Source organism: Comamonas composti DSM 21721 (genome assembly GCF_000429845.1).
In the GTDB taxonomy this organism is placed as follows: domain Bacteria; phylum Pseudomonadota; class Gammaproteobacteria; order Burkholderiales; family Burkholderiaceae_C; genus Comamonas; species Comamonas composti.
Genome location: NZ_AUCQ01000007.1, coordinates 227,124 through 284,157 on the forward strand (window position 1 = coordinate 227,124; position 57,034 = coordinate 284,157).

At 63.3% G+C, this 57,034-nt stretch carries 55 protein-coding genes and 1 tRNA gene (2 of these 56 only partly in view); 19 read left to right on the plus strand and 37 right to left on the minus strand.

Annotated features, from left to right (window positions below):
• The 3 genes from G486_RS0107605 to G486_RS0107615 form a co-directional block, all read left to right on the plus strand.
• Nucleotides 1-1,343, plus strand: the 3' portion of a protein-coding gene (locus G486_RS0107605) for a sulfate adenylyltransferase subunit 1 (protein ID WP_027015007.1). Its footprint begins 34 nt before the window's first position; only the last 1,343 of its 1,377 coding nucleotides appear in the window; its start codon lies off the left edge, out of view; its stop codon occupies nt 1,341-1,343.
• Nucleotides 1,344-1,507: 164 nt separating this feature from the next.
• The gene (gene fdxA / locus G486_RS0107610; protein ID WP_027015008.1) at nt 1,508-1,837 is read left to right on the plus strand and encodes a ferredoxin FdxA; all 330 of its coding nucleotides are present in this window, start codon (nt 1,508-1,510) and stop codon (nt 1,835-1,837) included.
• A gap of 20 nt (nt 1,838-1,857) precedes the next feature.
• Nucleotides 1,858-2,913, plus strand: a complete 1,056-nt coding sequence (locus G486_RS0107615; protein WP_027015009.1) for an NAD(P)/FAD-dependent oxidoreductase — start codon at nt 1,858-1,860, stop codon at nt 2,911-2,913.
• 11 nt (nt 2,914-2,924) lie between these two features.
• On the opposite strand, the gene G486_RS0107620 is transcribed toward G486_RS0107615, so the two are convergent.
• The gene (locus G486_RS0107620; protein WP_027015010.1) at nt 2,925-4,295 is read right to left on the minus strand and encodes a GGDEF domain-containing protein; all 1,371 of its coding nucleotides are present in this window, start codon (nt 4,293-4,295) and stop codon (nt 2,925-2,927) included.
• A 217-nt stretch (nt 4,296-4,512) separates the two neighbouring features.
• Between G486_RS0107620 and G486_RS21750 the strand changes: the two genes are divergently transcribed.
• Nucleotides 4,513-4,764: a hypothetical protein gene (locus G486_RS21750; RefSeq protein ID WP_027015011.1), complete on the plus strand. Its 252-nt coding sequence runs from the start codon at nt 4,513-4,515 to the stop codon at nt 4,762-4,764.
• Between the two features lie 40 nt (nt 4,765-4,804).
• On the opposite strand, the gene asd is transcribed toward G486_RS21750, so the two are convergent.
• Entirely contained in the window at nt 4,805-5,650 is an 846-nt protein-coding gene (asd, locus tag G486_RS0107630) for an archaetidylserine decarboxylase (RefSeq protein WP_027015012.1), read from the minus strand.
• 192 nt (nt 5,651-5,842) lie between these two features.
• Here asd and G486_RS0107635 point away from each other — a divergent pair, with 192 nt between their 5' ends.
• From G486_RS0107635 to xth, 4 genes are all read left to right on the plus strand, one after another.
• The gene (locus G486_RS0107635) at nt 5,843-7,033 is read left to right on the plus strand and encodes an HPP family protein (RefSeq protein WP_027015013.1); all 1,191 of its coding nucleotides are present in this window, start codon (nt 5,843-5,845) and stop codon (nt 7,031-7,033) included.
• 208 nt (nt 7,034-7,241) lie between these two features.
• Complete coding sequence (gene infA, locus G486_RS0107640; RefSeq protein ID WP_027015014.1) at nt 7,242-7,490, plus strand: translation initiation factor IF-1; 249 nt, start codon at nt 7,242-7,244, stop codon at nt 7,488-7,490.
• Between the two features lie 79 nt (nt 7,491-7,569).
• Nucleotides 7,570-7,646 (plus strand) — tRNA-Pro (locus tag G486_RS0107645).
• Between the two features lie 361 nt (nt 7,647-8,007).
• Nucleotides 8,008-8,784: an exodeoxyribonuclease III gene (xth, locus tag G486_RS0107650; protein WP_027015015.1), complete on the plus strand. Its 777-nt coding sequence runs from the start codon at nt 8,008-8,010 to the stop codon at nt 8,782-8,784.
• Between the two features lie 18 nt (nt 8,785-8,802).
• On the opposite strand, the gene G486_RS21755 is transcribed toward xth, so the two are convergent.
• The 33 genes from G486_RS21755 to surE form a co-directional block, all read right to left on the minus strand.
• On the minus strand, nt 8,803-9,612 hold the full coding sequence (locus G486_RS21755; protein ID WP_245587267.1) for a hypothetical protein: 810 nt from the start codon (nt 9,610-9,612) through the stop codon (nt 8,803-8,805).
• Nucleotides 9,613-9,773: 161 nt separating this feature from the next.
• Complete coding sequence (gene ntrC / locus G486_RS0107660) at nt 9,774-11,297, minus strand: nitrogen regulation protein NR(I) (RefSeq protein WP_027015016.1); 1,524 nt, start codon at nt 11,295-11,297, stop codon at nt 9,774-9,776.
• Nucleotides 11,298-11,351: 54 nt separating this feature from the next.
• Nucleotides 11,352-12,440 carry a nitrogen regulation protein NR(II) gene (gene glnL / locus G486_RS0107665; RefSeq protein ID WP_407059791.1) on the minus strand — a complete coding sequence of 363 codons (1,089 nt, stop codon included), beginning with the start codon at nt 12,438-12,440 and terminating at the stop codon, nt 11,352-11,354.
• Between the two features lie 27 nt (nt 12,441-12,467).
• The gene (locus tag G486_RS0107670) at nt 12,468-12,986 is read right to left on the minus strand and encodes a hypothetical protein (RefSeq protein WP_027015018.1); all 519 of its coding nucleotides are present in this window, start codon (nt 12,984-12,986) and stop codon (nt 12,468-12,470) included.
• A 165-nt stretch (nt 12,987-13,151) separates the two neighbouring features.
• A complete protein-coding gene (gene glnA / locus G486_RS0107680) occupies nt 13,152-14,567 on the minus strand; it encodes a type I glutamate--ammonia ligase (protein WP_027015019.1) in 1,416 nt (471 codons plus the stop codon).
• A 200-nt stretch (nt 14,568-14,767) separates the two neighbouring features.
• Entirely contained in the window at nt 14,768-15,589 is an 822-nt protein-coding gene (locus G486_RS0107685; protein WP_027015020.1) for a competence/damage-inducible protein A, read from the minus strand.
• A 53-nt stretch (nt 15,590-15,642) separates the two neighbouring features.
• Nucleotides 15,643-16,515 carry an EI24 domain-containing protein gene (locus G486_RS0107690; RefSeq protein WP_027015021.1) on the minus strand — a complete coding sequence of 291 codons (873 nt, stop codon included), beginning with the start codon at nt 16,513-16,515 and terminating at the stop codon, nt 15,643-15,645.
• 14 nt (nt 16,516-16,529) lie between these two features.
• Nucleotides 16,530-17,510, minus strand: coding sequence for a sterol desaturase family protein (locus tag G486_RS0107695; protein ID WP_027015022.1), 981 nt, complete (start codon nt 17,508-17,510; stop codon nt 16,530-16,532).
• Between the two features lie 16 nt (nt 17,511-17,526).
• Nucleotides 17,527-18,375: a polysaccharide deacetylase family protein gene (locus tag G486_RS0107700; protein ID WP_034386935.1), complete on the minus strand. Its 849-nt coding sequence runs from the start codon at nt 18,373-18,375 to the stop codon at nt 17,527-17,529.
• Between the two features lie 32 nt (nt 18,376-18,407).
• The gene (locus tag G486_RS0107705) at nt 18,408-19,499 is read right to left on the minus strand and encodes a YVTN family beta-propeller repeat protein (RefSeq protein ID WP_245587268.1); all 1,092 of its coding nucleotides are present in this window, start codon (nt 19,497-19,499) and stop codon (nt 18,408-18,410) included.
• A 348-nt stretch (nt 19,500-19,847) separates the two neighbouring features.
• Nucleotides 19,848-20,372 (minus strand): phosphoribosyltransferase, encoded by a 525-nt coding sequence (locus tag G486_RS0107710; RefSeq protein WP_027015025.1) that lies wholly within the window; start codon nt 20,370-20,372, stop codon nt 19,848-19,850.
• Between the two features lie 40 nt (nt 20,373-20,412).
• On the minus strand, nt 20,413-21,789 hold the full coding sequence (locus tag G486_RS0107715) for an adenylosuccinate synthase (protein ID WP_027015026.1): 1,377 nt from the start codon (nt 21,787-21,789) through the stop codon (nt 20,413-20,415).
• A gap of 80 nt (nt 21,790-21,869) precedes the next feature.
• Nucleotides 21,870-23,018: an ATP phosphoribosyltransferase regulatory subunit gene (locus G486_RS0107720; protein WP_027015027.1), complete on the minus strand. Its 1,149-nt coding sequence runs from the start codon at nt 23,016-23,018 to the stop codon at nt 21,870-21,872.
• Nucleotides 23,019-23,115: 97 nt separating this feature from the next.
• Nucleotides 23,116-23,304, minus strand: coding sequence for a DUF2065 domain-containing protein (locus G486_RS0107725; protein ID WP_027015028.1), 189 nt, complete (start codon nt 23,302-23,304; stop codon nt 23,116-23,118).
• A gap of 30 nt (nt 23,305-23,334) precedes the next feature.
• Nucleotides 23,335-24,225 carry a protease modulator HflC gene (gene hflC, locus G486_RS0107730; RefSeq protein WP_027015029.1) on the minus strand — a complete coding sequence of 297 codons (891 nt, stop codon included), beginning with the start codon at nt 24,223-24,225 and terminating at the stop codon, nt 23,335-23,337.
• Between the two features lie 12 nt (nt 24,226-24,237).
• Entirely contained in the window at nt 24,238-25,605 is a 1,368-nt protein-coding gene (gene hflK, locus G486_RS0107735; protein WP_027015030.1) for an FtsH protease activity modulator HflK, read from the minus strand.
• Nucleotides 25,606-25,675: 70 nt separating this feature from the next.
• On the minus strand, nt 25,676-26,881 hold the full coding sequence (gene hflX / locus G486_RS21760) for a GTPase HflX (protein WP_051303274.1): 1,206 nt from the start codon (nt 26,879-26,881) through the stop codon (nt 25,676-25,678).
• A gap of 63 nt (nt 26,882-26,944) precedes the next feature.
• On the minus strand, nt 26,945-27,196 hold the full coding sequence (gene hfq, locus G486_RS23395; protein WP_027015031.1) for an RNA chaperone Hfq: 252 nt from the start codon (nt 27,194-27,196) through the stop codon (nt 26,945-26,947).
• Nucleotides 27,197-27,297: 101 nt separating this feature from the next.
• Nucleotides 27,298-28,641, minus strand: coding sequence for a ribosome biogenesis GTPase Der (gene der, locus G486_RS0107750; protein WP_027015032.1), 1,344 nt, complete (start codon nt 28,639-28,641; stop codon nt 27,298-27,300).
• Nucleotides 28,642-28,655: 14 nt separating this feature from the next.
• Complete coding sequence (gene bamB / locus G486_RS0107755; RefSeq protein WP_051303277.1) at nt 28,656-29,822, minus strand: outer membrane protein assembly factor BamB; 1,167 nt, start codon at nt 29,820-29,822, stop codon at nt 28,656-28,658.
• Nucleotides 29,819-30,490 carry a YfgM family protein gene (locus G486_RS0107760; protein ID WP_027015034.1) on the minus strand — a complete coding sequence of 224 codons (672 nt, stop codon included), beginning with the start codon at nt 30,488-30,490 and terminating at the stop codon, nt 29,819-29,821. Before G486_RS0107760 ends, bamB begins: the two co-directional genes overlap by 4 nt.
• Before the next feature lie 15 nt (nt 30,491-30,505).
• On the minus strand, nt 30,506-31,765 hold the full coding sequence (gene hisS / locus G486_RS0107765; protein WP_245587270.1) for a histidine--tRNA ligase: 1,260 nt from the start codon (nt 31,763-31,765) through the stop codon (nt 30,506-30,508).
• Between the two features lie 167 nt (nt 31,766-31,932).
• The gene (gene ispG, locus G486_RS0107770; RefSeq protein ID WP_027015036.1) at nt 31,933-33,210 is read right to left on the minus strand and encodes a flavodoxin-dependent (E)-4-hydroxy-3-methylbut-2-enyl-diphosphate synthase; all 1,278 of its coding nucleotides are present in this window, start codon (nt 33,208-33,210) and stop codon (nt 31,933-31,935) included.
• Complete coding sequence (locus G486_RS0107775; RefSeq protein ID WP_051303279.1) at nt 33,210-34,235, minus strand: helix-turn-helix domain-containing protein; 1,026 nt, start codon at nt 34,233-34,235, stop codon at nt 33,210-33,212. The genes ispG and G486_RS0107775 overlap by 1 nt, the downstream gene beginning before the upstream one ends.
• A complete protein-coding gene (gene pilW, locus G486_RS0107780) occupies nt 34,228-35,013 on the minus strand; it encodes a type IV pilus biogenesis/stability protein PilW (protein WP_245587271.1) in 786 nt (261 codons plus the stop codon). The genes G486_RS0107775 and pilW overlap by 8 nt, the downstream gene beginning before the upstream one ends.
• A gap of 77 nt (nt 35,014-35,090) precedes the next feature.
• A complete protein-coding gene (rlmN, locus tag G486_RS0107785) occupies nt 35,091-36,212 on the minus strand; it encodes a 23S rRNA (adenine(2503)-C(2))-methyltransferase RlmN (protein WP_027015039.1) in 1,122 nt (373 codons plus the stop codon).
• A gap of 97 nt (nt 36,213-36,309) precedes the next feature.
• A complete protein-coding gene (gene ndk / locus G486_RS0107790) occupies nt 36,310-36,735 on the minus strand; it encodes a nucleoside-diphosphate kinase (protein WP_027015040.1) in 426 nt (141 codons plus the stop codon).
• A gap of 130 nt (nt 36,736-36,865) precedes the next feature.
• A complete protein-coding gene (locus tag G486_RS0107795) occupies nt 36,866-38,182 on the minus strand; it encodes a pseudouridine synthase (protein WP_027015041.1) in 1,317 nt (438 codons plus the stop codon).
• Complete coding sequence (gene scpB / locus G486_RS24500; protein WP_051303281.1) at nt 38,179-39,066, minus strand: SMC-Scp complex subunit ScpB; 888 nt, start codon at nt 39,064-39,066, stop codon at nt 38,179-38,181. Before scpB ends, G486_RS0107795 begins: the two co-directional genes overlap by 4 nt.
• Before the next feature lie 110 nt (nt 39,067-39,176).
• Nucleotides 39,177-40,253 carry an RluA family pseudouridine synthase gene (locus G486_RS0107805; RefSeq protein WP_027015042.1) on the minus strand — a complete coding sequence of 359 codons (1,077 nt, stop codon included), beginning with the start codon at nt 40,251-40,253 and terminating at the stop codon, nt 39,177-39,179.
• 3 nt (nt 40,254-40,256) lie between these two features.
• Nucleotides 40,257-41,102 carry a peptidoglycan DD-metalloendopeptidase family protein gene (locus G486_RS0107810; RefSeq protein WP_027015043.1) on the minus strand — a complete coding sequence of 282 codons (846 nt, stop codon included), beginning with the start codon at nt 41,100-41,102 and terminating at the stop codon, nt 40,257-40,259.
• A 12-nt stretch (nt 41,103-41,114) separates the two neighbouring features.
• Complete coding sequence (locus tag G486_RS0107815) at nt 41,115-41,888, minus strand: protein-L-isoaspartate(D-aspartate) O-methyltransferase (RefSeq protein WP_027015044.1); 774 nt, start codon at nt 41,886-41,888, stop codon at nt 41,115-41,117.
• Nucleotides 41,885-42,697, minus strand: a complete 813-nt coding sequence (surE, locus tag G486_RS0107820) for a 5'/3'-nucleotidase SurE (protein ID WP_027015045.1) — start codon at nt 42,695-42,697, stop codon at nt 41,885-41,887. Before surE ends, G486_RS0107815 begins: the two co-directional genes overlap by 4 nt.
• A 122-nt stretch (nt 42,698-42,819) precedes the next feature.
• On the opposite strand from surE, the gene G486_RS0107825 reads away from it, so the two are divergent.
• The 10 genes from G486_RS0107825 to G486_RS0107870 all read left to right on the plus strand — a co-directional run bounded on the left by G486_RS0107825 (nt 42,820) and on the right by G486_RS0107870 (nt 52,697).
• A complete protein-coding gene (locus tag G486_RS0107825; protein WP_027015046.1) occupies nt 42,820-43,800 on the plus strand; it encodes an NADPH:quinone oxidoreductase family protein in 981 nt (326 codons plus the stop codon).
• 58 nt (nt 43,801-43,858) lie between these two features.
• Complete coding sequence (locus tag G486_RS0107830) at nt 43,859-45,445, plus strand: GGDEF domain-containing protein (RefSeq protein WP_027015047.1); 1,587 nt, start codon at nt 43,859-43,861, stop codon at nt 45,443-45,445.
• 84 nt (nt 45,446-45,529) lie between these two features.
• Nucleotides 45,530-47,146, plus strand: a complete 1,617-nt coding sequence (locus tag G486_RS0107835) for an alkaline phosphatase D family protein (RefSeq protein WP_034386877.1) — start codon at nt 45,530-45,532, stop codon at nt 47,144-47,146.
• 173 nt (nt 47,147-47,319) lie between these two features.
• Entirely contained in the window at nt 47,320-48,552 is a 1,233-nt protein-coding gene (gltS, locus tag G486_RS0107840; protein ID WP_027015049.1) for a sodium/glutamate symporter, read from the plus strand.
• Nucleotides 48,553-48,583: 31 nt separating this feature from the next.
• Nucleotides 48,584-50,185, plus strand: a complete 1,602-nt coding sequence (locus tag G486_RS0107845; protein WP_051303283.1) for a phospholipase D family protein — start codon at nt 48,584-48,586, stop codon at nt 50,183-50,185.
• Between the two features lie 59 nt (nt 50,186-50,244).
• Complete coding sequence (locus tag G486_RS0107850; protein WP_027015051.1) at nt 50,245-50,484, plus strand: ParD-like family protein; 240 nt, start codon at nt 50,245-50,247, stop codon at nt 50,482-50,484.
• A complete protein-coding gene (gene map / locus G486_RS0107855) occupies nt 50,481-51,287 on the plus strand; it encodes a type I methionyl aminopeptidase (protein WP_027015052.1) in 807 nt (268 codons plus the stop codon). The genes G486_RS0107850 and map overlap by 4 nt, the downstream gene beginning before the upstream one ends.
• Before the next feature lie 13 nt (nt 51,288-51,300).
• Nucleotides 51,301-51,636, plus strand: a complete 336-nt coding sequence (locus G486_RS0107860; protein WP_027015053.1) for an SMR family transporter — start codon at nt 51,301-51,303, stop codon at nt 51,634-51,636.
• Between the two features lie 172 nt (nt 51,637-51,808).
• Nucleotides 51,809-52,261, plus strand: a complete 453-nt coding sequence (locus tag G486_RS21770) for a MerR family transcriptional regulator (RefSeq protein WP_034386879.1) — start codon at nt 51,809-51,811, stop codon at nt 52,259-52,261.
• Complete coding sequence (locus G486_RS0107870) at nt 52,245-52,697, plus strand: PaaI family thioesterase (protein ID WP_027015054.1); 453 nt, start codon at nt 52,245-52,247, stop codon at nt 52,695-52,697. The genes G486_RS21770 and G486_RS0107870 overlap by 17 nt, the downstream gene beginning before the upstream one ends.
• 24 nt (nt 52,698-52,721) lie before the next feature.
• On the opposite strand, the gene G486_RS0107875 is transcribed toward G486_RS0107870, so the two are convergent.
• Nucleotides 52,722-54,350, minus strand: a complete 1,629-nt coding sequence (locus G486_RS0107875; RefSeq protein WP_027015055.1) for an acyl-CoA synthetase — start codon at nt 54,348-54,350, stop codon at nt 52,722-52,724.
• 262 nt (nt 54,351-54,612) lie between these two features.
• Here G486_RS0107875 and G486_RS0107880 point away from each other — a divergent pair, with 262 nt between their 5' ends.
• Nucleotides 54,613-55,641, plus strand: a complete 1,029-nt coding sequence (locus G486_RS0107880) for a cytochrome-c peroxidase (RefSeq protein WP_156919944.1) — start codon at nt 54,613-54,615, stop codon at nt 55,639-55,641.
• A gap of 445 nt (nt 55,642-56,086) precedes the next feature.
• Here the strand turns inward: G486_RS0107880 and G486_RS0107885 are convergent, their stop codons facing one another.
• Nucleotides 56,087-57,034 carry the final stretch of a MacB family efflux pump subunit gene (locus G486_RS0107885; protein ID WP_027015057.1) on the minus strand. Its footprint extends 1,020 nt past the window's final position, so only the last 948 of its 1,968 coding nucleotides appear in the window; its start codon lies off the right edge, out of view — the gene reads right to left on this strand; its stop codon occupies nt 56,087-56,089.

Here is a 57,034-nt window from a genome sequence, read left to right on the forward strand (position 1 = left end):
CAATACCAACAAGCGCTACAACCGATTTTTATGCAGATAACAGCTCGGCACTGCGCTTTATCACCTGCGGCTCGGTGGACGATGGCAAGAGCACGCTCATCGGCCGGCTGCTGGTGGACACGCGCACCGTGCTGCAGGACCAGCTCGCCGGCGTGACCAAGACCAGCGGCGCAGGCGACACCGTGGACCTGGCCCAGCTCACCGACGGACTCTCGGCCGAGCGCGAGCAAGGCATCACCATCGACGTGGCCTACCGCTACTTCGCCACCGAGACGCGCAAGTTCATCATCGGCGACGCGCCCGGCCACGAGCAGTACACGCGCAATATGGTCACGGCCGCGAGCAGCGCCGATGCGGCCGTCATCCTCGTCGATGCCACCAAGCTGGACTGGAAAAACCCCGAACTGCAACTGCTGCCCCAGACGCGCCGCCACAGCCTTCTCGCGCACCTGCTGCGCGTGCACTCCCTGGTGTTTGCGGTCAACAAGCTCGATGCCGTGGCCGATCCTGCGCTCGCCTTTGCCCATATCCAGACGGCGCTGCAGCGCTTCACCGCCCAGGCAGGCATCCAGGCTGCGGCCACGGTGCCGGTTTCGGCGCTCCAGGGCTACAACGTGGTCCATGCCGAGTCCGGCTGGGCCGGCTACGCGGGCCCGAGCCTTCTGCAGTTGCTCGAACGCCTGCCCAACACCCCGGCCGACAGGCATCTGGCCCTGGCCTTTCCCGTGCAATGGGTGGAGAAGTTCTCTTCCTCGGCCGACACCAGCCAGGGCCGGCGCGTGTTCTGGGGCCGCGTGGCTGCAGGCCAGGCCCGCCCGGGCGCAGCCGTGCAAATCCTGCCCAGCGGGCGGCTTGCCGTCGTCTCCCAGGTGCTCGACCATGCACGCGTGGCACGCGATGTGGGCGCAGGTCTTTCCGCAGGCCTGGTGCTCGACCATGAGGTCGATGTCTCGCGCGGCGACTGGATCGTGGCCGCCCCCGAAGTCCAGCCCGGCGCCAGCGAGTTCGATGCTCCCCAGAGCGTCTGGCCCAGGCAGCACGGAATCGTGGCCACCGTGGCCTGGATGGATGAGGAGCCCCTGGTGCCGGGTCGCATCTACTGGGCCCTGCACGGCCACCGCTGGATCAAGGCCAAGGTCAAGCACGTGGCCCACAACCTCAACATCAACACGCTGGAGCGCGAGCCAGCCAGCCAGTTGCAGGCCAATGCCATTGGCCGCGTGGAGCTGGTGCTGCAGGAGAGCATTCCGGCTGCGGCCTTCACCGAGTCACGCCAGTTGGGGGCCCTGATCCTCGTGGACACGGCCAGCCATGCAACCGCCGGTGCAGCCCTGCTGGAGTGAGCACAGCAGACCCTGGTCCGCACAGGGAAGCTGGCAAGACTTTGACCCAAGGCCCATAAACTGCACATTGCCATGCAGGAATGCCGCAGCCCCGGGCTCTGGGCCATGAAAAATCCTAGAATCCCGGCTGCAACCGAGATTCACCTCCTACAAGAACACAGCTCATGACTCACGTCGTCACCGAAAACTGCATCAAATGCAAATACACAGATTGCGTTGATGTCTGCCCCGTGGACTGCTTCCGCGAAGGCCCCAACTTCCTGGTCATCGATCCTGACGAGTGCATCGACTGCGCCGTCTGCATTCCCGAGTGCCCCGCAAACGCCATCTTTGCCGAGGAAGATGTGCCTGCAGATCAGCTGGCCTTCATCAAGCTCAATGCCGAGCTGACCGTGGCCAAGGGCTGGAAGAGCATCACCAAGCGCAAGGCTTCGCTGCCCGACGCCGACGACTGGAACGGCAAACCCGGCAAGCTCGACCTGCTCGAGCGTTGAGCCAAGCCGCTGCCCCCGCCATGTCGCAAGCGCCTGCCGCCCCAGCACCTGTGATGGAAACCGATGCGCTGGTCATAGGAGCCGGCCCCGTAGGCCTGTTCCAGGTATTTCAGCTCGGCCTGCAGGGCATGCGCAGCCATGTGGTCGATGCCCTGCCCCAGGCAGGCGGACAGTGCGTGCAGCTTTATGGCGACAAGCCGATCTACGACATCCCCGGCATTCCCGTGTGCACGGGCCGCGAGCTCGTGCAGCGGCTGCAGCAGCAGATTGCGTATCTGGGCAGCGAATGGCATCTGGGCCAGCAGGTGGCCACGCTCTCGCGCCTTGAGGACGGCCGCTGGCTCGCGCAAACCACGGCCGGAACACGCCTGTCTGCGCGCTGCGTCTTCATTGCCGCAGGCGTGGGAGCCTTTGTACCCAAGGCGCTCAAGATTCCGGGCGTGACCGATCTGGCCCCGGGCCAGCTTCATTACCACCCGGGCAGTCTTGAAATGCTCAAAGACCAAAGCGTCGTGGTGCTTGGCGGCGATGAGGATGCAGTGACCACAGCTCTGGCCTGCGCCGAACACGGCTCGGCCACCTATCTGATGCACCGGCGCGATGCATTCCAGGCCAGCGAGCCCTTGCTGCAAAAGCTGGCCGACCTGCGCGCCAGCGGCGCCGTCCAGGCTCTCATAGGCCAGCCCACCGAACTGCACAGTGCCACAGGGCAGCTCACAGCCCTGCAATGGATGGATGGAGAAGGCCAGGAGCATCGCCTGCCCGTGCAGCAAATCCTGGCCTGCCTGGGCATCTCTCCACGCTTGGGTCCCGTGGCCGACTGGGGCCTGGCCATGGAACGCAAGCAGCTTTGCGTGAGCCCCGCGACCCAGGCCACGGACGCGCCCGGCATTTATGCCGCCGGCGATGTGGTCGCCTATCCAGGCAAGCTCAAGCTCATCGCCTGCGGCTTTCACGAAGCCACCATGGCGGCCTATGCCGCAGCCGAGTACCTCCAGGGCCAGAAGCCTCTGGTGCAGTACACGACCACCAGCGCCAGACTGCATGCCATCTTGGGCGTACAGCCTGACAGGTAAGTCCTGGCCCTCTACCCCTTGACCACCTGATTGCGCCCGTTGCGCTTGGCCTCGTAAAGCGCGGCATCCGCACGGCGCAGCGTGTGCTGGTAGTCGGGGTGGCCGTCGTGCAGGGCCAGGCCTATGCTGACCGTCACGTGGATCTTCCTGCCCGAAGGCAGCTGAAAGGGCTCACTTTGTACCTGGTCATGCACGCGCCTGGCCATGACCATGGCCTTGTCCTGCTGCACATCGACCAGCAGCATCAGAAACTCCTCGCCGCCTAGCCTGAAGACATAGTCGCCGCCTCGGCATGCATGGCTGAGGCCGACGGCAAGCTGCTGCAGCACGGCGTCCCCCGCCTCATGGCCGTACTCGTCGTTGATGCGCTTGAAGTGATCCACATCGATGGCCAGCAAGGCAAAGCTGCTGCGCTTTTCGCGGCAGTAGGCCACTTCCTTGTTCAAAATCACGGGCAGGAATTTGCGGTTGAGCAGATTCGTCAGCACATCCCGCCCCGCATCCGCATCGCGGCTTTGCTCGAACAGGCCGTCGAGCAGCATGGCCAGGGTGCGCGTGCGCTCACGCAGATCGCGCAGGCCGTCCAGGCGCTCGCCAGCCTCCTTTGCCAGGCCCAGACGCGGCAGCAGTTGCTTGTCCACGCCATCCATGATCTCCAGGATTTGCTGGCTCTCGGGTGCGCCGGCAAACGCATGCGCACCCTTGTGACGAAACCACAGACCGAACTCCGAGCTGGACAAGGTTCCCAACGGATGCCCCTGGGAGCCCGAGGCCTGATCGAACAGCAGCTGATTCTCCCAGTCCAGCAGGGCCGCGCGCTGACGCTCGCGCTCGGCGCCTACGCTATAGGTCGCGGCATGCAGCCGGTAAGCCTCCTGGGCCTTGGAGCTGCTGTCGTGTGAACGGTGATAGGCTTGGCCCATGATTTCCATGCAGAAGTCCACCACGCAGAAAGCCCAGTACATGGCCTGCAGACGCTCGCCCTCATTCAGCAAGGCCTGCGCCCTGAGCAAGGCGGCAAGGCCCTGCTTGAGGCTGCGCACGCCGCGCAGCACCAGGAACATGGGCACATCAAGACGCGCATGCACCTGGCCCACATGGATCTGCTGGTTCACGACCTTCTCCAGCCCCGCCTGGTCATGAATCGAAAGCACGGAAGCCACCCAGTTCGTCATGGACTGGTGCAGGCGGGTGCGCACCTGCTCGTGGTTGAGCAGCTTGGAGGCAGCCTCGTCCTCCAGCATGACGTCATAAAAGTGCGTCGCCAGTTGCGCCGCATGGTCTTGTCCAAGCGCCTGTACTCGTTTCAGATTGTCCGGGGATTCACTTTGCTGAAGGCGCCACCACTGGGCCGCCAACGCTTGGGGAGAGATGAAAGGCATAAGAGACAAGGGAGAGATCCGCGGCCCGGGAAAGAGACAATCCATGGAACGGGCTGTGCATGGCGCTGCGGATTCTGCCCCACGGGTAACAAACGTGCCGACCCGGGGCATATGCCCTCCAAGCCATACAGGAGAATCCTGGCCTCCTCGAGCTTTAGTTCCCAGACGGCCCGCCGATAGGAAAAACAACGCCTTTCACTTTCTTCAAGCAAAGCCTATGGAAACCGCCACTGAAGCCACAGCAACCGAAGCGCGCGGCGCAACCTTTCTCATGCCGCTGTTCAAGCCTGGCATCGAGGTCACGCAAAACGGCCGCCGGGAAAAGATCAGCCACGTCATACTGAGGCGGCGCGAGCTCATGGTCTATCTGATAGGCCATGAGGACCCCGTCAAACCCAACCAGCTGCTTCTGGCCCCAAGCCTGTTCACCACAGAGCGCCGGCCCGAGCAGTTGCACTGGTATCTGTAGCCGAGGGGCGTTGGCCCCCAGGCCGGAACCGATGGCCGTCCTAGCTTTCGGCCATCAGCTGGCCCAGACGCACACCATGGCCATGTGTCCAGGCTGTATTGAAGCGCATGGCGCATGCGGATGGGAACAGCATCACCACGGTGGAGCCCAGCTGAAAGCGCCCCATTTCCTGGCCCTGCTCCAAAACGATGGACTGGTCCGCATAGCCCCACTCCTGCACGCGCCCCGGCCGTGGCGGATTGACCTGTCCATGCCAGACCGTGCTCATGCTGCCCACAATGGTGGCGCCCACCAGCACCAGGGCCATAGGACCATGCGCGGTCTCGAACATGCAGACCACGCGCTCGTTGCGTGCAAAAAGACCTGGCACGTTGCGCGCCGTGACCGGATTCACCGAAAACAGATCGCCCGGCACGTAAATCATGCGTGTGAGCCGGCCCGCGCAAGGCATGTGGATGCGGTGATAGTCCCTGGGGCTCAGGTAAATGGTCGCAAAGAAACCGTCATCGAATGCGCTTGCCAGACGGGCATCGCCTCCGAGCAGGGCCGCTGCGCTGTAGCGATGGCCCTTGGCCTGAAAGATCTGGTCGCCCTCGATCACGCCGATCTGGCTGATCGCGCCATCCACCGGACAGACCCAGGGCGCCTGGGCCAGCGGCCTGGCGCCGGGCTTGAGGGCCCGCGTGAAAAACTCGTTGAAGCTTGCATAGGCCGTAGGGTCGGAATCCTCGGCCTCGCTCATATCCACGCCATAACGGGCAATGAAACGCTTGATCACGGCCGTGGTCAGAGCGCCTGCGCGTGCCTGGGCCAGGTGCCCCATCAAGGCGGTCAAGGCCTGCTTGGGCAGCAGGTACTGGGAGAGAACGGCAATTCGATCAGACACTCTGTATTTCGCTTCAGGACAGGATGAGGAGGATGCTGCGGCGCATTCTATAGCCAGCCTACAAGACCAGCCCGGCCACTCTCCGGCCCTGGCGCATGCCTTTGAGGCACATGAAGACAGAAATCGCCGCATGCCGCCAAAATACCCATCATCCAATGCAAGCCAAGAGCGCACGCCCCCGGCGCATCTTTCATGACCGCAGTCCCGCCCCCTTCTCCTTCCGACCCGGATGCCACGGCCCTGAGCTCATCGCCTTCGCGCGCCCTGTACTGGCTGCGCAATTTCCTGCCGCCGCCCGTGGGCACCGACTGGCGCGAAGGGCTGCGCATGTCCTTCGGCATTGGCCTGGGGCTGCTGATCACGGCCTTGATCAGCCGCTGGTGGGGCGGAGCCCATGCGCATGCCGACTGGATGATGGCCTCCATGGGAGCCAGTGCGGTACTGGTGTTCGGCATGCCCGCCAGCCCCCTGGCCCAGCCCTGGCCGGTACTTGCGGGCAGCCTGACCTGCCTGCTCACCGGCACCCTGTGCGAAGCCCTGATTCCCGATACGGCCCTGGCACTGGCAGCCGCCACCGGGCTTTCGGTGGCCATCATGGTCGCACTGCGCTGCTTTCATCCGCCAGGCGTAGGTCTTGCGAGCTTTGTGGTACTAGAGCATGCGCCAGGCATGGAGCTGGTGCTGTTCCCTGCACTTTTCAACATCGTCGTGCTGCTGGCCAGCGCTGTCGCCTATAACCTGCTCACAGGCCGGGCCTACCCTCACCCCCAGCGCAGCCACGGACGCCTGCCACAGAGCGGTCAGTTCATAGACGCCGACCTTGATGCTGCCCTCACGCACTACAACCAGGTGCTCGACATCAGCCGCGCCGATCTCGAAGGCCTGCTGCACATGGCCGGCCGTGCGGCCTTTCAGCGCACGCTGGGCGATCTGCATTGCGCCGCCGTCATGTCCAAGCCCGTGTTCGCCGTAGAGCCCAAGGTCACACTCAAGGACGCCTGGGCCCTGATGCGCAGCGAGCAGGTCAAGGCCCTGCCCGTGATCGGTCCGGAACACCAAGTCATTGGCATCGTCACGCATGCCGATTTCGTGCGCAATGCCAAGCTTGACACCCATGAAGGTCTGGGCCAGAGGCTCAAGAACCTGGTCACGGGCAAGGGCAAGACTGCGCAGAGCGTGGCTGACATCATGTCAGAGACAGTTCAAACCGCGCACACCGGGCAACCCGTGATTGAGCTCGTCCCCTTATTTTCCTCAGGAGGCCATCACCACCTGCCTGTTCTCGATGCTCAGAACAAGCTGGTAGGCATCATTACCCAAACCGATTTAATTCGTGTGCTGGCCGCTACAGTTGCGCCTTCTTCTACACGCAGCGAATCCTGAAACGCTACAATTAAAAGGTTTAAATGTTGGCAGACAAAGGTCTGCCACACTTCGTTTGAACCGGCCTTTTCGTTCGCTTGTACATGGTCTGCGCCTTCACGCAGCGCCTACCCCGCCTGTCACCCATGACTGCCCCTCTGCGCAGCAAAGTGATGCAGGTGGTCTTTGACGAACCAATGCCGCAGACCTGTTCGAAAGACTGAATAACATGGCCAAGGAAGAACTGATTGAAATGCAAGGCTCCGTCACGGAAGTCCTGCCCGACTCGCGCTTTCGCGTGACCCTGGACAATGGGCACCAGCTCATTGCCTACACTGGCGGCAAGATGCGCAAGCACCACATCCGCATTCTGGCAGGCGACAAAGTGTCGCTGGAGATGTCGCCCTACGACCTGACCAAGGGCCGTATCACTTTCCGCCATCTCGCCAACCGTGGCCCGGCTCCGAGCTCACGCTGATGGTAACAAGCATTGTTTACCCAAACTTTTATAAGTTTGCCTAAACAGCTCTGTTTTTAAGATTAGAATAGCGGATTGTCGGAGCGTAGCGCAGCCTGGTAGCGCATCTGCTTTGGGAGCAGAGGGTCGCGAGTTCGAATCCCGCCGCTCCGACCATTGATATCAAGGGGTTAGCTCTTCTGGAGCTAACCCCTTTTGTCTAACCAGATCCAGCTTTCAATCATGCAAAGCTCGTACGCATATTCAAAGCGTGCGTCCAAGCTCCTAATCCATGTCGGCCTCGCCTGGCTTCACAGGCATGATCCTCGGGCAAAGAGCAGCCCCCAACAGCACAGAACACAGCGTCTTCACCTGTGGCGCAAAATGCCTTGGGCATGGATGCTCGAACACTGCAGCGCGGCCCCATGACCGTAACCGGCGACAAAGTAGGTGCTTCGCAAGCAGGCACGCTTAAACCTGAGACACCAGAAACAGAAGACCTGCCGTCAACCGCCTTCAACAAGGGATTTTTACAGAAATGAAAATTGCCACCTGGAACGTCAACTCTCTGTCCGTGCGCCTGCCCCAGGTGCTGGCCTGGCTTGAGGTCAACCCCGTGGACGCACTCGGGCTGCAGGAGCTCAAGCTCATCGACGACAAGTTTCCACACCAGGCCTTTGAAGAAGCCGGCTACCACGCAGCCTGTCACGGACAGAAAACCTATAACGGCGTAGCCTGGTTGTCGCGCAGCCCATTGAGCGCCGTAGTGCGCAACATTCCCGGCTTTGATGACGAGCAGGCACGCATCATCGCAGCCAGTGTGGATTCACCCCAAGGCCCGGTGCGCCTGATCAATGGCTATTTCGTCAACGGTCAGGCTCCCGGCAGCGAAAAATTCGCCTACAAGATGCGCTGGCTCCAGGCCTTGCACGACTGGATCAAGACCGAGCTGGCCACCCATGAGCGCCTGGTTCTGGTTGGCGACTTCAATGTGGCTCCCGAAGACCGCGACTCCTTCGACCCCGTAGGCCTCAAGGACACGATTCACCACACACAAGAGGAACGCGCGCATTTCCAGGCCCTGCTGGATCTGGGTCTGACTGACGCCTTTCGCATGTTCGAGCAGCCTGAAAAAAGCTTTTCGTGGTGGGATTACCGCATGCTGGGCTTTCAAAAGAACCGTGGCCTGCGCATAGACCATATTCTCGTGAGCCAGGCGTTGCAAGACAGCGTCAGCGCCTGCAGCATAGACCGCGCGCCCCGCAAGAACTCCCAGCCCAGTGACCATACACCTGTGGTGGTGACCCTGGGCTGAGTCGCCTGTCGACATCCATCACGGTATATAACCGCGCAGCCAGTGAATGGCCTCCATATGCCCTCTGAGCATCAGTGCCTGGCGCTGCAGGATTTCTCTGAGCTGCCTGGGCATCTTCTCCTTCTCCGCAGCCTCATAGGCCTTGAGCCATTTGTATTGGCAGGCTTCGGCCTGATCCAGCAAATAGTGAGTGCCCCCCCCCTTGCCTCTCCAGACTTCCCAGAAGGATTGACGTAACAGCCCCCGACTGGAACGCATGGGCAAGGCTACACCACCATGCAGGACAATCGCCCTCTCCAGATCGTCGACCAGGGTCTGACTGGCATTGAAATGGCGCGCCAGCACCTGCCCCATCAAACCCTGAGGCATGGGGGTGATGCACTGGCCCAGTCGCTTATGAGCATGGCGCCCCACGACCAACACGGCATTGAGCACAGCCGTGGCTGAAAGGCTCAAAAGCCTGTCCTGCTGGCTTGCTGGCAGCAACGGTGACCGAGCCTGCAGCCATGAGGCACGCGCAGCATCCCGGACCTCATGCCACCCCAACAGGCTTGTGCCATGCAGTTGCTCCCAGCACGCTTGCAGCAACTCCTCGACCTGTTCGAAACTTTGCGCTCCGTACTCCGGCGCCAGCGCAGCCTTGTGTCCCAGAAGATAGGCCGGCCGGTATTGGTCGTAGCCGCGTCCAGCCACGAAATAAGGCTCGCTGAAATAGCGTCCGTGCCAGTGGGCATCGACCAGGTCGGCCAGATTGCTGTTTTGCGCAGACCGGGGGCGAGCACCCGCAGGCCCGCTCCTGCTCCAGAGTTGCGAAAGAAATGTGCGCACGACAAGACATGGGTTTGGATTGGGGTTCGGACAGTGTGGACAAAGCTTGGCGCCGCCTTCGTCGGTCCAGCCAGCCAGGCCTTGTAGGAAACCGTCACCACTTCAGTGGTTTATCTGGCCTGCAAGCCAAGGCGCGAGAAATTCTGCCTACTCCAGCGTACTCAGCCTTGGTCTGTATCTTCCTCGATGCCAAGCTCCTGGAGTTTGCGCGTAATCGTGTTTCGCCCTATGCCCAGGCGCTGTGCAGCCTCTACGCGCCGACCATGAGTAATCGTCAGAGCCGAGCGTATGAGCTGGGCTTCGAAGCGGCGAGACATCTGCTCCCAGACATCGGTCTGGCCCTTTTGCAAAAGCTGCTGCACTTCCCGGCCCAGCCACAACACCCAGTCCGGTGACATACCCTCAGGCGGCGACTGAGCGGGCATATCCTGTCCTGCCAGCCCCTCTTTGCCTTGCTCCCGACTCAATGGATCACCAGGAGCCGTGCCAGCCACGGGGCCCGGCCCAACCTTTTCCAGCACCTCTGGTGGCAAATCCCTGCCCGAGATCAACTGCGCCGGCGCCATGACGGTCAGCCAATGACAGATGTTCTCCAGTTGGCGCACATTGCCTGGAAAGTCAAAGTTCTGGAGCCGCTCCATGGCATCACTTCCCATGCGCTTGGGCTCGACCCCCAGCTGGCGTGCACTTTGCTGCAGAAAATGGCGTGTCAGCATGGGCACGTCTTCCCGGCGCTCGCGCAGCGCGGGCAGGCGCAGCCGGATCACGTTGAGTCGATGAAACAAGTCTTCACGAAAGCTGCCGCTGCGGACGCGTCGCTCCAGATCCTGATGGGTGGCGGCAATGACCCGCACATGAGCCTTGAGGGCCTGGTGGCCGCCCACACGGTAAAAATGCCCATCCGAGAGCACGCGCAGCAAGCGCGTCTGCAGATCGAAAGGCATGTCACCGATTTCGTCCAGGAACAAGGTGCCTCCCTCTGCCTGCTCGAAGCGCCCTCTTCTCTGGGCCTGGGCTCCGGTAAAAGCGCCGCGTTCGTGGCCAAACAATTCGGACTCGAGCAGGTCCTTGGGTATGGCGGCGGTATTAATGGCCACAAACGGCCCACCAGCCACGGGAGAGTGCTTGTGCAAGGCCCTGGCCACCAGCTCCTTGCCCGCCCCGGATTCGCCCGTGATCAGCACCGTGACCTGACTTTGGCTCAGACGCCCGATGGCGCGAAAGACATCCTGCATGGCAGGAGCCTGGCCCAGCATCTCGGCCTTGAGCGGTAACTGCGCTTCGGCTACATCCTCGCGCAGACTCTCCTCCATGGCTCGCCGGATCAGCTCCACGGCCTTGGGCAGATCGAAAGGCTTGGGCAGGTACTCGAAAGCACCGCGCTGAAAGGCAGAGACCGCGCTGTCGAGGTCGGAGTAGGCCGTCATGATGATGACCGGCAAGCCTGGCTGCCGGGCTCTGATCTGCTCCAGCAACTCCAGCCCCGAACCACCAGGCATGCGTATGTCGCTGACCAGCACCTGGGGCGGTTGGCGCTCGGGGTCTTGCCCATCGACCTCGGACAAGGCCGTGAGTACATCACGTATCTGGGTAAAGCTGCGCGTACTCCAGCCCTCGCGCCCCAGAGCTTTTTCCAGAACAAATCGTATGGAAGGGTCGTCATCGACGATCCAGATCGGCTTCATTGGCAGTCCTTCCTAAATGTGCAGCATTGAGACTGCAGGCCTTCGCACCAGACATCAAGGCAGGGGAATGAGGATGCGAAAGTCCGTGCGCCCTTGCTGGCTATCGCATTCGATCAACCCTTGATGGCGCTGCACAAACGTCTGTGCCAAGGTCAGCCCGAGTCCGGAGCCTCCATCCCGTCCCGACACCAGAGGATAGAAAATACGCTCCTTGATGGCATCGGGTACGCCCGGCCCGTTGTCGATGACATGCAATTCCAGTGCCAGCCTATAGCGCTGGCGACCAAAAGTTACCTGTCTTGCCACACGCGTACGCAGCACGATCTCGGCATCCCCCTCGGCCATGCGCTCTCGCAGCGCCAGGGCTGCGTTCTGCACGATGTTGAGCACAGCCTGTATCAGCTGGGAGCGATCTCCACGAAACTCGGGAATGGAAGTGTCGTAGTCACGCACGATACCCAGTCCTGAAGGGAACTCAGCCAGCACCAGGGTACGCACATGTTCGCAAACCTCGTGGACATTGACGTCGCTCACATGATGAGGGTGGCGGTGCGGGGCCAGCAGCCGATCAACGAGAGCCTGCAGGCGATCAGCTTCGTGCACGATGACTTCCGCATATTCCTGCAGCTCCGGCAAAATCAGATCCATCTGCAGCAGCTGGGCTGCCCCGCGTATGCCTCCCAGGGGATTCTTGATCTCATGCGCCAGGTTGCGGATCAGCTCCTTGTGCGCCTGAGCCTGTTCGCGCAAGCGCTCCTCGCGATCCTGACGCACCTGCTGCTCCAATGGCCATAGCTCGACCAGCACATGACCCACAGGCTCGATCACGGAGACAGTGACGTGGACAGGCAGAGCCTCCGCCGCACTGCGGCGCAGGCTGGCCTCGAATCTCAGGGCCGCAAAATCGTTGTCGCGTGCACCGCACAGCGCCTTGTCCAGCAAGGTCGGTTCCATGAAGCACACGGCAAGGTCGCTACCCTCTAGAACGCGCCGGGAAAGACCCAGGGCATTTTCCAGTGCAGCATTCGCAAACTGCACCGCGCCCGATGCATCGAGCACGGCTGCCAGCGTGCACAGCAGATCCAGGGCCTGATAGGAAGAGCCCGGAACCTGTGCCGAAATGTTTCTGGAGCCAGGCATCATGGCTGGGCTCCCGGGCCTGCCGGTCCCTTAATTGGCGCCACTGGGGGCTGGCAGGCGATCGATCTCGCGCCGAATGCCCGCGACATCGCTTTCCTGCCGCGCAATACTCGCCTTGAGCTGCTCCACACGCTCGAGATAGCCCTGGGGATTGCGTAGCTCCAGCGCCGTGCGCTGGGGATTGCCATCGTTGTACTCCTGCTTGAGTTGGGCCAGCTTTTCCTGGGACTTGGTGAGTTCTGCGGTCAAAATTGCACGCGCATCGGCATCACGCGCACGCTGGGCATTGTTGTCAACCTTGGCCGCAGCTGGCCCCGATGATGCGGCTGCTGGTGTAGAGGCCGAGCCCGATGAGGCCCTTGCCGCCGGCGGCTTGGCCCCCCCCCCATGAATCACGGTGACATGACCGCCATCAACGGGCTTGCAGCCCTTGGCCTTGGCCTGGGAGGCGTTGTTCGTATATTCGTTGCCGCAGCGGTAGATCACATCCTGCGACCAGGCCCCTGCAGACAGCAGGGGCAGCAGCAGCGACAAAAGCAGCTTGTTCATTCCATACCTTTGGGAAGGTGTCGGCAAAAACCCGACGATAGGGGCGAGTATCGCCTCTTGAGCTGCCTGGCATGCGATTTCCTGAGCAGATCATCTTCTTTTGCAGAAAAGCATCCATGGAAATGAAGAGCCAAAAGGCGGCCTGGGCCGCCTTTTGAAGTCGCCTTACAGCGAGAAGTACATGTCGTACTCGACAGGATGCACGGCCTGGCGGTAACGCGTGACCTCGCCCATTTTGAGCTCGATGTAGGCGTCGATCATGTTGTCGGAGAACACACCGCCCTTGGTCAGGAAGGCGCGGTCTGCGTCCAGCGCGTCCAGCGCTTGATCCAGGCTGTGGCACACCGTGGGCACCAGCTTGTCTTCTTCGGGGGGCAGATGGTAGAGATCCTTGGTAGCGGCTTCGCCCGGGTGGATCTTGTTTTCCACACCGTCCAGGCCGGCCATGAGCAGGGCCGAAAAACCCAGATAGGGGTTCATCAAGGGGTCGGGGAAGCGCGCCTCCACGCGGCGGGCCTTGGGGTTGGCCACGTAGGGGATGCGGATCGAGGCCGAGCGATTTTTGGCCGAGTACGCGAGCTTAACCGGAGCCTCAAAACCGGGAACCAGGCGCTTGTAGCTGTTGGTGCCGGGGTTGGTGATGGCATTCAGCGCGCGGGCGTGCTTGATGATGCCGCCGATGTAGTACAGCGCAAAATCCGACAGGCCTGCATAGCCATCGCCTGCAAACAGGTTCTTGCCGTCCTTCCACACCGACTGGTGGACGTGCATGCCCGAGCCATTGTCGCCCGGATAGGGCTTGGGCATGAAGGTCGCCGTCTTGCCATAGGTGTTGGCCACGTTCCAGATCACGTACTTCATGACCTGGGTCCAGTCGGCCCGCTCGACCAGGGTCGAGAACTTGGTGCCGATTTCGTTCTGGCCCGCGCCGGCCACCTCATGGTGGAAGACTTCCACGGGAATACCCAGCTGTTCGAGGATGAGCACCATTTCGGCACGCAAATCCTGGGTGCTGTCCACGGGAGGCACGGGAAAGTAGCCGCCCTTGGTGCGCGGACGGTGCCCACGGTTGCCGGTATCGAACTTGGCACCCGTGTTCCAGGGAGCTTCGTACTCTTCGATTTCGTAGAAGGTGCTGCCAGGCTCGGTATTCCAGCGCACGCCGTCAAAGATGAAGAACTCGGGCTCGGGACCGAAATAAGCGGTGTCCCCCAGGCCCGAGGCCTTGAGATAGGCTTCGGCGCGCTTGGCCACGGAGCGGGGATCGCGGTCATAGGCCTTGCCATCGCCGGGCTCGATCACGTCACACTGCAAAAACAGCGTGGTCTCTTCGAAGAAGGGATCGATATTCGCCGTGCTCGGGTCAGGCATGAGTTGCATGTCCGAAGCTTCGATGCCTTTCCAGCCTGCAACCGAGGAGCCGTCGAAAGCATGGCCCGAGGCGAACTTGTCCTCGTCGAAGTGCGACAGCGGCACCGTGACGTGCTGCTCCTTGCCGCGGGTATCGGTAAAACGCAGATCCACGAATTTGACTTCGTTGTCCCGCACCATTTCCATCACATCTGCAACGGTCTTAGCCATTAGATCTCTCCTGCCAATCTGGCTGATCAAACATATGAAAAACTCTAAGCAGCTTGCGTGCCAGGCTGAATCAGCCCCGATGCAAGCCTTTGTTTTTGCAGCCAGCGCTCTGGCAGAACCACAGCCGCCCAAAAACAAGAGGCCGCCTTCAAGGCGGCTCATTCACTAAATTGGTGCAAATTGTCGCACCAAGCAAGCCCCTAAATCGTGCGAACCACTTCAGGACCCAAACTTGCACCAAAAGAGTGCAAGCCTTCAAGCAAGGTCGGCCAAGCCTTGAGCACGGCGTTGACCTCACCCTTCACTCCCAGCTCGATATGCCGGCCATGCCTGTCATCATCCACGCTGGGCAGGCTGAATACCTTGACACCGGGATGGTCGCGCTCGATGGCGACCATCAACGGAGTGAGTGCAGCCTCCATGCCGCCATAGACAATGACTGAGTGCTCTTTGTGCTGCGTGCTGTGGAAGTACGCCGCATACCGCTGATCCAGCACCCATTCGGCCATGGGCCATGCCATGACCGGAAAACCCGGCATGAAATGCACCGTGCCGCCGCCCTGGCCTGTGCAGGAGAACCCCGGGATCTTGTTGTAGACGTTGGGAATGATGCGTGCCCCTACGGGGAAATTTCCCATCTGCAGGCGGTGCACGTTGTCGGGCCGCTGGGGCTCGTAGGGCTGGCTCTCCTTCTCTGCCACATCCCGCATGCGTTCACGGATCAGGGCCACGGCCTCAGGGTGCAAGTCCAGGGGCACGCCCAACGCCTCGGCTGCACATTGGCGCGTGCGGTCATCGGGCGTGGCGCCTATGCCGCCGAAGCTGAACACCACCTGGCCCGAGGAAAATGCGCGACGCAGGGCATCGGTGATGCGCTGCTCGTCATCGCCCACATATTCAGCGAAGGACAGTGACAGGCCGCGAGCGCCCAGCAGCTCTATGAGCTTGGGCAAATGCTGGTCTGCGCGTTTTCCCGAGAGGATTTCGTCTCCGATGATGAGAGCACCAACTGTGAGCTTCATGGTGTTTTTCTAGTGCAAAAATCTGGCCTGGAGGGCGGCCGCCCGTGTATGTCTCAGGGCAGGAGTGTATTCCCTGCGCCGGGAGCAAACGGAACCACGGGTGCCTGCGGCGGCTGGGGCAGCTCCTCGCGCATGCTCTCCAGGGCCGAAAGGCAGAAGTGCGAGAACCAGAGCGAAGAGAAGGCGAACACCAGCGCATAAATCCAGATGGCCAGGGGAATCAATACCCAGAACGCTGCCAAAAACACCACGCCCGAGGCCCAGACGATGGCCGGCGCCGCTCCCAGATAGCCACAGATCACGCCTATGAGCATGAGCGCATAACGGTGCCGCAGAAACAGTGCGCGCCGCTCGGGCCGGCTCGCATGGGCGGCCAGGGCATCAAAGGCCATGACCCGGTAGGTGAGCCAACCCCAGATCAGCGGCGGAATCACGACCACCAGGGGCGGAACAAACCATAGCGGAATGGAAACGACCAGCGCGATCAGTGCGATCAGCGAAGAGCCCGAGGACCAGGCCAGGCTGGCGAGCAACGAGCCCCCATGCTTGCGCTCCAATTGAGGGAAGCGTTTTTGCGCCACCAGCTCGACGAGTGCCGGCGTCATGCACAGCGCCACGAGCAGCAACGCCACCACCACCAACACGGGCGCCACCGCCAGCACCACCAGCACAGGAGCGACCAGGGCAGGAGCCGACTGCACGCCATGGCCTTGCAGCCAGGTCCACAGCATGTGCAGCCAGCCCGCGCCCTGAAGCACCCCTTCGGTCCAGATCACGGCATCGGCCCAGAAAAAGTAACCGAGCCCCCAGGCCATGGCTGCCATGAGCAGCAAGGGGAACAGGGACCAGACAATCACCCGCCTATGCAGGCAATACGCCATGGCACGCCAAAAGGAGTCGAGTAACAAGCCCATGCCAGCAAGCATACCCAAGCCAGTCGTCAAGCGCGACCTATAAGCCGCATCAAACCCTGCCATTGCTGCGCCCAGAACCCTTGTCCATAGTCGCGCAGCCGGCCCCCGGCATCGGGCTGGACCTGGTCGCGCACGCCTGTGGGGTCATAGCGCAGCTCGAAGTTGGCCGTGCCGAAAAGCATGTCCCACCAGGGAAGGAGCACGCCAAAGTTGTTGCCGCGCGCCTTTCGGTTGCGAACCGGGGCCATGGGCTCATGGCCTATGCCTATGGCATGGTGGCGACGATGAAAACGTGGACTGATCCACAGACGCTCGCCCACAGGGCCGAACCACAGCCGCAGGTTGGCATGCTGCAGGCTTTCACTGAGTTGGGTAAAAGCCACGATGACCACGAACTGGCTCGGCGCCACGCCGATGAACTGGGCCACGAGGACGACGATGGCATCGCGCAGCACATCATCGAGCAAGTGGTTGCGGTTGTCGCTCCAGACCGTCATCTGGCGCTGGGAGTGGTGCAGGGAGTGCAGCTTCCACCACCAGTCCAGACCGTGCTGGCCACGATGAATCCAGTAGTCGAGAAAATCGAAGACCACGAGATACAGGACAAGGCTCACCCAGGCCTTGTCGGTCACACCGGGCCACAGGTCGTCGAGATGCATGCCCGGCAGGCCCCAGACATGCAGCCGCCCCATGAGGGCGTCCCACAGCGGCTCCAGCGTGAAGAACAGCGCCAGCCGGAACACGCCCAGTCTGTGGATCAGCGTATAGAGAATGTCCACGCGCACCGCGCGCCGGTCGATCAGCGCCTCCACCGGGCGCCAGCGCTGCAACGGCACGATCAGCAACACCATGACGAGAATCTGCAGCAGCCCCACGAGCAGCCAGCCCGTGGCCCCATAGGCATCCTCGATCAAGCTCGCCAGCCCGAGCTTGAACAGCAGGGGCTGGACCACCGCCTCGAACAGCCGCTGCTGGGCCTCGCCAAACACCTGAGTCCACCATTGCACATCTGCCTCCCGCGCTCTAAGACAGCCTGTGCTGTGCAATCCAGTCCCGGTAGCCGGGATGCTGGGCCAGGGTACGAAAGCAAAATCCCTTGTCCAGCAGGCCCACGATCAGGGGTTCGAGCACGGCCTGCGCCCAGACACTCTTGCGCGACCAGATCCCCAGATGGGCCAGCAGAATGTCGCCGCTGCGGATGTTTTCCAGCGCCTGTCTGAGCAGCTTGTCATTGGGATGGCTCTCGCTGGGCAGCTCATCGCCCAGAAAGCCTGAGGGCGACCAGCCCACATGCGCATAACCGGCCTCGCGCGCCGCGGCCAGCAAGGCCGGTGAAGTCTTGCCTCCGGGGGCACGAAACAGGGGCAAGGGCTTGCGCCCCGTGATCTGTGCCAGCCTTTGCGCAGCCCTGGTGATCTGCTCGCCATAGCCTGCAATATCGATGGCGAAGCTGGTATTGGCGCGGGGCCCTGCCGAAGGCCGGACCCTGAAGCCCGTGACCGGCCCGCCGGCCCGGGCGCGCAGGTCTGCGCGCCAGTACATATGGTCCCAGGTATGGGAGGCAAACTCATGCCCTTCCCCCGCACGTGCCTGCCACCAGGGCGCCCAGTACTCGCCCAGGCAGCCGTCGCCCTGTTGCGTGGCTTCGTTGGCCGCAAAGAAAGTCACCTGCACGCCATGGCGCTTGAGCACCTGGGCAATCAGGTCGGCCACCCCCATATGGCCGGTATCGAAGGTCAGATACAAGGGCTGCTCACAGCCCCGGACTTGGGCCGCGCCAGGCCCGCCACCTGAGCCTGCGGCCAGGCTGCCGCGCACCAGCCCCAAGGCCGCCAATGCAGTGGCCGAACGCACCAGACGTCTACGATCCATGGCTATCTCCTTGGCAAGCCCGCTGCAGGCCTTCAACGCGCCGCATGGGCCAGAGTCCAGACGCCATGCGGGGACTTGCCCACGGGCACCTGCTGCACGACTTTCTTCTCCACCGTATCGACGATGGAGAGCTTGCGCGCCCAGCGCGAGCTCACAAGCAGATAGCGGCCATCGGCAGACACATCCATGCAATCCGGGCCGCCTGGGCCGGGATAGCTGTCCACGACTTCACGGGTCTGCATGTTGATCTTGCTGATCGTGTTGGCCACGCGATTGCTGACATACAAATGCACGCCATCGCCTGCGGCGCGGAAGGCATGGGCGCCAGCCGCCGTCTTGATCTGGCCCAGGCTGCGCGGCTCGGCACCGGCGAGGTCGAAGACCTCCACGCCATTGCCGCCCGTGAGTCCGACGAACAGCATTCGGCCATCGGGGCTGCCATAGACATCGGCCGGCATGGACCCCGTAGGTACGCGCGAGCGGATGGTCTGGGTCGCGATGTCTATGCTCACCAACTCATCGCTGTCCTGCATGGTCGAGTACAGCGTGGCACTGCCCGCATCTATCCACAAATGACTGGGCGTCTTGCCCGTCGGCACACGCTTGACCAATTGCGGGCTCTGTCCATCCCAACGGTAGAAGTCGATGTGATCCAGGCGATTGGCAGCCGTGACCAGCCACTGCATGTCAGGGCTGAAGCGCAGGTGGTAGGGGTCGGTGATGTCGCGTATCACGCGCTGCACTTGGCCGGTGCGCGGATCGACCAGGGTCAGCGAGTCGCCCAGTGCATTGGCCACGATCAGCGACTTGTCGTCCGGCGTCAGATAAAGATGGTGCGGCTCCTTGCCCGTGGGAATGCGCGCCGTCTCCTGCCAGCTCGCCGGGTCGATGACGCTGATGTTGGCATCCAGCGAGTTGAGCACGAAGATGGGCGTGGACCAGGTCTGCAGCGGCTGCACAGCCTGCTTGACCACCGCCGCCGCAGGCCGCGCTGGCCCAGGGCCTGGAGGGGCCGCCTCAGGCCTGGCCGCAGAGCCCGTCGACCCCAGACGCCACGCCAGGGCAGCTCCGCCCAGGACCAAGCCTGCGGCAATGATTACGCGGCCAACAGGGAAAGATTTCACACGACACCACTTTCTAAGATTGTGCGCAGTGTATCCGTCGGTGAATCCCAAATACTGCATGTTTCAAAAACACGCTCAAAAACCCACAGCCAGATTCTGGAGCCTCGACTGGCCAGCACCGCTCGTCGGGATGCAGCGTCCAGCAAACATGTAAAAAGAAGAGCTTCTAGCGCTTGCCTGTATTGGATTTCAAATATAAATCGATCTGAAACTGTTGACCAGAAGGCGCAAGCAGCTCATGAAAAATGAGCATTCCTCGAGCCGCACACCTCGTTCCGTGCCGCGCCACCCGAGCATCAAAAAAGGGAGCCCGAAGGACTCCCTTGATGCATGCGTACAAGCCCGGACTCAGAGCTTCCACTTGTCCATGAGCTCGGCCGGCGTCAGCGTGTCATAGGTCTCGAACGGCTGGTGAATCCAGGGGTTGGTGGCCAGGAAATCGACTGAATAGTCAGGCGTGAAGGCAGACACGCCCTTGGTCCAGATCACGGCACTGCGCAGCTCGGTGATCGGCGGATAGTTGGTCTTGAGCATGGCGATCACCGCATTGAGCGTGTGGCCCGAATCGGCGAGATCATCGACCAGCAGCACGCGGCCTGCAATCTCGCCCTTGGGCGTGGTGATGAAGCGCGCAATGTCCAGATGACCCTGGACCATGCCGGCTTCGGCACGGTAGGAGCTGGTGGACATGATGGCCAGGGGCTTGTCGAAAATGCGGCTCAGGATATCGCCGGGGCGCAGTCCGCCACGGGCCAGGCACAGGATGGTGTCGAACTCCCAGCCCGACTGATGGATCTTGAGTGCGAGCTTTTCGATGAGGTTGTGATACTCGTCGTAGCTCACATAAAGGTGCTTGCCGTCTTCGGTCAGCATGATGACTCCTGCTTGGGGGCTGTGTTTCAAGAACCGGCCGTCAGGCGACGGCATAGGGGTTGTGCATCAAAATCGTGTGATCACGATCGGGGCTGGTCGAGACCATGGCAATCGGCACGCCCGTGACCTCTTCGATGCGCTGCAGATATTGGCGCGCATTCGCAGGCAAGGCCTTGTAATCCGTAACGCCCACGGTGGACTCCGTCCAGCCCGCAAGAACCTCGTAGATCGGCTTGCAGCGCGAGATCTCGTCCGCCCCCATGGGCAGCAGATCGATTGTTTCGCCATCGAGCTCATAGCCCACGCACAGTTGCAGCTCGGTCAGGCCGTCAAGTACGTCGAGCTTGGTAATGCACAGGCCCGATAGGCCGTTGACCTGGGCGCTGCGCTTGAGCAAGGCCGCATCGAACCAGCCGCAGCGGCGCGAACGGCCCGTGGTCACGCCTTTTTCAAAGCCCACGGTGCTCATGTGCCAGCCCGGCGTGCCTTCCTTTTCCCATTCGAGCTCCGTGGGGAAAGGGCCGCCGCCCACACGCGTGCAATAGGCCTTGGTGATGCCCAGCACATAGTGCAACATGCCGGGGCCCACGCCCGAGCCTGCGGCCGCATTGCCGGCCACGCAGTTGGACGAGGTCACATACGGATAGGTGCCGTGGTCCACGTCCAGCAGCGTGCCCTGCGCACCTTCGAACAGCAGATTGCTGCCCTGGGCATGGAGTTCGTTGAGCTCGCGCGAGACGTCGGCCATCATGGGCTTGATCTGCTCGGCATGGCGCATGGCCTCTTCGTAGACCGCATCGAACTGCACTTCGCCGTTCTTGATGTAGGGCTTGAGCGCATCGCCGAACTCGAAGTTCTTGGAACCCAGCACATTCACCAGCACATGGTTGTGCAGATCCAGCAGCTCGCGCAGCTTGGCCGCGAAGCGCTCGGGGTACTTCATGTCCTGCACGCGCAGCGCGCGGCGTGCAATCTTGTCCTCATAGGCCGGGCCAATGCCGCGGCCCGTGGTTCCGATCTTCTCGGTGCCACCCTGCTCGCGCGCCGCTTCGCGCGCCACATCCAGCGCCGAGTGAAAAGGCAGGATCAGCGGACAGGCTTCGGACACGCGCAAGCGGTCACGCACCTGCACACCAGCCTTCTCCAGACCTGCGATCTCCTCGAGCAGCTTGGCCGCCGAAACCACCACACCGTTGCCAATGAAGCATTTGACGCCGGGGCGCATGATGCCGCTGGGAATCAGGTGCAAGGCGGTCTTGACGCCATTGATGACCAGGGTGTGGCCTGCATTGTGGCCACCCTGGAAACGCACCACGCCCTGGGCGGTCTCGGTCAGCCAATCGACAAGCTTGCCCTTGCCCTCATCACCCCACTGGGTGCCGACCACAACCACATTGCGACCTTTGCTAGCTTTCATAGTCCCATCCATTGAAATCCGAAAAACAGTCCCGTGCCGCGCAGCGGTACCCGTTGGCACCGCCTGCAGGCACTTGCCCACTACAGCGCCTTGACCACCCACTGGTCGCCCACCTGCACCAGCTCACGGTCGCAGTGGAATTCGTCCACCTGGCTCTCATGACCGGGCAGCACGCAGACCACGGTCTCGCCCTGGCGCCTGAGCGCGGCCACGGCAGCCGTGGCATGGGCATCGTCGAGCCAGGGCGCACGTATGGCCGCCTTGAGCGGGCGCTCGGGCACCACGGCCACGAGCTGCTTGAGGTCCAGGCTGAAGCCGGCCGCCGGGCGGTTGCGCCCGAACACGGCGCCGACCTCGTCATAACGGCCGCCGCGCACCAAGGCGTCGCTGGCACCGGGCACATAAATCGCAAAGCGCGTGCCGCTGTAGTAGGCATAGCCGCGCAGATCGGCAAGATCGAAGCTCAGATTCACACCATCGAGACGTTCGGCCAGCCAGCGCAGATGGGCCAGCACCTTGCTCACGCCAGCCACACCGCCCAGGCGCTTCTCGGCCTCGTCCAGCACCTCGATGCCGCCATACAGCTGCAGCAAGGCCATCAGGCCCTCGCGCGAAGTTTGGGGGAAGCCGCGCGTCAGGCGCTCCAGCTCGGTCGCATCCTTGACTGCCAGCGCCGCATGCACTTGGCGCAGCACGTCCATCTCCACCATCACGCCGGCCAGCAGGCTGCGCGCAATGCGCGCATCGCCCAGGTCCACGTTGATCTGCGTGACGCCTGCACTCCTGAGGCAGTCCAGGGCCAGCAGCAGGGATTCGAGGTCGGCCTCCAGGCCCGAGTGGCCATAGATTTCGGCACCGAACTGCAGCGGCTCGCGCGTGGAGCGCGGGCCGTCGGGACGTGCATGGATGACGGGGCCGCAATAGCACAGCCGGGTCAGGCCGCTGCGGTTGAGCAGGTGGGCATCGATGCGCGCCACCTGCTGCGTGGTGTCGGCACGCAGGCCCAGCGTGCGGCCCGAAAGCTGGTCTACGAGCTTGCAGGTCTGCAAGTCCAGCTCTTCGCCCGTACCGGTCAGCAGGGAGTCTATGTATTCAAGCAGCGGCGGCATGACAAGCTCATAGCCGTAGCCGCGCGCGGTATCGAGCAAACCTCGACGCAGTTCTTCGATGTGCCGGGCCTCTGAGGGCAAGACATCGGCAATGTGATCCGGCAGGACCCAAGCAGACATGGAAAAAGGGGGAGGCTGTTAAAAACGCGATTCTACCGGCTGTAACGCATACGCCCAAATTCAGGGCGCACAAGACAGCAGACAGTCCTTGGAGATTTCAGAGCAAAGCCAGCACCAGGGCGCCGACGATGATACTGAGCAGACCGCAAAAGCGCAGTTGCCCATCGCGCAACTGCAGCATCTGGGAAAAGACCCGGCGCCACAGATTGGGCGCCAGCAAGGGCAGCAGCCCTTCGATGACCAGAACCAGCGCCAGGGCCAGACCAAGAGAGCTCATGCCATCCATAGCTTGTCCTGTGACGCCGGTGTCCGGGGTTTACTTGCCTGCGGCACCGCCGCTGCGGTAAGCCTTGAAGAAGTCGGTCTGCGAAGGATCGAGTACCAGCACATCGCTTTTTTGCGCAAAGCTGGCCTTGTAAGCCTCAAGGCTGCGATAGAACTGCGCAAACTGCGGATCCTTGCCAAAGGCCTCGGCGTAGATGCGCGCAGCTTCGGCATCGCCCTCGCCCTTGAGCTTTTGCGCATCGCGGTAGGCATTGGCCACGGTGATCTCGCGCTGGCGATCTGCATCGGCGCGGATCTTCTCGCCCTCGGCCGCACCCGTGGAGCGCAGCTCGTTGGCCACGCGCTTGCGCTCGGCCTCCATGCGGCGATAAACGGACTCGGTAATCGTCTCCGCATAGTCCACGCGCGTGATGCGCACATCGACCACATCCACGCCCCAGGGCTTGGCACCACCGACGGTCTCCAGCACTTCGCGCTTGACATCGTTCATCAGCGCATCGCGCTTGCTCGACAGCAGTTCACGCAGCGTGCGGCGGTTGATCTCCTCCTGGAAAGCGTTGCGCACCACGCGGTTGAGCTGCAACACACCTGCCGCCTCATCCAGACCCACATTACGGATGTACTGCGAGGGATCGGAGATGCGCCAGCGCACATACCAGTCGATAACCACGCGCTGCTTTTCCGCGGTGAGCATGGGCTCGGTATCCGTGCTGTCCAGCGTCAGCAGGCGCTTGTCGATGTAGCGCACGCTCTGAAACGGCGGCGGCATCTTGATGTTGAGCCCTGGCTCCTTGATCACATCCTTGATCTGCCCCATGGTGTAGACCACGCCATACTGTCTTTGATCGACCACGAACAACATGGAGCTGAGCAAGGCCAGCACCACGAGAAAGCTGGTCACGATAAATCCGACTCGGTTCATTGTTGTTATCTCCTAGCGGGATTCACGCTCACGGCTGCGCGAGCTGTCGCGAGCGCGTCCATCATTGGGAAAAACCTGGACTGCAGGCGGTGCCGAAGAGGCCGCAGCAGGTGCAGCCGCCTCCTCCGAAGAGGTGCCTGCATTGCTGCTGTTGAGGATTTTGTCCAGCGGCAGGTACAACAGATTGGAGCCCTGGCGCGATTCCACCAGGACCTTGCTCACGCTGCTGTAGATCTGCTGCATGCTCTCCAGGTACAAGCGGTCGCGCGTGACCTGGGGCGCCTTTTGGTACTCGCTGTACAGCGAGCTGAAGCGCTGGGCATCACCCTGGGCTTGGGCCACGATCCTGGCCTTATAGGCACCAGCCTCTTCCTGCAGGCGCGAGGCCGAGCCCACAGCACGCGGAATCACATCGTTGGCATAGGCCTGGGCTTCGTTCTTGGCGCGCTCGCGCTCCTGCCCGGCCTTGAGCACATCGTCAAAGGCTGCCTGTACCTGCTCGGGCGGACGCACACCACCTTGCTGCAGGTTGATGCCCACAACCTCCACGCCTACCTTGTAGCGGTCGAGAATGGTCTGCATGAGGGTGCGCACGCGCGGCGCGATCTGGTCACGCTCTTCTGCGAGAGCCGTGTCCATGCGCATCTTGCCCACAACTTCGCGCACCGCACTTTCTGCTGCCTGGACCACGGCCTCGCCGGGATTGCGGCTCTCGAACAGCCAGGCACGCGCATCGCTCAGGCGGTACTGGACGGCGAACTTGATTTCCACGATGTTCTCGTCCTCGGTCAGCATCGCCGACTCGCGCAGGCCCGTGCTCTTGATGATGTTGTCACGACCCACATCGGCCGAGCGGATCTGGGTCACGAACACCAGCTCATGACGCTGCACGGGATAAGGCAGGCGCCAGTTGAAGCCTGCACCCACCGTGCTCTTGTACTTGCCGAACTGGGTGATCACGGCCTGCTGACCTTCCTGGACGATGAAAAAGCCCGTACCCAGCCAGATCAGCGCGGCCACGCCAGCGATCAGGAACACGCTCACGCCAGCGCCACCGCGCATCTCGGGCGGCTGACCGCCGTTGCTGCGGTTGGGCGGCTGGCGCCCACCCGACTTCCCGCCGAACAGCCCGGAGAGCTTGCGATTGAGGTCGCGCCACAGCTCATCCAGATCCGGCGGCTGGCCGGCCTGCGACGGCCTGGGGTTGCGGCTCGGCTCCGAAGGTGCAGGCGGCGGAGCTGGCGGTTTATCCGCCTGCGGTCGCTCGCCCTCTTCGTTCTTGTCATCTCCACGTCCCCAGCGGGGATCGTTCAGATTGAACATCCCACGCAGACGTTGCGGCAGCATCGCCCAGCGAAGGGCGTGATGTGAAAGCTTCATGCGAGAAATCTCGGTTTCTTCAATAAATACAGGAACCCTAAGGCATTTTGCCCAATAGCTTGCCGAAACCCTAGCATTGATCCCCATATCCAGAGGGCATCGCGGGGTCTGCGCCGGCGGGAGCCGGCTCTTGTGCATCGCCCTCCTGGGCATTGGCCCGCAGGGCATGGGCTGCAAGCAGCTCGCGCAGCTCGCCCAGCCCAGCCCCCGAACGGGCGCTCACGAAAACCCGCTCGACGGCCTGGCCTTCAAGCTCATACGCATCGCGCAGTTGCCGCGGCTGGCGCTCCGGGGCTACGGCATCGAGCTTGTTGAAGACCAGTACCAGGGGTACATCCTGCGCACCGATTTCCTTGAGCACTTTCTGCACCTGATGGATTTGCTCGGGAAATCCGGGGTTCGAGGCGTCGACCACATGCAGCAGCAAGTCCGCATCCACGGCTTCCTGCAAGGTGGCCTGGAAGGCATCCACCAGACCATGGGGCAGATCACGGATGAAGCCCACGGTATCCGACAGGGACACCGACTGCTGAGCCTCACTCAGGTACAGCTGGCGCGTGGTCGTATCCAGCGTGGCAAACAACTGGTCGGCCGCATAGGCACGCGCCTTGACCAAGGCGTTGAACAGCGTGGATTTGCCCGCGTTGGTATAGCCGACCAGGGAGATATTGAAGACTTCGTGGCGCTTGCGCTGACGGCGCTGCGTGGCTCGTTGCTTCTTGACCTTTTGCAGCCGCTCCTTGGTGCGCTTGATCGCATCGTCGATCATGCGCCGGTCGAGCTCGATCTGCTTTTCGCCAGGACCGCCGCGCCCGCCTATTCCCCCCATCTGGCGCTCCAGGTGGGTCCAGCGCCGCACCAGCCGCGTCGCCACATATTGCAGCCGTGCAAGCTCGACCTGCAGCTTGCCTTCATGGCTGCGCGCGCGCTGGGCAAAGATCTCCAGAATCAAAAGCGTGCGGTCGTTGACCGGCATCTGCAGGTGACGCTCCAGATTGCGCTGCTGGGCCGGGCTCAGCGCCTGGTCGAACAGCACTTCGCTGGCTCCATGCATCTGGGCCAGCATGCGGATTTCATCGGCCTTGCCGCTGCCCACGAACAGGGCCGCATCGGGCACCTTGCGCTTGCAGGTCAGGCGCGCCACGGGTGCCAGCCCCGCAGTGTCGGCAAGAAGACCGAGCTCCTCGAGCTCTTCGTCGAAATGGGGAAAGCCAAAATCCACGCCTACCAGCAACACTGGCGTGGGCGCGGCCCGGTCAAAAGAATCAGAACTCAAACACCTCTCCCTTGGGGTGAGGAGCCTTCCCGTGCTTACGGGAAGGCATCTGCGCCAGAGCTATCAAGCGCTGGCAGCGTTATCAGCGTTGTCGGCTGTAGAAAAGTTCACGGCGCGGCCGGGAACAATGGTGGAGATCGCGTGCTTGTAGACCATCTGGGTCACTGTATTGCGCAGCAGCACGACGTATTGGTCAAAGGATTCGATCTGACCTTGCAACTTGATACCGTTGACCAGGTAGATGGAGACAGGAACATGCTCACGACGCAGAGCATTCAGAAATGGATCTTGGAGGAGTTGGCCTTTATTGCTCACGATATTCTCCGTGTTCTAGGAGTGTTGTTGTAAACCGACACCTTACCACAGTGCTATGGAACCCTGGATATTCCAAGGTTTCCAATTGATACCGAAACAGATTATTTATCTTTTTCGGCAAAAGGATTATGAGAAGTCTTCATCTCTATGCGCAATGGTGTTCCCACAAGATTGAACTCCTTGCGAAAACGCCCTTCGAGAAAGCGCTTGTAAGCCTCAGTAACATGCTCCAGGGAGTTGCCATGGATGACGATGACCGGGGGATTCATGCCGCCCTGGTGGGCGTAGCGCATCTTGGGCCGGTACATGCCCACTTTCTTGGGCGTCTGGAACTGCACGGCCTCCATGAGCAGGCGCGTGAGCACCGGCGTGGGCATCTTGCAGGTGGCAGCCTTATGCGCCTGGACAATGGAGTTCCACAGCGGCCCCAGGCCCTGACGTTTTTGCGCCGAGATAAAGTGCATGGGCGCAAACTTGAGAAACGATAAACGCGTTTCTATGGAGCGCTCCAGCATCTGGCGCTGGTAATCATCGACCGCATCCCATTTATTCACGGCCAGCACCACGGCACGACCGCTTTCGAGAATGAAGCCCGCAATATGCGCGTCCTGATCGGTCACGCCCTGGGTGGCGTCGATGAGCAGCAGGACCACATTCGCAGTCTCTATGGCCTGCAGGGTTTTGACCACGGAGAACTTCTCTATGGCCTCGAAGACCCGGCCCTTGCGGCGCAGACCTGCGGTGTCCACAAGCTCGAACTTCTGGCCTGCGCGCTCGAACGGCACGGAGATCGCATCGCGCGTGGTGCCCGGCATGTCGAAGGCCACAAGGCGCTCTTCGCCAAGCCAGGTGTTGATCAGCGTGGACTTGCCCACGTTGGGGCGACCGGCCACGGCCAAGCGTATGGGTTTTTGCTCGAGGTCGGCCAGAGGGTCATCCTCGGGCTCGACCAGGTTCAGCGGCGCCAGGGCCAGCTCGACGAGCCCGCGCATGCCCTGGCCATGGGCCGCCGAGACCGGCAGCACCTCGCCCAGGCCCAGCTCGTAGAACTCGGTCAGCTGGGCGCCCTCCTGCATGCCCTCGGCCTTGTTGGCCACGAGCATGCAGGGCTTGCCCAGGCGACGCAGGTACTTGGCGATGTCGTGGTCCTGGGCAGAAAGGCCCGAGCGCGCATCGACGACGAAGATCACCACATCGGCCTCGGCCACGGCCTGCTGCGTCTGCTTGGCCATCTCCTTGAAGATTCCGCTGGACGCATCGGGCTCAAAGCCACCGGTGTCGATGACGATGTACTCGTGCTTGCCCTGACGGCCCTGACCGTAATGCCGATCGCGCGTGAGCCCCGCGAAGTCCGCGACGATCGCATCCCTGGACTTGGTCAGCCGATTGAACAGCGTCGATTTGCCCACATTGGGTCGCCCGACAAGAGCGATAACTGGCTTCATTCCCAAAAATACCTTTAATCCGGCCTAAAGCCATAAACAGTGCCGCTGCGGCTGACCACCACCAGGGTGTCGGCCACAGCCACGGGGGCCGCGGCCACGCCGGCGGTGTCCGTATTCAGACGCGCCAGCGCCTGGCCATCAGTCTTGGCAAACAGGTGCACCACGCCATAGTCATCACCAAAGATCACGGAACGCCCGAGCTGCAGCGGTGCCGTCAGGCGGCGATGCTGAAGCTTGTCCACGCTCCACAGGCGCGAGCCATCCACACGGCGCCAGGCCTGTACCGTGCCATTGCTTTCCGCACCGAAGATGGCCTGCTCGTCACCGGCGATGCCATCCGAGCCCTTGGACGGCTGGGTCCAGCGCACGCTGGCGGTGCGCGCATCCACGCAGCCCACGCTGGCCTGGAAGGCCCGCGCGCAAACACTGTCGCCGACACGGCTCACCGTGCCGACCAGATCAACCAGGCGCTCGACGTCGTTGGTGCCGCGCGGGCTGGCCAGAGGCACTTCCCAGCGCACCGAACCGCTGTCCGGGTCCAGCCCCACGAGGCGACCCGAGAGCCCCGCGACCAGGGTATTGCCCACAGCCATGAGTACGCCGGGCTGGCGCAGCACCAGGGGCTCGCCAGGGCGCTGGGCAGCCCAGAGCTTGCGACCATTGCCCGCGTCGAAGGCCGAGATCGTGCGGTCCGCGCCAAGCACGAACACACGGCCGCCGGCGACCAGCGGCGGCGTATAGGCGGCGGCAGCCAGCGACTGCTTCCATTGCTGCTGGCCTTGCACATAGACCGCGACCTGGTTGCTTCTGGTGAGCACGGCCACATGTTCGCCGTCCGAGCCCGCCCCGGCCGTGAGCGGCTCGCCCACGGCAAAGCGCGAAGACTGGGCGCCCGTGCGTGCGTCCAGCGCCGTCACGGCGCCGTCCTTGGTCACGACGAACAACGTCTCACCCTGCACATGCACCGTGGAAGCCAGGGGCACTTCGGCTCCCAGCTTCACGGTCCAGGCCTGGTGTACGGCCAGCAGGCCGGGGTTGGGGCCCAGGTCCTTGAGCTCGGGCTTGTCGCCACCGCCCAGCCAGGCGCAGCCGCCAAGGCTGGTGGCCAGCAGACCCAGAGCCAGCCAGCGGCCGGCTTTGCTGTACACGGGGGAAATCAGTTGATCGGCTGAAGTTTTCAAGATTGCTTCTCCGCTGTCGGTGTCTGGCCCGTGGGCTCGGCACCCAGAGCATTGAGCTTGAACTCCACCAGTCGTGCATATTCGCTGCCTTTTTCGAAGGCTGCGTGGGCGCGCTGGTATTCGGCAACCGCCTGCTCGCCCTTGCCCTGGGCAGACAGAAGATCGCCGCGGCGGTCGGCGACCAGGGCCGCATAGGCCTCGGGCAGCTTGCCATCCAGCGCCTTGAGCGCTTCGTCGAGCTGATCTTGCTGTTGGAGCACGGCGCTCAGGCGCAGCTTGGCCAGGCCCTGCAGGCCCTCGCTGCCTTTTTCCGCCACCCAGGTCAGGGCGGCTTTGGCCTCGTCGAGCTTGTCAGCCTCGACCGCAGCCTTGGCCAGTTGCAGCGCGGCCTGCTGGGCCTGCAAGGTGCTGCCGTATTCCTTTTCGAGCTCGGCCAGGGCCTGGCTGGCGCGATCCAGGTCCTTGGCGGCCAGGGCCTGGCTCACCACCGAGCTCATGGCCGAGGCCTTGGCTGCCTGGCGCTGCTGCCAGTACTGGTAGCCATTCCAGCCGGCCACGGCTGCGAATACGACGACCAGCACGCCGGTGATCAAGCTACCCCAGGTGTTCCAAAAATGCTTGAGCTGCTCTATCTGCTCTTGTTCTTCAAGGTCGAGATGATTTGCCATGGCTTGTTGATTCGATTAAGAGGCCGATTGTAGATTGGGCGCCCATTGGGCTACCTGAGCCAGGGCTTGTTGCTGCTGCAGACCTTCGCCGTCGCGCAGCGACTTGACCGTGACCATGCCTTGCTGCAGCTCGTCGGCTCCGAAGATCAGCGCATGGCGCGCGCCGCTGGCATCGGCTTTCTTGAACTGCGACTTCATGCTGCCCATGCCTTCGCTGCCTGCGGTGTGCATTTGCACGCGCACGCCGGCCTCGCGCAACTGGGTGAGCGTGGCCAGCACCTGGGGCATGGCCGCTGCATCGGGCACGATGGCATAGGCATCCAGCGCGGGCTCGGGAATGTCGGTACCCAGCTCCTTGATGAGCTCGAGCACGCGCTCCGCGCCCAGGGCCCAGCCCACGGCCGGCGCGCTCTTGCCGCCCACCTGCTCGATCAGGTAGTCGTAGCGCCCACCCGCACAGATCGTGCCCTGCGAGCCCAGCAGGTCGGTCACAAACTCGAAGACCGTGAGGTTGTAGTAGTCAAGACCACGCACCAGACGCGGGTTCACGCTCCAGGGCACGCCGTTGGCGTCGAGGATTTTCTTGAGGCCGTCGAAGTGGGCCAGCGAAGCCTCGCCCAGAAAGTCCAGCAGGCGCGGCGCACCGTTCACCATGGCCTGCATGGCCGGGTTCTTGGTGTCGAGCACGCGCAGCGGGTTGCTGTACATGCGGCGCCTGGCTTCCTCGTCCATCACGTCCAGGTGCTGCTCCAGATAGGCGATCAGCGCCGTGCGGTGGGCCTGGCGCTCCTCGGGCTGGCCCAGGCTGTTGATCTCCAGGCGCCACTGCGTGAGGCCCAGGCGCTTCCACAGCGCCACGGCCAGCAGGATCAGCTCGGCATCCACGTCCGGGCCCGCAAAGCCCAGCGCCTCGGCGCCGATCTGGTGGAACTGGCGGTAGCGCCCGCGCTGCGGACGCTCGTGGCGGAACATGGGCCCCATATACCACATGCGCTTGCCGCCGTCGTACAGCAGGTTGTGCTCTATGGTGGCGCGCACCAGGCTGGCCGTGCCTTCGGGCCGCAGCGTGAGTTGCTCGCCGTTGAGCTTGTCCTCGAAGGAGTACATCTCTTTTTCGACGATATCGGTCACCTCGCCAATGCCGCGCACGAACAGCTGCGTGTGCTCGACGATGGGCGTGCGCACATTGCGATAGGCAAAGCGCGCCATGAGGTCGCGCACCTGGGCTTCCAGCCACTCCCAGCGAGCGGACTCGGCGGGAAGAATATCGTTCATGCCTTTGACGGCGCAGAGTTTTTCGGGTTTGGCCACTTGGTTCTCGTTGTGATTCAGACGCAAAAAAAGAAGCTGCTTGCGCCCGTCATCTCTATGTTTGAGTATTAAAACAGCGCGAAATCTCCATGGATCAAGCGCTACCAGCTATCTATTTTGCTGCAATAAACCTAGCCCACATGCTTGCCGTAGGTACGCGCCACATAGCTCTCGACTACGGCCTGGAATTCCTGGGCAATGCCTTCGCCGCGCAGCGTCATGGCTTTCTCGCCGTCGATGTAGACGGGCGCGGCCGGTGCCTCGCCCGTGCCCGGCAGGCTGATGCCGATGTTGGCGTGCTTGCTCTCTCCGGGCCCGTTGACGATGCAGCCCATGACGGCGACCTTCATGGCCTCCACGCCCGGATACTGCATGCGCCACAGCGGCATCTGGGCGCGCAGATAATCGTCGATGCGCTTGGCCAGTTCCTGGAAGGTAGTGCTGGTCGTGCGCCCGCAGCCCGGGCAGGCCGTGACGCTGGGCACGAAGATGCGCAGGCCCAGGGCCTGCAGTATCTCGGAGGCCACGACCACCTCCTGGGTGCGTGCCTCGCCGGGCTGGGGCGTGAGCGAGACGCGAATCGTGTCGCCAATGCCTTCCTGCAGCAGCACCGACAGGGCCGCAGCCGAAGCCACCGTGCCCTTGGTGCCCATACCCGCCTCGGTCAGGCCCAGGTGCAGCGCATAGTCGCAGCGCCTGGCCAGCTCGCGGTAGACGGAGATCAGGTCCTGCACGCCGCTGACCTTGCACGACAGAATGATGTTGTCGCCGCTGAGCCCCATGGACTCGGCCAGGCGCGCCGAATCCACGGCCGATGTGATCAGTGCCTCGAACATGACCTGGCGCGTATCCCAGGGCTGGGCGCGGCGCGAGTTCTCATCCATGAGCCGGGCCATGAGCTCCTGGTCCAGCGAGCCCCAGTTCACACCGATGCGCACGGCCTTGTCGTAGCGGGCCGCAGCTTCGATCATCTGGCCGAACTGCTTGTCCTTCTTGTCGCCCTTGCCCACGTTGCCGGGGTTGATGCGGTATTTGGACAGTGCCTGGGCGCAGTCCGGGTACTCGGTCAGCAGCCGGTGGCCGTTGTAGTGGAAGTCGCCGACCAGGGGCACGTATTCGCCCATGCGGTCGAGCTGCTCGCGGATATAGGGCACGGCAGCCGCCGCCTCGGGCGTGTTCACCGTGATGCGCACCATCTCCGAGCCGGCCTGGGCCAGCTCGCGCACCTGGATCGCGGTCTCCACCGCGTTCACGGTGTCGGTATTCGTCATGGACTGGACACGCACCGGCGCATCTCCCCCCACGGTGACCACGTTGTTGCGCCAGACCACACGGGCCTGACGCGATCTGCGCGGCAGCGGCGCGGCAATCGCCATCGGCTGCGCTGCAGCGGAAAAATCCTGAGCCATTACCTCACCTCGAAGCGCGCCACATTGCTGCGCGCAATTGCAGCCAGATCCATGGCCTGGCCACGCACGCTGACCTGGACCGCGCCCGCATTGCCGATCACGACGGACAGCGGCAAGACCCCACTGGCCGTCAAGCTTTCGCCCACAGCCAGCGTTTTCTGCTCCACCACCTGGCCATGGCCATTCTTGACCTGAACCCAGGACTCGGCCGAGGCACGGATGAGCAGCAGCTCATCACCCGTTGCGGCCTTGTCCGCCGCTTGCGGCACTGCCTGGGCAGCGGCCGGCGACGGCGCCGATTGCAGGCTGGAAGCCATGGCCGCAGCGCTGGCGCTGACACTGGAGCCGGCATCGGCACCAGGATTTGTTGCCGACCCAGCCGGCACGGGCTCGGTCACCGGCTGGACTCCTGCGCCGGCCTGGGCTGCCTGCTGCACTGCTGTTGGCTCTGGCGGGGCTGAGCTGCTTTGTGCATCGCTTTGTGCATCGCCTGCTGCAGCGACCGGCGCACTGCCCTCGACCTGGGCCGCAGCCTCGTTCTGCAGCTCCTTATCCTGCCCCAGATCGCTGGGGAAAAAGTAGACCCCGGCCGCCGCCGCCAGCAGCAGCAAGACCACGAAGACCACCTTGGAAGTATTGCGCTCCGTACTCACGGGCGCGCCCACACCTTTGAAGCTGCGCTCCTTGATGGGCTTGTTGATGCCCGCCTGCCCCGGAGACAGCCCTTTTGGCATGCCCTGGGGAAGCAGGTCCAGCACGGGCTTGGCATCCGCACGCAGGCTGCGGCACACGCCCAGCGCCAGCGCGCGCATGAACACGTGGTCGGAGAACGCCGCATGGTCATCGCTCTCCAGGGCCTGCAGCTTGGCCGGCTGCACCTTGAGCGAAGCAGCCAGTCCAGCCTGGGACTGCCCCGCCGCTTCACGCATCTGGCGCAGCAGCTGGCCGGCCGTCACCTGCGGCTGTCCGTCATCGACAGGGCTGTCCACTTCGCTATCCATTGGCAGGCGCTCGCCTTCATTCATTGAATGCTCCCCGTTCGTAGGCCATCCACTGGCGCGAATCGGGAAAGCGCTTTTGCAACTGCTCGGCCAGCTGGCGCATCGCCACCTGATCCTGCATGGCCCGCTCCACCTTGATACCCAGCCACAGGCTTTCGGCATTGGCCTGAGCGCTGTTGTTCAAACGACGGATGTAGAACTGGGCTCGCTTGGTCTCGCCGCGCAGCACCATCACATTAGACAGGTGATAGGCCACGACAGGGTTGGCGGCATCCATTTCATAGGCTTCGAACAGGGATTTCTGGGCCAGGTCGAGCCGACCATCCTGGTGATAGCACAGGCCTTTGGCCAGCAAGGTCTTGGGAGCGCCGCGATAGCCGGGCTGGGTCATGGCCTTGTCGAACCACTGCTGGGCATCCGCAAACAGCTTGCGCTGGCATTGCAGCCAGCCATAGTTGTGCTGCAGGTCACCATCCTGAGGCCGCAGGGAGATCGCCTTTTGCAGGCTGGCATCGGCCCTGAGCCAATCCTGATTGCGCATGTAGATCAGGCCTTGCAGGCTGTGGGCATCGGCATTGTTCGGGGTCATGGCCAGAACCTGGCCCACCTCCTCGGCAGCCACATCCATGCGATCCGCCTGGAAATACGAGGCCGCCAACTCCAGACGGATGCGTGCGCGCTGCTGAAGATCGGCCTCGGGGCCGGCCGGAGCGTTCGCCGCCTGCGCATTCGCAGTCACCGAAGTCTGCTGGGTGGCACAGCCGGAAAGCAGGACAAACAACACGGGAAGCCCCCAACGCATGTACTTGCCTATTTTGTCTGTCGGCCTCAGCCCTGCCACTGACTTCATGAACGCCCCTCCTAGTATGAGATACCCCCTCAAGACAGTTGCTTGAGGACAATGGTCCGTTGCCTGGCCATGCGTTCGGCCGCCCTTGTACGGTCCTTGACATCGCCAGCCAGCTGGCCGCAGGCGGCGTCGATGTCATCGCCGCGCGTCTTGCGTACCGTAGTCACGATGCCCGCATTGCCAAGCAGATTTGCAAACTCCGTCACCCTTGCAGCCGGAGAGCGCAGCAGGCCCGATGCCGGAAAAGGGTTGAACGGAATGAGGTTGAACTTGCACCAGTTGCGGCCATCGCCGCGCGCGCGCACTAACTCTATCAGCTGGCGGGCATGCTCGGGTTTATCGTTGACACCATCGAGCATGCAATATTCGAAGGTGATGAAATCGCGCGGCGCAAACTCCAGATAGCGCACACAGGCATCGAGCAGCTCGCTCAAGGGATATTTGCGGTTCAAGGGAACCAGGTGATCCCGCAACTCGTCATTCGGCGCATGCAGGGAGACGGCCAGTGCCACGGCACAGTCTCCGGCCAGACGATCCATCATGGGCACCACGCCCGAGGTCGAGACCGTCACGCGGCGCCTGGACAGGCCATAGCCATGGTCTTCCAGCATGACGCGCAGCGCAGGCACCAGGGCAGTGTAGTTCTGCAAAGGCTCGCCCATGCCCATCATGACCACATTGGAGATCACGCGCTCGCTGCTGCCAAGGCGCTTTCGCAGCGCATGCTCGGCATACCACAGCTGGGCCAGGATCTCGCCTGTGGAGAGGTTGCGGCTGAAACCTTGATGACCCGTGGAGCAGAAGCGGCAGCCCACGGCACAGCCGGCCTGAGAGGACACGCACAACGTTCCTCGGTCATCCTCGGGAATGAAAACGGATTCGACGGCATTGCCGTCACCCACGTCGAACAGCCACTTCACTGTTCCATCGGTGGACACATGCTCGGAAACCACGGGCAAGGCCGTGATGTGGGCCCGGTCTTTGAGTTTTTCACGCAAGGACTTGGCCAGATCGCTCATCTGATCGAAATCGCTGGCGCCGCGCTGGTGAATCCAGCGAAAAAGCTGCGTAGCGCGGAAACGCTTCTCACCAAGCTGCTCGCAATATGCGGCCAGCCCATCGAGATCAAAATCAAGCACGTTGGTGTTCATGTCGGCAGGCCCATGCCACGCTGCTCTCGGCTCCCCCTCAGGCGACAGTGGCCTGCACACGGGCAGGCCACCGATCGGCCAAGGGTAAAAGCGCGGATTAGCGCGAGTAGACGTTCATGCCGGGGAAGAAGAAAGCCACTTCCACGGCAGCGGTTTCAGCAGCGTCCGAGCCATGCACGGCGTTGGCATCGATGCTGTCGGCGAAGTCGGCGCGAATCGTGCCCTTCTCAGCCTTCTTGGGGTCGGTGGCGCCCATCAGTTCGCGGTTCTTGAGGATGGCGTTCTCGCCTTCCAGGGCCTGGATCATCACAGGACCGGAGATCATGAAGTCGACCAGATCCTTGAAGAAGGGGCGCTCCTTGTGCACTGCGTAGAACTGCTCGGCCTCGCCGCGCGACAGATGAGCCATCTTGGCTGCGACCACCTTGAGGCCTGCAGCCTCGAAGCGCGCATAGATCTGGCCGATGACATTCTTGGCAACGGCGTCGGGCTTGATGATGGAAAGAGTACGTTCTATGGCCATGATGTTGATTCTTTCTAACCAGGGTTACTATGGATTTTTGCCCCATTGGCAAAACCGCCCATTCTAACGGTGCCAGCAAACTCCCACGCAAACCCTTAAAGCCCGGATACTGTCCTCTGCTAGCAGAGCATCAACGCTTGCGTCCCCCGGGACCGCGCTTGGCATTCTGGCGCGCACGCGTCAGGCTGTCCGAGCCTATATAACCCACCGAGGTACGCATGGGATCCGGCTGAGAGCTCTGCCCCCGGCCTCCCTGGCGAGCTGCCCCGCCTGCAGTCTTGCGCGGCGCACGGTCCAGCATCGCATGGGGAGCCGGGCGCTGGCCATCGAAGTCGCGCGCCCCACCTTCACGCCGGTCCGCACCGCGAGCGCCCTGCCCACCACGGCGACCGCCCTTTGCTGCTGCACCACCCACAGCAGGGGGTCGGGCCTTGACGCCAGCCGCCGACATCAGCGCCTGTATGTCAGCCTGATCGAGCTCCACCCAGGCACCGCGCTTGAGACCGCGCGGCAGCACCATGGCACCGTAGCGGATGCGGATCAAACGGCTTACCGCATGGCCCACGGCTTCAAACATGCGCCGAACCTCACGGTTGCGCCCTTCGGAAATCGTGACTTTGTACCAGCAGTTCGCGCCCTCGCCCCCACCTTCTTCGATGGAGCCAAAGGCGGCCACGCCGTCCTCCAATTGCACGCCATCGGTCAGGCGCTGCTTTTCTTCCTTGCTGAGCGCGCCCAGCACACGAGCTGCATATTCGCGCTCCAGGCCAAAGCGCGGATGCATCAGCGAATTGGCCAGCTCACCCGAGCTGGTAAACAGCAACAACCCTTCGGTGTTGAGGTCCAGACGCCCGACGGACTGCCATTTGCCATGCTGGAGCTTGGGCAGCTTTCTGAAGACCGTGGGGCGGTTTTGCGGGTCATCATGCGTGACCACCTCGCCCACAGGCTTGTGATAGGCAATCACGCGCGCCGGCGGCGGCTCTATGCGAAAGCGTATGGGCTTGCCGTTGAGCTTGACCTGGTCGCCAAACTGTATGCGCTGGCCTATATGGGCAGGCTCGTTGTTGACCGAGATGCGGCCTTCGAGAATCAGCTGCTCCATCTCCAGGCGCGAACCCAGGCCCGCCTGAGCCAGCACCTTGTGCAGCTTGGGCGAATCCATCTGGGGCAAAAGTACGCGCTTGGCCGGCATGGCATCGGCACTGTCTTCGGCAGCATCGAGCTCGCCCGAGACCACATCGGCAAATCCATAACCCTGGACGGCCAGGGCCGGCGAGGCCTCCTGAGCCCTGGTGTCGCCATCGCGCGGCTTGCGCCCTGGCTTGGGCCCACGCAGATGCGGCGGCCTGGCCGGTTTGCGCCCTGTCTCACCTGCGCCTGCTCTTGTCGAAGCCGCCGGCTCGGCGGCCGCATCCTCATCCAGGCGGTTGGAATCGTCGTTCATTCTTCATCCTTAGCTGTGCTCTGCTGCTGAGCACCATTCATGTTCGTAGCCTGCTCCGGCGCCAAGTCCTGTTCGGCCTCTTGTTCCCGCAAAGGCAACGCCTGCTGCGACGGGCTTGGCAGCCCATCTTCATCCCTGTCATCACTCTCGGCCTCAGGCCTTCCATCCTCCCGCCCTTGGCCCGCTGGCTCCAGAGCAGACGCATCCTGCTGCAGCCCAGGCTCGGCGGCCCCAGTCTTCGGCGGCTCCGGCTCCGGCTCCGGCTGCTGCAGCTGGTCCTGAGCGGCTTCGGCAGGCAATGCACCTTCAACCGGCTCGCCTGCTGCTTCTTCACCCGCCTCTTCCAGAGCCTTGAACAGACTTTGCTGGGACTGCGGCTCCTCCAGCATGGGCAGTTGATCCAGGGCTTGAAGTCCCAGATCGTCGAGGAACTGGCGCGTGGTCGCGAACAAGGCCGGCCGGCCCACGGTTTCCCGATGGCCTATGACCTCGACCCAGCCTCTGTCCTCAAGCTGCTTGATGATCAGACTGTTCACAGTCACGCCGCGGATGTCCTCGATGTCGCCACGAGTCACAGGCTGGCGGTAGGCAATGATGGCCAGCGTCTCCAGCGCAGCTCGCGTATAGCGCGGCGGCTTTTCAGGGTGCAGCCTGTCCAGATAGATGCGCATCTCGGGACGGCTTTGAAAGCGCCAGCCCGAAGCGACCTGCACCAGCTCCACCCCCTTGAGCGCCCAGTCCTTTTGCAGGTCCAGCAACAAGTCCTTGAGCGTATCCGAGCCCAGCACGTCATCGAACAGGGTGCGCAGCTCACGCAGCGTCACGGGCTGCTGTGCACAGATCAATGCAGTTTCCAGGACCCGCTTGGCATCTACCGTATTCATGGCACAGCGTTTCGGGGACATGGGCCCCAGTCCAGCCAGAGGCCGGGCATGGGTGCCGGATCAAAGAAGAAAGGGAGAGAAGTGCCCCACACACGCCATGCGAGAGATGGTCAGAGGCTGTGGCTGCGATTGTAGCTCAGACCCAAAACCCCGAGCGCCTGCGCCATGTCCTGCGGCAACTCGGCACGCAAATCCAGCGCCTGACCTGTCATCGGATGCACGAAGGCCAGGCGAAACGCATGCAAGGCCTGACGACTCAGCCCCGCAGCTTCACGCCCGCCATAGACCGCATCGGCCACCAGCGGATGGCCCAGCCAGGCCATGTGCACACGTATCTGGTGTGTGCGTCCGGTATGCAGGCTGCAGCGCACCAGGCTGTAGTCCTGGTTGCCATCGAGCAGCTCTATGTCCGTGCGCGCCGTCTTGCCCGCATGCTGGGCCAGGTCGACCACGGCCATGCGCAGGCGGTTGCGCGGATCTCGCCCTATCGGCTGACTCACCTCGCGCAACCGACGCGTGCCCCAGGCCTTATGCCCCAGGTTATGTCCCAGAGCCAGATACTGGCGACTGACCTCACGCACGGCGATCAGGGCCACGAGCGCATCCATGGCGGCCCGGCTTCTGGCCACAACCATCAGGCCACTGGTGTCCTTGTCCAGCCGGTGCACAATGCCGGCGCGTGGCACCTCGCGCGCCCGCGGATCGCGGGCCAGCAAGCCATTGAGCAGCGTTCCCGTCCAGTTGCCAGGCGCCGGATGCACGACCAGACCTGCGGGCTTGTTCACGACCAGCAGGTGCTCATCCTCATACACCACATCCAGCGCCATGGCCTCGGGCTGAAAGGCCATGCTTTGCTGCGTCGGCCGCATCTCCAGCACAAGGCACTGGCCTGCGGTGACCTTGGTCGAAGGCTTGGACAGCGGCCTGCCTGCCAGCGAGACCGCTCCCAAGGCCAACAGTTGCTGCAGATAGCTGCGCGAGAATTCGGGCACGCACTCGGCCAACACCTTGTCCGCACGCTGGCCGTGCATGACCGCAGGCACGCAGATGTCGCGCAGCTCGGTTGCGTCCTCGACCTCCCCAGACTCGACTTCCTCGGCCTCGCTGCCCAGAGCTTCGATCGTAGAAACGCCAAGCCCCTGCGAGGCAGGGGCTTGCGCTTGGCCTTTGCCTGAAGCCTTGACCATCGATTAACGCTGGGGCAGATAGCGTGCGGGATCCACGGGCTTGCCCTGGCGGCGCACTTCGAAGTGCAGCTTGACGCGATCTGCATCCGTGCTGCCCATCTCGGCAATCTTCTGGCCCTTGCGCACCGACTGGTCTTCCTTAACCAGCAACGCCTGATTGTGGGCATAGGCCGTAAGGTAGGTGTTGTTGTGCTTGAGGATGATGAGGTTGCCATAGCCGCGCAACCCGGCCCCTGCATAGACCACACGCCCATCGGCTGCGGCCACCACCGGGTCACCGGCCTTGCCCGCAATATCAAAGCCCTTGTTGCGCGACTCGTCAAAGCCAGCAATCAAAGCTCCTGGAGCCGGCCAGATGAAATCCAGCTCGTCGCCGCCCTTGGCGGCAGGTGTGACCGGCGTCGTTGCCGGGGGCTGGGTTGCGGGCGCCACTGCAGCCTGGTTGCTGCCTATGGGCGTGACCACCACGCCAGAAGTCGATGCCGAACTCGAACCAGTACGCGCGCTGTCGGCGCTGCTGCCCGCACTCGCCGTGATGCTGGGTGGCACCACGCGCAACACTTGTCCCACCTCGATGAGGTTGGGAGTGTCCAGACTGTTCCAGCGAGCGATGTCTTTCCAGCTCTGCCCAGCCTCCAGGCCAATCCTGATCAAGGTGTCGCCAGGCCTGACCGTGTAATAGCCCGGCTTGCCTGCATTCTCCGCGCCAGGCAGCGGCTTGGCACTGGCAGACACCGGAGCACCCCGATCTTCAACAGGAGCCCTGTTGTCTTGGGAAGCGCAGCCGGTCAGCACCATTGCCGCAAGCGCGCATGCACCCAAAGCTCCAAGACCTCTCGATACCAACATAAATATTCCCTTCTAGGCGATCCCCGATTTTAGGGGGACAAAATTCACGGCTTCCAGAACCGACTGAGTAAACCCATAGGAACTCTTGTCAATTACCAGCAAGGCCTGACGACCGGGGGCAACCACCATGGGCGCAATCAAGCGCCCACCCACAGCCAGTTGCTCGCACCAGGCGTCAGGCATGTTCTCTCCACCAGCCGCAGAGATGATGCCCGCATAGGGCGCACCACCCGCATAGCCCAGCATGCCGTCACCAAAAATCAAATGTACATTGGCCAGGCGCCAGGGGCGCAGATTGTTGCGCGCCTTCTCGTGCAGGCCCCGCAGCCGCTCTATGGAATAGACCTCGCGCGTCACCCTGGCCAGCACGGCTGCCTGATAACCGCAGCCCGTGCCGATCTCCAGCACCCGCCCCCGGCCATCTCTTGCAGCATCGCAATCAAGCAGCAGCTCGATCATGCGCGCCACCACACTGGGTTTTGAAATGGTCTGACCCAGCCCTATGGGCAGGCTGGTGTCTTCATAGGCCTGGTTGACCAGGGCACTGTCGACAAAGCGATGACGCTCAACGCCTCCCATGGCTTCGAGCACGGCGGCCGACTTCAGGCCGGACGCGGCCAGCCTTTGCACCATGCGTGCGCGCACGGCTGCCGAATCCAACCCCAGCCCCGAGGGCATGGGCACAGCGCCGGGCTGGGCCGGGCGCGGCTGCACGCTCCTGGCCGACGCCGGGGGCGCACCCTGGGCAGAGCGCGCAACCCACGAGGGCAGACGACGCTCGCTCACGCCAGCCCCGCCATGCCTGCCTCCAAGGCTGGAGCGCGCACGGCGCCAGCGTGCCCGGCCAGCCTGGCAGCAGTCTGGGCCCAATAGCCGAGATGCTCATGATCCGTCAAATCCACCTTGAGCGGCGTCATGGAGACATGACCATGTGCCGTGGCATGGAAATCCGTGCCCTCGGAATCATCCTTGGCCGCGCCCGCACTGCCTATCCAGTACATGGTCTCGCCACGCGGGCTTTGCTGGGTGATCACGCGCTCAGCCGCATGGCGCCTGCCGAGACGGCACAGCTTGAGCGGCTTGAGCGCCTGCAGAGGCATATTCGGAATGTTCACGTTGAGCAGCCAGGGCGCGGTGCCGATGAGGCTCTGGGACTGCATGTCCGCGACCATGTTCCTCGCGGCAGCAGCAGCGGCCTCGATCTCGGCCCAGCCCTTGTCCACCTGGGAAAAGGCGATCGCGGGAATGCCGAACAAAAAGCCCTCCATGGCCGCGCCCACGGTGCCCGAGTAGATGGTGTCATCGCCCATGTTGGCGCCATTATTGATACCCGAGACCACCAGGTCGGGCCGATAGCCAAGCAAGCCCGTGAGAGCTATGTGCACGCAATCCGCAGGCGTGCCGTTGACATAGCGAAATCCGTTGTGGGCCGTGTGCACATACAGCGGGGCGTTCAGCGTCAAGGCATTCGACTTGGCGCTGTTGTTGTGCTCGGGTGCCACCACTTCAACCTCGGCGACCTCGCGCAGCGCCTCGTACAAGGCCACGATGCCTGGGGCCTGATAGCCGTCGTCGTTGGAAATGAGGATCTTCATGGGTACAGCAAATAGTGCAGCGAATTGTAGGCGGCTGCTGGTCGCCCCTGGGACATGCAGGTTCCAGCCACGGCCCATATCATCGTCGCAAACTCATCGCCGCAAACCTTCAAGGAGACAGCATGCACGCATGGCTTTGCACGACACCCACAGGCGTTGACCAATTGCAGTGGACCCAACTTCCCATGCCCACCCCTGGGCCTGGTCAGGTTCTGCTCGAGGTCAAGGCCGCAAGCCTGAATTTCCCCGATCTGCTGATCGTACAAAACAAGTACCAGATCAAGCCGCCACTGCCCTTTGTTCCGGGCTCGGAATATGCAGGCCGCGTGGTGGCCCTGGGTGACGGCGTCAGCCACCTGCAGGTCGGCCAGCGCGTGGCCTGCCTCTCTGGCACCGGTGGATTCGCCACGCATACGCTGGCGCCCGCCGCCATGTGCATGCCCCTGCCCGAAAGCATGAGCTTCGAAGAGGCTGCGGCCTTCATCATGACCTATGCCACATCGCACCATGCGCTCATGGACAGGGGCCAGCTCAAGGCGGGCGAGACCGTTCTGGTGCTGGGCGCTGCCGGCGGCGTGGGCACGGCCGCCATACAGATAGCCAAGGCTGCCGGGGCCCGCGTGATCGCCGCCGCATCCAGCGATGAAAAGTGCGCACTGTGCAAGGAGCAGGGAGCGGACCTGACCATCAACTACAGCCAGGGCGACCTGCGCGAAGCCATCAAGGCCGCCACCGATGGCAAGGGTCCGGACGTGATCTATGACCCCGTGGGTGGAGACTATGCCGAGCCCTGCTTTCGCTCCATCGCCTGGCGCGGCCGCTACCTGATCATCGGCTTTGCCTCCGGGCCCATCCCTTCCCTGCCGCTGAACCTGGCCCTGCTCAAAGGCGCATCCCTGGTGGGGGTTTTCTGGGGCGAATTCGCCAAGCGCGAACCCAAGGCCAATGCCAGCATGATGATGGAGCTCGGACAGTGGTACGAGCAAGCAAAGATCAAGCCCGTGATCGACAAATCCTTGCCCATGGCCGAGTTGCACGCAGCCTACGAACGCATGGGTTCACGCCAGGTCAAGGGAAAACTGATTCTGACCAATAACGAGTGAAAAACGCGCACGTTCGTGTCAAACTCCGGGGCATTGCCTATTCCCTCAATGCCTGTCCATGGTTGAACGCTCCGCATCCGACCTTGCCCGCGAAACCCTTAGGCAACTGGCACTGAAAAAGCTGCCGCCCACCCCGGAGAATTACGCCCAGCTCTACGAAAGCGCGGCCGGAAAAATGAATCCGCCGCGCTTTCCCCATGGAGCACTGCGCTGCATACACGCCCTGCTGCCGGCGCAGACCTCGACCCAGAAGCGCCTCAGAGACCAGTTGGGCGATGCCGTGGAGCTGCGCGACTGGCACAGCCTGCAGCAGGCCATGGTTGCCTATGCCCACGCAGCCATGCGTGCGCCTGAGATCCTGGCCCTGCCGAGCACGGAGCAGGGCTCAAGTCCGATACCAGCCCGGGCCCTGCCGCTGCCGCTGGTCGATCAGCTGCAGCGCCGCTTCGAGCTGCTGCAGCCCCTGCTCGAAGAACTCGATCCCCTGGCACTGCAACTGCACGCCCAGCTCGGCCAGGTCCTGCATGCCGTCCCGGTCAAGGCCGCAAGCCTGGCCAACTGCCTGCATGACCAGCACTACCAGCTCTCGCTGCTCGTGGCAGACCAGGGCCAGGTGCGCCGCTCGCTGCTAGCCCTTGTGCACGCGCTGATCGAGCATCTGGCGCTGGACTCGCAAGGGGACAAATGGCTGGCACCGCAGTTTGCTTCGCTGAAGAAAGCCGTTGCCCCTCCGCTCAGGCCTGCCCAGCTGGAACAGGCCCAACATGCGTTGCAAGCCCTGCTGCTGCGACGCAGCCAGTTGCAGCAAGGCGTGGACGACGCCCAGCAGGCTCTCAAGACCCTGCTCGCCGGCTTTGTGCAAAGGCTGGCCGAAATCACCAGCAGCCATGAAGCGCTGGACAACCAGATGGAGCGGGCCGCACGCAGGCTGGCCCATATGCACAAGCCCGAGGATGCAGCCCCGCTGCTGCAGCAGTTGCTGGAGTCCACGCACAATCTCGCACGCAACAGCCACACGGCCCATCTGGAGCTGCAAGACCTGCGCCAGCAGACCGAGGCCCGCGAGGCACAGATCCAGGAGCTTCAGCAGGAGCTCGACTCAGCCGAGCTGCGCACACGCCGCGACGAGCTTACGGGCCAGCTCAACCACCAGGGTCTGGGCGAAGTCCTGAGCGCCGAGGTGGCACGTGCCAAACGCCATCACCGCCCCCTGAGCCTGGCCATGCTGGACATGGATGAAGTACTCACCTTGAGCGACGGCAATGGCAACAACATCGGCGCCGCAGCCCTGGCTCACATGATCCATCTGGTGCGCCGCAATCTGCGCCCCGAGGACAGCATAGGCCGTCACGACGAGCAGACCTTTGTCCTGCTGTTTCCCGAGACCAACGAGCCCTCGGCCCTGATTGCCTTGCAGCGCCTGCAACGTGTGCTGGACAGCACCCCCATGCATCTGGGCAGCTCGGACACGGCACTGCTGCACCTGAACCTGAGTGCAGGAATCGTTCAATTGCAAAGCAGTGACAGCACGGGCGAGCTTCTGCGACGCGCCCAAGCCACGATGCTGCGCGCCAAACTGCGCAGCGGCCGCTGCATCGCCTGCTCATCGGGAGCACAATGGCCGCACGAAGAAATGCCGAAATAAAGCGGCCAAGGCCCGCCTCGGCCCTGGCATGCACCAGCCTCCGGCCATGCCGATGAATGCGCCATGGACAACCGATACAAAGACATGTTCTTGCCCGCCTGCGTCCATGAGGTTTACTCCCGGCGCCATTTTCTGCTGGCCTCCAGCCTGGCCACGGCCATGGGTCAGCTTCCCGCCTGGGCGCGCATGGGCGAGCGCCCGGGCTACAACCCGTTCACGCTGGGCGTGGCCAGTGGCGACCCCGAACCCGACAACGTACTGCTCTGGACCCGCCTGGCACCAGCCGCGCCAGGCCTGCCAACGACCCTGCCTGCCCAGAGCGTGCGCTGGGAGCTCGCGCATGACTCGCGCTTTCTCCATATGGAGCGCTCGGGCCAGGCCATGGCCCTGCCGGAGCAAGGCCACTCACTTCACGTGCAGGTGGACGGGCTCGCCCCCGACCGCTGGTACTACTACCGCTTCATGCTCGGCGATGCCGTAAGCACCACAGGCCGCTGCCGCACGGCGCCCGCGCGGGACAGCCTGCCCAAAAGACTGCGTCTGGCCTATGCCAGCTGCCAGCGCTGGGAGCATGGCTATTACGCGGCCTGGGCGCACATGCTCAAGGACCCGCCCGATCTCGTGCTCTTCCTGGGTGACTACATCTACGAATCGGCCTCTCCAGGCCTGAGCCTGGGCATGGCGCGCAGCCACAACCTGCGCACCGCACAAAGCCTGCAGGACTACCGCGACCGCTATGCACTCTACAAAAGCGATGCTCATCTGCAGGCTGCGCATGCGGCCTGCAACTGGGCTGTGATCTGGGACGATCATGAAGTGGAGAACGATTACGCCGGCCAGCAGGGCATGGGCAATGCCCAGCGCTTTGCGGCCAGACGTGCAGCAGCCACCCAGGCCTTCTACGAGAACATGCCTTTGCGCGCCGACACGCTGGCTGCCGGCCTTTCCGGCCCGCGCCTTTATCGCAGCCTGCGCTGGGGCCGGCTTGCGCATCTGCACCTGCTGGACGGGCGCCAGTACCGCGACCTCCAGGCCTGCCGCACGACCGGCGCGCCCAATGCGGGCAGTGTGCGTCCCGGCGACTGCCAGGCCCTGCATGCAGCCAGCCGCAGCTTTCTGGGCTGGGACCAGGAGCGCTGGCTGTACCGCCAATTGGCCCAGGATGCCGGCACGGACTCACGCAGCTCCGAGCAGAACATGCGCTGGAGCGTGATGGCCCAGACCACCCTGCTCTCGGCACGCCGCTATCCCTCGGGCGTGCAGGCCAGCGACAGCTGGGATGGCTACCCTGCGGCGCGCCAGCGCCTCATGCAGCAGCTGTCGGGGGCAGCCGGCAAGGCGCCGCGCAACAGCGTGGTTCTTGGCGGAGACATACACCAGAACTATGTCTGCGCCCTGCCCGCCCGGGCCGATCTGCCACCGGCCCCGGACAACCCCGTCGTGGCCAGCGAATTCTGCACCACCTCCATCAGCTCGCGCAGCGGCACCACCCAGGCCAAGGTGGACGCAGTGCGCGCCCATAACCCGCAGGTGCTATTCGCACGCTGCGAGGAACGCGGCTATGGCTGGGCCGATATCACGCCCGAGCGCTGGGACTGCGAGCTGCGCACCGTGCTCAACCCCTTGCTGGCGAACAGCCCGGTGCTCACCCAGGCACGCTTTAGCGTGCTGGATCGCCGCCCCGGCCCGGTAGAGGGCTGACACCAGGGATTCCCGCCACCTCCAGCATCGGGAAAAGGCCTGCGCCTACATTGCGCGGGCATACACCGAGACACAATTCCCGGGCTTTCCCGACCTGTCTCGCACCTGACTCAAGGGGCGGGGCCTTCGCACCCGCCCCATGGCCGAGGTGCGTTTTGACGTTTCCGAACACCATGCACCTGACCTTCAGCAGCTACTACACCCTGATCAGCGCCGCGCTTGTCCTCCTGCTGGGCAAATGGCTGGTGCACCGCATCCGCTTTCTGCGCGAGTTCAACATTCCCGAGCCCGTGGCGGGCGGCCTGGTCGTCGCGGCGGCGCTGTTCTCGCTGCATTACTTTCTCGGCTACTCCATCACCTTCAATAGCGATCTGCAAACCGCCTTCATGCTGGTGTTCTTCTCGTCCATCGGGCTGAGCGCCAATTTCTCCAAGCTGCGTGAGGGCGGCAAGTCCCTGCTGCTGTTTTTGCTCATTGTCGTGGTCTTCATCGCCGTGCAGAACACCGTGGGCATCAGCCTGGCAAGCGCGCTGGGGCTGGATCCTCTGGTCGGCCTGATCGCAGGCTCGGTCACGCTCACCGGCGGCCATGGAACCGCAGGCGCCTGGGGCGAGGTGTTCGAAAACCGGTACGGCATCAACGGTGCCATCACCCTGGGAATTGCCTGCGCAACCTTCGGCCTGGTGATCGGCGGACTCATAGGCGGGCCGCTGGCCAAGGCCTTGATCACGCGCCGCCGCCTGGCCGAGCCCATGACCGAAGCCCAGGCCCCGCAAAACCAGCCACCCCTGAGCGAAGGCTCGGAGCTCGGCGGCTTCGAGAACCCCGACCAGGTGCGCCTCATCACGACCAACGCCGCCATCGAAACCCTGGCCCTGTTCGCAGGCTGCCTGGGCTTTGCCGAGTTCATGACGCATGCGAGCGAAGGCACAAAGTTCGCGCTGCCCACCTTTGTCTGGGCGCTGGGCGGCGGCGTGCTGATCCGCAATACGCTCGACTATGTGTTTCGCTTCCAGGTCTTCGACCGCGCCATCGATGTGTTCGGCAATGCCTCGCTGTCCATTTATCTGGCCATTGCCCTGCTGTCGCTCAAGCTGTGGGAGCTGGCCGGCCTGGCCGCCCCGCTGATGGTGATTCTGGCCGCACAGACCGTGGTCATGGGCCTTTATGCGGCCTTGATCACCTTCCGCTTCATGGGACGCAACTATGATGCTGCGGTGCTGGCCGCCGGCCACTGCGGCTTCGGCATGGGTGCCACGCCCACGGCCGTGGCGAATATGCAGGCCATCACCAACCAGTACGGCCCTTCGCACAAGGCCTTTTTGATCGTGCCCATGGTCGGAGCCTTTTTTGTGGATATCGTCAACGCTACGCTCATACAGCTCTTCATCCAGTGGCTGCATTGAGCAGGACCAGAGTTCTTTGAAGCCGTCTTTCATGCCCCCATGCCTGCGCGGCATCCACCGCATTCTGTTGCCCGCCCTCTCCTGCCTGATGCTTGCCGCCTGCTCTCTTCCTCCGCTGACGGACCGCAGCGAATCCCGGGCCCTGCCCGAGGATCAGGCCAGACAGACGCGACTGGGCCAGGCGCTGGCCCCGCTGCAGGAGCAGCACCCGGGGCGCAGCGGCATCCATCCCCTGCCCGATGCGCATGATGCTTTTGCGGCCAGGGCCCTGCTCGCACGCGCGGCCGAGCGCACCCTGGATGTGCAGTACTACATCTGGCGCGGCGATACCACCGGCCATCTGCTGCTGGGCGAGCTCCACCAGGCGGCCGAGCGCGGCGTGCGCGTGCGCCTGCTGCTCGACGATGGCGGCACGGCTGGCCTGGACAACGAACTGGCCGCGCTGAACCAGCACCCCAAGGTGGAGGTCCGGCTGTTCAACCCCTTTGTCCAGCGCACGCCCAAGTTTCTCGGCTATCTCACGGACTTCTCGCGCACCCAGCGGCGCATGCACAACAAAAGCTTCACGGCCGACAGCCAGGCCAGCATCGTGGGCGGACGCAACATCGGCGACGAATATTTCGCGGCCACGGACGGCGTGCTGTTCGCCGATCTGGACGTCATGGCCGCCGGCCCCGTGGTCCAGAGCATTGCCCAGGCCTTCGACCTGTACTGGAACAGTGCCTCGGCCTATCCCGTGGACAGGCTGCTGCCGGTCCTGCCCGACTATGCGGTGGCCAAGGCCTACCAGTCCTTGCGCTTCGAGATCCAGCGCCCCAGGGCCCGGGACTATGTGCAGGCCGTGACGCAAAGCCGCTTCAGCACGGAGCTGCTCGCAGGCGAGCTGCCCCTGCACTGGGCCCATGCCACCCTGGTCAGCGACGATCCGGCCAAGGTGCTCGGCCAGGCCGACGAGCAAGGCCTGCTGCTGACCCAGCTGGCGCCCGTCATCGGCCAGCCCCTGCGCGAGCTGGATCTGGTATCGCCTTATTTCGTGCCCACCCAGGCTGGCGTGGACGCGCTGGCTGCGCTCAGCCGCCAGGGCGTCAAGGTGCGCGTGCTCACCAACAGCCTGCAGGCCACGGATGTGGCCCTGGTCCATGCGGGCTACGCCCGGTACCGCAAGCCCCTGCTGGAGCAGGGCATCGCCCTCTACGAGCTGCGCCGCCAGCCCGGAGCCACGCCCGACGCACCCAGGGCCAGCACCTCCGTCAAGGCCATGGGATCTTCGGGCTCGGGCTCCAGCCCCGGCAGCTCGGGAACCAGCCTGCACGCCAAGACCTTTGCCATCGACAGGCAGCGCGTCTTTGTCGGCTCATTCAACTTCGATCCGCGCTCGGCGCTGCTGAACACCGAGATGGGCCTGGTGATCGAGAGCCCCGCGCTGGCCGCGCAGATGAGCGAGATGCTCGACCACAGCCTGGCCCATGCCGCCTATGCGCTCGACCTCGATACGCAAGGCCGGCTGCGCTGGACCAGCCTCGCGGGCCAGCCGCCCCTGCCCCAGACCACAGACACCGAGCCCGGCACCCATGTGCTGCAGCGCCTGATGCTGCACATCCTCGGCTGGCTGCCCATCGAGGGCCTGCTCTGAGGCCTGGCAAAAACCCGAAAAATATACGAAACGTATATTGGCTTTATGATTCCGGCCCTATGGGAATCGTAAAAATATCCGACGATCTGCACGATCAAATCCGCCTGTCCAGCACGGCCCTGAGCCGCTCCATCAACGCCCAGGCCGAGCACTGGCTGCGCGTGGGCCGCCTGGCAGAACTCCATCCCCAGCTCGACTATGCAGGCATATGCGCCCTGCTCCATGAGCGCGCCGACCGCCAGGCGGGCAAGAAAACCATGCCGGCCCTGGGCGCCGCTGCGGCGAAAGGCCTGCAATGAAGCGCGGCAAACCTCATAGCGTTCCCTTGCACGATGCTGCCGCCATTGCGCAGTCCCGCAAGGCCGGCCATCTGGCTGCGCGCGTGCTGGAAATGCTGGTGCCGCATGTCAGCCCCGGGGTCAGCACCGAGCACCTGGACCGCCTGGCCCACGACTTCATCGTCGGCGAGCTCGGCTGCAAGCCCACCAACGTGGGCTACCACGGCTTTCCGAAGACGGTCTGCGCCTCGCTCAACCATGTGGTCTGCCACGGCATTCCCGATGCGCGCCAGATTCTCAAGGAAGGCGACATCCTCAACGTGGATGTGGCCGTGACCACGCCCGAGGGCTGGATCGGCGACACCAGCCGCATGTACTACGTGGGCCAGCCCGGCAACCAGGCGCGCCGCCTGGTCGAGACCACCTACGAGGCCTTGCTGGCCGGCATACGCGCCGTGCGCCCCGGCGCCACGCTGGGCGACATCGGCCATGCGATTCAAAGCGTGGCTCAGCGCGAGCGCTTCAGCGTGGTGCGCGATTACTGCGGCCACGGCATAGGCCAGATCTACCATGACGATCCCCAGGTGCTGCACTACGGCCAGCCGGGCCAGGGCATGACGCTGGAGCCCGGCATGATCTTCACCATCGAGCCCATGCTCAACGCAGGCAGGGCCGCGACGCGCGAGCTGGCCGACGGCTGGACCGTGATCACCAACGACAAGTCGCTGTCCGCGCAATGGGAGCACATGGTCGTTGTCACCGAAACCGGCTTCGACGTGCTCACGCGCTGGCCCGAGGGCACGGGCAGCCGCGCCGCAATCTGACGCCCCTGCTCCCATGAGCTCCAACTACGCCTATCTGGGCCTGGCCATCGTCGCCGAGGTCATTGCCACCTCCTTTCTCAAGGAGTCCCAGGGCTTTACGCGGCTGTGGCCCACGGTGATCACGGCCGTGGGCTATCTGTGCGCCTTCTACTTTCTCTCGCTCACGCTGCGCAGCATCCCCACGGGCGTGGCCTATGCGATCTGGTCGGGCGTGGGCATTGTGCTGATCTCCGTGGTCGGCTGGCTCTGGCAGAACCAGAAACTCGACGGCCCCGCCATCGCCGGCATGGCCTTGATCGTGGCCGGCGTGCTCGTCATACAGCTGTTCTCCAAGACTGCGGGCCATTGAAAACAGGAGCGGCTAGCGCTTGCCAGTCTTGGAATTCAAAGGGTTTACCTTCTGAAACCCAATACTGGCAAGCGCTAGCCGCTTCTCTTTTTGAATCTCTTCACGGGTTCTGCAAAAAAATCGCCACCTGCCACAAGCTTCGTGCAAGGCGAAGCTTGTTAACCTGCCCCGCATGCAAATCTCGGAACTCGCCAGGCGTGCAGGCGTCTCGGCCCATGCCATACGCCACTACGAAAGCCTGGGGCTGATCGCCAGCCGGCGGCGCCCCTCGGGCTACCGCGAGTTCGACGAAGGCGTGATCCGCGAACTCCGCTTCATCGCCATGTCGCGGCATTGCGGCTTCTCGCTCAAACACATTGCCGAAATCCTGCCCGCCTACCGCAGCCAGACTCTGGGCACGGACCGGATGATCGCGCTCCTGCAGCAGCGCATGGCCGAAGTGGACGAACTGATTGCCCGCCAGCAGGCACTGCGCAATCAGCTGAGCCAGCACATCGCATGGCTGCACGAGCGTGCGCCTGCATCGGCACGCCCGCAGGCTGCGCACGGCAAGCCCGGCTTTCCCCGCGTCCGCGCCCCCCAAGCCCGCAACCCCAAAGGTAGAGAAAATGACCCCAGCCAATGAACACTATGCGCGCGACCTGCAGGCCCTGGTCCTGTCCATGCCGGCCGCGCAAACGCTGCAACTGCGCTTCACGCGCATTGCCCCCGGCGAGGTGGAGCTGACCCTGCCCTATCAGGAGAGCCTGAGCTTCAGGCCCGGGCAGTTGCAGGCCACGCCCATTTTCGCGGCCGCCGACTTTGCAGCCATGGCCGCAGCCGGCAGCTTGCTGCCCGCAGGCTGGGTCAACGCCACCATAGACTGCACGCTCAAGATCGTCGGCCCGGCCAACGGCAGCAGCCTCGTGGCGCGCGGCAGCGTGCTCAAGGCCGCCAAGCTGCTCACCGTGGCCCAGGCCCAGGTCTACGCCTGCCGGGACGGCCAGGAAACCCTGTGCGCGACCATGCTGGCCACGGCCAGGAACATGGAGCTGCCGCAGGCGCAGCCCAGGGCGGCCTAGAAAGGCAACCCGCAGCGCAGCCGTTCAGGGAGTGAGTTTCTTTCTCAGCTCGAACTTCTGGATCTTGCCCGTGCTGGTCTTGGGCAGCTCGCCGAACACCACGGCGCGCGGCACCTTGTAGCCGGCCAGGTGCTGCTTGCAGTGGGCCACGATGTCCTCGACCGTCACCTCGGCACCGGCCTTGATCTCCACGAAGGCGCAAGGCGTCTCGCCCCACTTGGGATCGGGCTTGGCAACCACGGCCGCAGCCAGCACGGCCGGGTGACGGTAGAGCGCATCCTCGACCTCGATGGAGGAGATGTTTTCCCCGCCCGAGATGATGATGTCCTTGCTGCGGTCCTTGATCTGTATGTAGCCATCGGGGTGTTGCACGGCCAGGTCGCCGCTGTGGAACCAGCCGCCGCGAAAGGCCTCCTGCGTGGCCTGGGGATTCTTCAGATAGCCCTTCATGGTGATGTTGCCGCGGAACATGATCTCGCCCATGGTCTGGCCGTCATGGGGCACGGGCTCCATGGTCTCGGGGTCGAGCACGCGCGCATCGCGCTGCAGGTGATAGCGCACGCCCTGGCGCGCGTTCAGGCGCGCACGCTCGCCAATGTCGAGCGCACTCCAGGCCGCATGCTTGGCACAGACCGTGGCCGGGCCGTAGATTTCGGTGAGGCCGTAGACATGGGTGATCTCAAAGCCCAGCTGCTCCATGCCCTCGATCATCGAGGCCGGCGGCGCCGCCCCCGCGACCATGGCCTTCACGCCTGCAGGCAAGCCGGTCTTGAGCGCTTCGGGCGCATTCACGAGCAGGCTGTGGACGATGGGCGCGCCGCAGTAGTGCGTGACGCCATGCGCGCGTATGGCCTCGAAGATGGCTGCGGCCTCGATGCGGCGCAGACAGACGTTGACGCCCGCACGCGCGGCCACGGTCCAGGGAAAGCACCAGCCGTTGCAGTGGAACATGGGCAGGGTCCACAGATAGACCGCGTGCTTGGGCATGTCCCACTCCAGCACATTGCTCACGGCATTGATGTGCGCGCCCCGGTGGTGATAGACCACGCCCTTGGGATTGCCCGTGGTGCCGCTGGTGTAGTTGAGCGCGATCGCATCCCACTCGCTGCCTGGCAGCTGCCAGGCGAACTGCGCATCGCCGGCGGCCACAAAGCTTTCGTAGTCCACGCTGCCCACCTGCTCGGCAGCCGTGCCGTAGAGCGCATCCTCGACCTGAATCACCAGCAGGGGCTGGCGGCGCGTGCGCAGCGCCAGCGCCCTGGCCACCACACCCGTGAACTCGGGATCGACGATCAGCACCTTGGCCTCGCCGTGGTCGAGCATGAAGGCAATCGTCTCCGGGTCCAGGCGCGTGTTCAGCGTATTGAGCACCGCCCCCGCCATGGGCACGCCGAAATGCGCCTCCACCATGGGCGGAGTATTGGGCAGCATCACGGCCACGGTGTCGTTCTTGCCCACGCCCGCGCGCTGCAGGCTGCTGGCCAGCTGGCGGCAGCGCGCATAGGTCTCGCCCCAGGTGCGACGCAGATCGCCGTGCACCACGGCCAGCTGCTGCGGGTAGATCTCGGCCGTGCGCTCGATGAAGCCCAGCGGGCTCAAGGGCGCATGGTTGGCCTCGTTTCGTTCAAGGTCCTGCTCGTAAATGCTTGCCATGGGCTGTCTCCCAACTTGCCAGAAATTATTCTCAAAGCCCATGCTCGCGTGGGGCGGTGTCTGATCCAGGCCTCTACGGCCCTGTGTTTGAGCATGCGCAATACCCATGCGAATTGTAGGGAGTCAAATCAAGATGTCTGCTCAAGGCAACTGCCTCAAACACCTCCCAAGGTCGCCAAAAGGGTTGCAAAAAGAGCCAGACACCTCACGACCCCAGGTCATGAGCCCGGGGCTACAAACCATAAAAAACGATGGGAACTTCATGAATCTGCAACACCGCTTCGCACCGTCGCTGGCCAACTCCCTGCTGGCCGCAGCGTTGGGACTGGGTCTGGCTGCACCGGCCCAGGCCCAGCAGGCCGCCGCCTCCGAGCCCATCTCGCCCATCGTCGCGGCCAAGGTCGCAAATCCGGCCATGGTCGAGCTCGGCAAAAAGCTGTTCTTCGAGCCCCGGCTGTCGCGCTCGGGTTTCATCTCTTGCAACTCCTGCCACAACCTGAGCATGGGCGGCAGCGACAACCTCAAGACCTCGATCGGCCACAACTGGCAAAAAGGCCCGATCAATTCGCCCACGGTGCTCAACTCCAGCCTCAACCTGGCCCAGTTCTGGGACGGCCGCGCCAAGGACCTGAAGGAGCAGGCCGGCGGTCCCATCGCCAACCCCAAGGAGATGGCCTTCACGCATGAGCTCACCGTGGACGTGCTGCGCTCGATTCCCGCCTACCGCGCCGAGTTCAAGAAGGTGTTCCAGAAAGAGCCCCTGAACATAGACCAGGTGACCACGGCCATCGCGGCCTTCGAAGAAACCCTGGTCACGCCCAACTCGCGCTTTGACCAATGGCTCAAGGGCAACAGCAAGGCCTTGAGCAAGAACGAGCTGGCCGGCTACAAGCTGTTCAAGGAAAGCGGCTGCGTGGCCTGCCACAACGGCCCGGCCGTGGGCGGCAACTCCTTCCAGAAGATGGGCGTGGTCGAGCCCTACAAGGACAGCGTGGGCGCCGAAGGCCGCTCCGCCGTGACCGGCAACGACGCCGACCGCTTCAACTTCAAGGTACCCACGCTGCGCAATGTGGAGCTGACCTACCCCTACTTCCACGACGGCGCGGCCGACACCCTGGCCCAGGCCGTGGACGTCATGGGCCGGCTGCAGCTGGGCCGCAAGTTCAGCGAGGACGAAAACAGCAAGATCGTGGCCTTTCTCAAGACCCTGACAGGCGACCAGCCACGCATCGGCCTGCCGATTCTGCCGCCCTCCAGCGACGAGACGCCAAGGCCCAGGCCGTTTGACTAAGAGCGTGTTTACGATCTCCTCGGTGCCGCGCCAGTGTCTGTGCGGGATGGGATACAAGGTGCGATACCGCAGCAATAGCCGTGCTATTGCGAGGATTCGCAACGCTGCAGACCGCCCGCAAAGGCACTGGCCCGAAGGGTTGGCGTTTGAGACGAGGCGCGAAGCCACAGGCAGTACAAAAGTACGACAAGGCGAAGCAACGACGTATCAAGGCTTGTGTTAGCAGGTCTAAATGTCCACAGCTGCCGTTTCAGAAAGGAACGGCAGCAAAACTGCAAGAGCCCGCCTGAATCGACCCGGATGGCGCTGTTGCAACAATCTATATTGGAGCCACGCCCAGGCTCTGCGCCCGGGCCTGCTCGATCAGGGTCGAGAGCCCATCGGCATTGCGCAAGCAGCAAGAACGCAGCGCTGGCCAAAGCAATAGCTGCACTTGCCAGCATCGTCACTCCCCTGCCAGCGCCACCACCGGATCTAGCCTTGCCGCCTGCCGCGCCGGCATGAAGCCGAACACCAGTCCGGTCGCTACTGCGCAGCCAAATGCCAGCAGCATGGCGCTCACCGAGAAAACCAGCGAGTTTCCCCAGACGATCAGCCCCGCCCCGATGGCCAGCCCCGCCACGACTCCGGCCGTGCCGCCGACCATGGTCACCAGCACCGCTTCGGTCATGAACTGCCGTTGAATGTCTCTCTGGCGTGCGCCGGTCGCCATGCGGATGCCGATCTCGCGCGTGCGCTCCTTCACCGCCATGAGCATCACGTTCATGACCCCGATGCCGCCCACCAGCAGCGAGACGGCTGCGATCAGACTGAGCATCGTCGTCATCGAGTCCTTGGCCTGCGCCTCGGCCTGCAAGCGTGCTGCAGCGTTGGCGACGAAGAAGTCCTCGCGCCCATGGCGCTGGCGCAGCAAGTCCTCGATGGCCGCCTGGGCAGGCAGCACGCTGGCCGAGTCGCGCGCCTGCACCACTGTGTAGTGCGGCTCGAAGCTGCGCCCATTGGGAAACACACGCAATATCCCCGAGCGATAAGGCACTACCACCAGATCATCCTGGGACCGGCCTCCTTCGCCGGCGCCTTTCTCCGCCATCACGCCCACCACCTGGAAGGGCGAGTTGCCGATGAGAAGCTGCTGGCCTAGCGGGGACGCAGCATCGAAGAAGCGCTCGCGCACCTTCTGCCCGATCACCACCACCGGCGCCAACTCGTCATCTTCCGCCTCGGTGAAGAAGCGGCCTTCGGCCACAGGCCAGTGATGGATCGCCGGCCACATAGGGGTTGCAGCGATGGTGTCGGCCTGCCAAGCCACGTTGCCATGGCGCACCATGGCCGGGTCGCGCGCCACGGGCATCACATGCGCCACTTCCGGCAGCTTCTGCACTTCTTCCAGGTC

Excerpts from the sequence above, each read along its gene's own strand:
- fdxA (WP_027015008.1), top strand. The coding sequence starts at position 1,508 with ATGACTCACGTCGTCACCGAAAACTGCATCAAATGCAAATACACAGAT.
- G486_RS0107615 (WP_027015009.1), top strand. The coding sequence starts at position 1,858 with ATGTCGCAAGCGCCTGCCGCCCCAGCACCTGTGATGGAAACCGATGCG.
- G486_RS0107620 (WP_027015010.1), bottom strand. The coding sequence starts at position 4,295 with ATGCCTTTCATCTCTCCCCAAGCGTTGGCGGCCCAGTGGTGGCGCCTT.
- G486_RS21750 (WP_027015011.1), top strand. The coding sequence starts at position 4,513 with ATGGAAACCGCCACTGAAGCCACAGCAACCGAAGCGCGCGGCGCAACC.
- G486_RS0107635 (WP_027015013.1), top strand. The coding sequence starts at position 5,843 with ATGACCGCAGTCCCGCCCCCTTCTCCTTCCGACCCGGATGCCACGGCC.
- infA (WP_027015014.1), top strand. The coding sequence starts at position 7,242 with ATGGCCAAGGAAGAACTGATTGAAATGCAAGGCTCCGTCACGGAAGTC.
- xth (WP_027015015.1), top strand. The coding sequence starts at position 8,008 with ATGAAAATTGCCACCTGGAACGTCAACTCTCTGTCCGTGCGCCTGCCC.
- ntrC (WP_027015016.1), bottom strand. The coding sequence starts at position 11,297 with ATGAAGCCGATCTGGATCGTCGATGACGACCCTTCCATACGATTTGTT.
- glnL (WP_407059791.1), bottom strand. The coding sequence starts at position 12,440 with ATGATGCCTGGCTCCAGAAACATTTCGGCACAGGTTCCGGGCTCTTCC.
- G486_RS0107670 (WP_027015018.1), bottom strand. The coding sequence starts at position 12,986 with ATGAACAAGCTGCTTTTGTCGCTGCTGCTGCCCCTGCTGTCTGCAGGG.
- glnA (WP_027015019.1), bottom strand. The coding sequence starts at position 14,567 with ATGGCTAAGACCGTTGCAGATGTGATGGAAATGGTGCGGGACAACGAA.
- G486_RS0107685 (WP_027015020.1), bottom strand. The coding sequence starts at position 15,589 with ATGAAGCTCACAGTTGGTGCTCTCATCATCGGAGACGAAATCCTCTCG.
- G486_RS0107690 (WP_027015021.1), bottom strand. The coding sequence starts at position 16,515 with ATGCTTGCTGGCATGGGCTTGTTACTCGACTCCTTTTGGCGTGCCATG.
- G486_RS0107700 (WP_034386935.1), bottom strand. The coding sequence starts at position 18,375 with ATGGATCGTAGACGTCTGGTGCGTTCGGCCACTGCATTGGCGGCCTTG.
- G486_RS0107710 (WP_027015025.1), bottom strand. The coding sequence starts at position 20,372 with ATGCTGACCGAAGACGGCAAGCACCTTTATGTGAGCTACGACGAGTAT.
- G486_RS0107715 (WP_027015026.1), bottom strand. The coding sequence starts at position 21,789 with ATGAAAGCTAGCAAAGGTCGCAATGTGGTTGTGGTCGGCACCCAGTGG.
- G486_RS0107720 (WP_027015027.1), bottom strand. The coding sequence starts at position 23,018 with ATGTCTGCTTGGGTCCTGCCGGATCACATTGCCGATGTCTTGCCCTCA.
- G486_RS0107725 (WP_027015028.1), bottom strand. The coding sequence starts at position 23,304 with ATGGATGGCATGAGCTCTCTTGGTCTGGCCCTGGCGCTGGTTCTGGTC.
- hflC (WP_027015029.1), bottom strand. The coding sequence starts at position 24,225 with ATGAACCGAGTCGGATTTATCGTGACCAGCTTTCTCGTGGTGCTGGCC.
- hflK (WP_027015030.1), bottom strand. The coding sequence starts at position 25,605 with ATGAAGCTTTCACATCACGCCCTTCGCTGGGCGATGCTGCCGCAACGT.
- der (WP_027015032.1), bottom strand. The coding sequence starts at position 28,641 with ATGAAGCCAGTTATCGCTCTTGTCGGGCGACCCAATGTGGGCAAATCG.
- G486_RS0107760 (WP_027015034.1), bottom strand. The coding sequence starts at position 30,490 with ATGGCAAATCATCTCGACCTTGAAGAACAAGAGCAGATAGAGCAGCTC.
- hisS (WP_245587270.1), bottom strand. The coding sequence starts at position 31,765 with ATGAACGATATTCTTCCCGCCGAGTCCGCTCGCTGGGAGTGGCTGGAA.
- ispG (WP_027015036.1), bottom strand. The coding sequence starts at position 33,210 with ATGGCTCAGGATTTTTCCGCTGCAGCGCAGCCGATGGCGATTGCCGCG.
- G486_RS0107775 (WP_051303279.1), bottom strand. The coding sequence starts at position 34,235 with ATGAATGAAGGCGAGCGCCTGCCAATGGATAGCGAAGTGGACAGCCCT.
- pilW (WP_245587271.1), bottom strand. The coding sequence starts at position 35,013 with ATGCGTTGGGGGCTTCCCGTGTTGTTTGTCCTGCTTTCCGGCTGTGCC.
- rlmN (WP_027015039.1), bottom strand. The coding sequence starts at position 36,212 with ATGAACACCAACGTGCTTGATTTTGATCTCGATGGGCTGGCCGCATAT.
- ndk (WP_027015040.1), bottom strand. The coding sequence starts at position 36,735 with ATGGCCATAGAACGTACTCTTTCCATCATCAAGCCCGACGCCGTTGCC.
- G486_RS0107795 (WP_027015041.1), bottom strand. The coding sequence starts at position 38,182 with ATGAACGACGATTCCAACCGCCTGGATGAGGATGCGGCCGCCGAGCCG.
- scpB (WP_051303281.1), bottom strand. The coding sequence starts at position 39,066 with ATGAATACGGTAGATGCCAAGCGGGTCCTGGAAACTGCATTGATCTGT.
- G486_RS0107805 (WP_027015042.1), bottom strand. The coding sequence starts at position 40,253 with ATGGTCAAGGCTTCAGGCAAAGGCCAAGCGCAAGCCCCTGCCTCGCAG.
- G486_RS0107810 (WP_027015043.1), bottom strand. The coding sequence starts at position 41,102 with ATGTTGGTATCGAGAGGTCTTGGAGCTTTGGGTGCATGCGCGCTTGCG.
- surE (WP_027015045.1), bottom strand. The coding sequence starts at position 42,697 with ATGAAGATCCTCATTTCCAACGACGACGGCTATCAGGCCCCAGGCATC.
- G486_RS0107825 (WP_027015046.1), top strand. The coding sequence starts at position 42,820 with ATGCACGCATGGCTTTGCACGACACCCACAGGCGTTGACCAATTGCAG.
- G486_RS0107830 (WP_027015047.1), top strand. The coding sequence starts at position 43,859 with ATGGTTGAACGCTCCGCATCCGACCTTGCCCGCGAAACCCTTAGGCAA.
- G486_RS0107835 (WP_034386877.1), top strand. The coding sequence starts at position 45,530 with ATGTTCTTGCCCGCCTGCGTCCATGAGGTTTACTCCCGGCGCCATTTT.
- gltS (WP_027015049.1), top strand. The coding sequence starts at position 47,320 with ATGCACCTGACCTTCAGCAGCTACTACACCCTGATCAGCGCCGCGCTT.
- G486_RS0107845 (WP_051303283.1), top strand. The coding sequence starts at position 48,584 with ATGCCCCCATGCCTGCGCGGCATCCACCGCATTCTGTTGCCCGCCCTC.
- G486_RS0107850 (WP_027015051.1), top strand. The coding sequence starts at position 50,245 with ATGGGAATCGTAAAAATATCCGACGATCTGCACGATCAAATCCGCCTG.
- map (WP_027015052.1), top strand. The coding sequence starts at position 50,481 with ATGAAGCGCGGCAAACCTCATAGCGTTCCCTTGCACGATGCTGCCGCC.
- G486_RS0107860 (WP_027015053.1), top strand. The coding sequence starts at position 51,301 with ATGAGCTCCAACTACGCCTATCTGGGCCTGGCCATCGTCGCCGAGGTC.
- G486_RS21770 (WP_034386879.1), top strand. The coding sequence starts at position 51,809 with ATGCAAATCTCGGAACTCGCCAGGCGTGCAGGCGTCTCGGCCCATGCC.
- G486_RS0107870 (WP_027015054.1), top strand. The coding sequence starts at position 52,245 with ATGACCCCAGCCAATGAACACTATGCGCGCGACCTGCAGGCCCTGGTC.
- G486_RS0107875 (WP_027015055.1), bottom strand. The coding sequence starts at position 54,350 with ATGGCAAGCATTTACGAGCAGGACCTTGAACGAAACGAGGCCAACCAT.
- G486_RS0107880 (WP_156919944.1), top strand. The coding sequence starts at position 54,613 with ATGAATCTGCAACACCGCTTCGCACCGTCGCTGGCCAACTCCCTGCTG.